This is a genomic window from Paenibacillus faecis, assembly GCF_008084145.1.
GTDB classification, from domain to species: Bacteria; Bacillota; Bacilli; order Paenibacillales; family Paenibacillaceae; genus Fontibacillus; species Fontibacillus faecis.
This window is the reverse complement of sequence record NZ_VSDO01000005.1, coordinates 173014-230229: the sequence shown is the minus strand read 5'-3', so window position 1 is coordinate 230229 and position 57216 is coordinate 173014. Positions and strand designations below refer to the sequence as shown.

The window sequence follows — 57216 nt, the reverse complement described above, 5'->3', positions numbered from 1 at the left end:
CCACCTTGCGAAATTCGGAAAACCAGAACGATTGTTTTACAGTTCCTGCGCTGTATTCGGCTATTCGCTTCATTGTTTATTTCACCCGTAGCTTTCATTGGTTTTAGGGAGAATTCCCTAGTTTCTCATAGTAATAAGATACCACATTTACGCTCCTTTCTTAATAATGCGTTAAAGGCACTTTGCTTACAATGATACCTTTCCAAAGTGACTGTATATGGTCAGCGAATATACGTTCTATACTCCACCTCCCATCCAGTTGAGTATTGCTTTTTTCATACTCCGTTCCTCTCCTCACAAATATAAAACACGCTTCGCTCGGAAACGTGTTTTTGAGAAAATCCTCTATTTATTGTTATTCTCCTTCTGCTTCTCCTTCAACTGTCTGAACAGCTTTTCTACCGTACTGCTCCCCACGTTATTATATTTTGCAAGAATGACAAGTTCCTTAGGCAAATGTTCAACTCTCGTTATGTGATCTTCATTCAGCTGTTTTAACAGATTAGGGAATCCAGTGAATTCGTCTGTATTAAGTGGTATTTTTGATAATTCTTCCGTGACAACAATATAGTCCTCTTTAAAGAAAAAGAACAGTTCCCCAGGGCGCTCCATCATCAGTTTTCTACGGATTTTTTCTTCTTTAATATATTGCTTCAACTCTTCAAAGAATATTTCTTCATGCTTGTCATTGAAACGTTTGACGTATCGGTGCAATCCTTCCAAATGGTTGGGCAGCTCGCTCATGATTCGTGCCTGTTGTTCCGCTCCCAAACGGACAAGAAATGTTTCCGATTTCTCAAAACGCTGAGGCAGCAAGAATGCATCACGTAGAAAGTATGGAATCTCCACATGTTGATCATGGTATGTAATTGTTCGAATCGTTGTTAAGCCGGGCGTTATTGATTCAGGAACTGAGATTGTTGCAGCAACCTCCTCTGGCACTCGGCTTTCAGACTCCTCCTTTGTTTTTTGTAGAGATGAGACAAGTAACTCCTCAACAGCTTTTAGCCGCTCCTGAATTTCAGCGATTCCATAGGCTGAATTTATCTGCGTCGATGGATCTTGATAATTAGGGATATCCAAACTTACTGGTCCATACACTTCAACATACCATTTCACTATTTGGTAAATGGATTCCCAAGAAGACAACGCTTCAGAATACCTGAACATCCGGGCATTATGCGCTGCTTCATTCCCAAGTTTGCGAACAAAATGGAGATCGTTTCGAATGTCCGGTGGGAGCAATTCATTATTATTCAGCAAATCAATTTTCTCTAAAAATCCGATTCGCTGATTCTCAGGTAGCTTCTCCGCCTGAATCACCTTCTGTAGTATATTTTCAACAAAAGTTCTGGCATGAGTAAGCATCGTACGCGGACTGTTAAAAATACTGTTCTCAAGTTCACGTGCCACGAGGGCAAGCTCTTTAGATATAGGTTCTAAAAAATGATAAAAATATGCCGGCTGCTCGATTTCCATGACGTATTCCTCCATAATCAATAATTTATTATTTAAACGTTTAAGCAAAAATTTTATATTGCCTCTAAATCGAACATTCATTCGTGACACCCCCCTGTCACCTAACCTCCTTTACACTAGCAGTAAGCCAATACATAAAGGAGCCGATAATGATGAAATACATCGTATTTGACCTGGAGTTCACGGTACTCCGCTCGCAAAGGCATACGGCGGAAACGATTGAGATCGGGGCGATTGAGCTTAGAGCCGATGAGCATGGCAAACTGAACATGACCGATTTATACCACACTTACGTGCAGCCTTCACGAAGCCCCAAAATTTCCAAGCTGACGACGGAATTTACTGGGGTCACGCAGTCCAACATAGATGATGCCCCGCTGTTTAAAGAAGCAATAGAAAACTTCAAGGCCTGGTTAGGCGAGGATTATTACCTTTGCTCCTGGGGACCGGACGATAAATATCAATTGGTACGCGAATGCAGCGCCAAAAAAATGGACTTGGGTTGGATAAGGAATTACAATGATATCCAGTTGTCCTACACCCGTTTGAACGGGGCCGATATTGGCCAGAGGATGGGTCTGAAAAAGTCCTTGAAAGCGGAAAATCTCCCCTTTATCGGGAAACAGCATAACGCGCTCGACGATGCCTTCAATACGGCAAAACTGTTCAAAAAACACTTTCCGAAATTCGTTTTGGAACGTAATAACGCCGCCGAAGAATCTTTGTTCGAAACTAGGATCGTTTATTCGACTGATAATGAAGAAAAGTACACGCCTTTCCACGAGCTTGCCCATTTGTTAAAAATCGCCCAATAAACCAAGAGGCCCTAAATAAAAGGGCCTCAAATCATCTTCCATGCGGCTAACTCCGCACCTCAACGTCTGAATTATATAGGGCCAGCCAGTCAGTTAACTGTTGTTTTAAAGTCTCCCTGGCTGAAGCCGGTTCCAAAATTTCCGCCGCCGGGCCGTACTGCTGAATCCACATGAGAAATTCCTTTTCGTTATTGACGGTAACTTCAAATAACAGGCTTCCGTCCTTCAAATCCTTCATCCAAGGCTGGACGAACAGCTCCTCTTCCTTAATGTAACGAGCTACTTCCGGAGAAAATCGTACTTTAAAGCGCGTATTCTTCTCTCCGCGATCAATCGACCAGGTGTTTTTTAGGTACTGTTTGAGATTAAAATCCCCTTTATCGAAAGTTCCCGCGGTAAGTTCAACCTGCTGAAAACGGCTGATCCGGAAAGTTCGGATTGCTTGCTTCAAATGACAATAACCGATCAAATATAACCCTTGTTTCCGCGGAACGAGGAAATAGGGATCTACATGGCGTTCCGTCGTTTCGTCCCGATATTGCGTATGGTAGATGGTATGGAGCGTTCTTTTTTCCAAAATCGCTTGAATCACCGGCTGCAAAAAATTAGGGCTTTCCTGACGATAAGCCGGCGTCCCCATTTGAATGACATCAGCGATATCCTCAATGATGCTGTTTTGCTTGGACTTTTCCTTCAAATGCGTCCCCATCACTTTGTCATAGGCCGTGTCAAACCCGGGAGGCAGTTTGTCCATATCCAAAACCGACGGCAATAAGGAAAATGCGAGCGCTTCTTGTTCCGTAAAATTGAGCGGATACAAAAAGAACTTGCCCATAAAGCGATAGCCCGTCCCTCGTTTCTCATTCGTTACAGGAGCAATTAAATTCAATACATCCAGGTCTCGGTAGATAGTTCGGATGTTAACGTCACATTTTAGCGCCAAATCCGCAGCAGAAATGCCCGGATTAGCTTGGATCGCATTAATAATATTAAAAATACGAATGACTTTATCGATCATACGATTCTCCTAGATAATTAGTTCTATATTCTTGGTAGTTATTAGTTTCTATATCGAGGAGTAATTTCCTTCCTGGCTGCACTTTTAGGACTTCCACCACGAACACGTTTACCCGCGTGTTTCTTCTAACGCTCTGTTTGCATCTCCTGTTGTACGGTAAAATACGAAATTTGGCAAAAGAAAAGACAGCCCTGCGGCTGTCGTCGAGTTTAAGCTTTGGGTGGTGATGTAGGGAGTACATTTTTGCTTACTGTCTCAGCAGTTTGACTTCTTCCATAGACAACCCCGTTGCTTCCGAAACAGTTTGCAGATCTACTCCTCTGTTCAGAAGTCTGACGGCAATTTCTTTGCTTGTTTCCGTCTTGGCTCCCTCAATTCGGGATTTCTCATCGCTCAGTGCCTTCATCCGGGCGTCATAAGCCATTCGAGCTGCCCGATCCTGGCTTAGAAACTCCAGCGTATCCATCGCTTTTTTCAGCATCGGCTCCTTCATCGTCAGCACCTCCCAATTTGATTTATCTACACCCTTTAAAAACAGCAACCAGTTCACCAGACCGCCTTCTTCAAGCTCTGCTGCATGCTCATTCAGCTTGGTCAGCTCGATGATGTGAATCTCAATATCATCTAGGAGCGGAACCCCTGTGCGATCCTCACGTAGATGAAACACACTATGGTAGCGGTCGTTAGGCAGAGTTGAATAATTCAGTATATTGATGGTCACGCATTTCTTTAAAGTATTGTAATTGCCACCCTTAGGTATCTGATGGTAGTACATTTCAGACCAATAAAACAGTGTACGTTTTTCCATATGATACGGGTTGAACAATTGCATTTCGATATTCAAAAGTTCGCCCTTGGCTGTCTTGGCCTTGATGTCCATAATCGACTGCTTATCATTCGGACTGTCTGGCTCAGTGTAAGGGTTGAGCAGCACAATCTCGGTTAGCGGCGATTCGCCTGCCTCACGAAACGTGCTGTTCAAAAAAGCCAGCAACACATCCTTATTACGCTCACTGCCAAAAATTCGCTTGAAGATCACATCGACACGCGGATCAAGCAGCCGAACATGCGCATCCCACTCCATTCCTTATTCCCTTCATTATACCATTTTATCCTGCCAGGTTGAAACGAGGCACTTCAATTCTTACCCGGGAGCTAACGAGCAAAGAAGCACATTTAGGGAAACCTTAAAGTCCGTCTATAAAAGCTTAAGGAAATCGTTATCTTTTTCCCACTAATTCTTAAATTTTGTGCTTTATCTTTGAATTATAAAACAAAGACCAGCACGAAATGAGGGAGTTGTAGTGAATACCAAAAGAATGAGCGGCGGTATGGTGATCGCGGCAATGCTTGCCATTTATATGTATATTGTGGTTAAAGTGATTCTATTTAAGTTCCACAGCATTGACCCGCATTTTATCAAGCAGCAGCTAAAGGCACACTGGCACAGCCCTGAGATGATTATGGACCAGTTGACGTTCAGGGCGAATCTCGTTCCTTTCCATGTGATTTTCACGTATTTCGAACAAGCCACCCTGCACAGCTGGGTGAATTTTGCCGGAAACATCCTGATCTTTATGCCTTTCGGAATGCTGCTCCCGCTTCTGTTCAGAGGGATGTCGAATCCCTGGTTAAAGGTGCTCATGCTATCCTTCACCTTCAGCTTAGGACTTGAGACTTCCCAGTTGATCCTGGCGATCGGCATGTTTGATGTGGATGATCTGATTTTGAACACTTTCGGGGGCTTGCTGGGGTATGGGATGTATCGGGCTTGGATGATGACAGGATCGCCGCTGCCTCGTAATAACGGTAAACCTGCTAGAAGTTGAAAATATGGAGGGACTTTAACATGAGGGACCTGTTACCAAAAAATCTTCCTGAAAAGCAAATTTTATTACAAAAAAAGGGACAACGGGGGCGAAAATAACTTTCCATTCCATTCCCCGTTTCGTCCCCAAATCCCCTAAACACCTACTCAAAACCCTTATAAATCAAGGAACAAACAGCTTCCACATGTGTTGTTCTCGGAATAGGAAGGCACTCTCCCCCTTTCACTTCGCAAGGACTTTTTTTGCTTATGCATCTTGCTTTGGATGCTGTTATGAAAGCCGGTCTTATAGACAAAAGTCAGTTTGTATGGCTCGGGACTTTCCTGATTGGAGTTCTCCCCAATAATCACTTTATCAACGATGCTTTCGAAAACGTTCCGATCGAATGCAGTCAGAACTTCATTTGTTTGAAGCACTTTGCGGAAATGTTCAAGCCGCTTTCCCAAATCAATTTCATCTTGTGCGGATTGCTCCAGCTGTTCCTTTTCTTCGAGCAATTTAGTAAGCGAAGTATCGAGTTCCGCATACTTCTGTTCGTAAGTAGCCCTGTCTATTTTCTCATCCAGGCACAAATCAATCAGTCTGCAACGTTTTTGCTCCATGGCCTGAATGTCGCTGATAATTTTGTTCAATCGCTTTTGATGATTCTGGTCGCTAAACACCGACTCCATTCTTTTCATAAGCTCGTCCAGCACGTCCGAATTATTGCGGCACACCAATTTATACGATTCGACAAAAGCACCCTCAATCAGCTTTTCCTCCAAGGCTTTACTGTGAGAGCAGTATTTCTTCCCTTTTTTCGTGGCCGTCACGCACTGCCAAATCACCTTCTCGTGCGGGGTTCCGCTGTGCCAGTTCCGCCGGGAGAGATTGCTTCTGCAGAAAGCACATTCCAATTTGCTGCTGAAAGCAAATTTCCTGCTGTACTTGTCCCGCTTGCCTTTTGCGCCGCGGCGGCGATTCTCGCCTCTTCGATGCAATATGTCCTGCGCCTTCTCAAATACTTCCTCGCTGACAATCGGCTCATGATGATTTTTGACATAAAACTGATCTTCCTCGCCGTAATTGTCCAGTCTTCTCTTGGAAATGGGATCGACGGTAAATGTCTTTCCTTGCAGCAAATCGCCTTTATACTTCTCATTCTTTATGATACCAAGAACGGTTGTGTCCTGCCATTCGACTCTTCCATACTTGGTTTTATGTCCCGCCTCAGTCAGTTCCTTAGCAATTACGTAAGCGCCGATCCCCGATGTATACCGTTCAAAAATATAGCGGACGATTTCGGCTTCTTCTTGATTAACGGTGATCTGTTTCGTATTCACATCGTAATCATATCCCAGACAACTTTGGAAGCCCACCAGTTCGCCGCGCTTCATTTTCATTTTCAAACCTTTTTTTACGTTGGCTGAGATGTTCTCCACTTCCTGCTGCGCTACGGAGCTTAGAATGACGAGCAACAATTCACCGTCCATCGTCAATGTATTGATATTCTCATCTTCAAAAAGTACGGCGATGTTCTTTTCTTTCAGCATACGGACGTATTTCAACGTGTCCAGCGTATTTCTTGCAAACCTGGAGATAGACTTCGTGATGATCATATCAATTTTCCCATCCATACAATCGTTAATCATGCGTTGGAAATCCTCGCGCTTCGTTACCTGAGTACCGGTTATGGCTTCATCTGCATAAATATCAACCAGCACCCAGTCGCTTCGTTTGCTAACGAGATCGGTGTAATAGGCGACTTGCGACTTGTAGCTGCTCAATTGCTCCTCGGTGTCGGTACTTACGCGGGCATAAGGGGCGACGCGAAGGACATCCGATAACTTTCCGGCGTTGCGATCGGATATTTTCCTACTTGCTTTAATTACTTCTACTTCGAGAGCCATGGTGTTGTCCTCCATTCTTATTTACTTGCCATCAGTTTAATAAGAGATGGGCGGCCCGACAAATGTGCGAATCAAGAAGTAAGGTCCGAAATGATGCCGTAATCCCGCATCGTTTTGTTCTTTATCAAATGAAATTCGTTTTCGGTAATCAAAGATAATGCCAGTAATTGTTTTATCATAGCGATTTGCATGCTGTACCGGATGAGTTTATGGTTCATAAAAACCTCCCAATAATCCAGAAAAGCTGAAAAACAGAGATGCGCGACAAACATTACCGCTTGTGCGCATCTCTGTTTCCGCCTCTGTTTTGGTTGCTTCTCTTCCATTAACCCTATCCGGCGGACAGTGGTTAGCCGTCCTCATAGGCTTCAAACCTCTTCCAGGATCGCTGCAAGCCGCCCCCATTGCGATGAGCTATGGCTGGACGGAAGTATCATTATCCCTCCGCATGGATCTTCGCCTTAAATGGAACCACCATTTATGGATTGCATGGGCAAAATCGCTCGCTTTCTGACGGTTCCGCTACAAGACATGCAAAAACAAGAACCGGCAAAACGGTCGTGGCGCGCCTGCAATTTGGCTATCCTTCTAGGCCATGCGGGGAACGTACCGGATAAGATTGTATTCAGTTTTCAAGGAGCATTGAGAGGTTGAATAATGTCCCTCTAATATTCATTTCATTTTTAGGGTAAAATCGGAACTGCTTGCCCAAAAAACTCCCCTCCGCGGCTTCCATTTTTTGATACAATCAAATATGGAGTGCTACGATAAAAATGCAGTCGAAAAACCCCCTCATATGAAATAAAATGAAAGCTGACGAGGGGACGAGAGACAATGAATCGATACGACAAAGCATTCAAAGAAGAAGCAGTAAGATTGAGCGATGAGATTGGACCCAAGAAAACCGCCGAGCAGTTAGGTGTATCCTACTATACCTTGCAGGAATGGAGAAAGCGAAGAATCCTGCACGGTGACGGAGCGCATATCGGGAGCGGACGCGCTTATGCATCTGCCGATAAGACTGCGCGTGAAATCGAATTAGAAAGAGAGATAGGCGAGTTGCGCCGCGCGAATGAAATTCTCAAGGATGCACTCGGTTTTTTCGCAAAAGACCGGAAGCGGTAAAGGCATGCCAGCTCTATGCTTACATCCGTGAACGACGGGATCAGTGGACCGTCAAGGAAATGTGCAAAGTACTTGCTGTCAGCGAATCGGGCTATTACCGTAGCTTGAAGCCCACACCGAAACAGGAGCGGCAGCAACTTCTTCTGGTCAAAATCAAAGACATCATTGGAGAGCATGAAGACAACCGAAATTACGGTGTCCAGCGTATTCTGCTGGCGCTGTCCCAAATAGAGATCACGACCAGCTACAGCACCGTCTACCGAATCATGAAGAAGCATGGCCTGCTGAAGAAAACCAAACGTCATCCAAACGGTATTACATGCGAGGATGCCGCAGCTCACAAGAGCGAGAACCTAATCCAGAGAGACTTCAAATCCTCAGGACCCAACCAAAAGTGGCTATCGGATATCACCGAAGTCCCTTGTTTAGACGGCAAGTTATATCTATGCGCGGTACTGGATTGTTTCAACGGCGAGATCGTGGGCCTCGCCATGGACGACAACATGCGCAAGGAACTCTGCATTCAGGCCTTTGAGAACGCTTGTAAAGCAAAGAATGCTCGCGGAATGATATTTCACAGCGATCGAGGCAGTCAATTCACAAGCCATGCATTCCGAGAGCGTCTAGCAAAACGAGATGCCATTCAGAGCATGAGCGGCACAGGGCGTTGCTTGACAAAGCAAGGATGGAAAGCTTTTTTGCTACGCTAAAGAAAGAAAAGCTGTACAAGATCAACACGGAGCGCTATCCGATGGCCTATATTAAATCGATCATCTTCAGATACATCATGGTCTACTACAACAGACAGCGGATCTACACCTCTAATCCAGGGGCTGGCCCCCAGCTATTTATCGCGAAAGAATGCTGTCACAGGCAGCTTAGTAACGGGTTTTCTGTATGAGGGTGTTTTCAAACTGCACTTTTTTTGACAACTCCATTTCCAATATGAAGCGCGATTCCCCTTCCATAAATTCGAAGTGCCCAAAGCAGTCATTCCATACATAGCAGAGCAGGTCGAGTCACCGGCAGAGCTGTACGCCCAAAAACGATTGGGCGGGTCGCTCCATCACCTACCATCGAACACAAATCAGAGATTCTTTCAAATTGGGTATGGTTCGCATCACCCAACGGAATACTTCCCCTTCCGCTTTGGACAATGCAATTGTTTTAGTCGCACAATTTTGCTCGCCTTGGGCGAAGCCGCGGTTTGTCTGCTTTCCTGCATGAAAGGTGTAGTCAATTCATGCGAGGATGACGAATCTTGATGTGATCAGTCATTACTCGTAGAGTCCGGCATTCGTATCCACTCCTTATGTTATTTTAATCAAATAATTAGGTATTTGAATATAAAGTGTATTGTATAGGCAACCAAATCACAATCCATGCGCCGGTATGCCCTTCTTTCCAGAATGTTTTTGGGTAAAGTTGTGTTATGATATTCATATATTCAAAAGTATAGTGATCAAGGAGGCGTTAGCAATGAACCAAAATATCCAACAGTTTAAAGCCGATTTTTTTAAGGCGCTGGCGCATCCCATGCGGATTCGAATCCTGGAGGTTCTGAGTGAAGGAGATAAAAACGTAAATGAGATACAGAGTATTTTAGGCTCAGAGGGTTCAGCCGTTTCTCAGCAGTTGGCAGTATTGCGAAATAAAAATGTGGTGACGGGCTTAAAGGATGGTACTTCTGTCATTTATTCGTTACGTGACCCGTTGATTAAAGATCTACTCGCAGTCACAAAGCAGATCTTCGATAATCATCTCGTTGATGCCATTTCATTACTTGAGGTCATTCGAAATGAATCTTAAACTGAAAAACAAGGGGTTCCATGAGTAACATCAAGGATCTCCTTGTTTTTTTGTTTTGCAGCCGGAAACATGCGGAGCGACACGAGATTATTATGATTGACATTATTCGATGACAGGAGTAACATTTCACTTATATTCAAATAATCAAATATATGAATAAGAGAAGGTAATTCAGATGAAATGGACGGGAAGATTTGAAGGATACCATGCGGCCGCATTCCGCAAGGATATCATTTCAGGCCTCATTGTTGGTATTATCGCCATTCCATTAGGGATGGCGTTTGCTATTGCGGCTGGTGTAAAACCGGAATATGGCATTTATACCACCATCGTTGCCGGTATCTGTATTTCCTTGTTCGGGGGTTCTAAATTTCAAATCGGCGGCCCGACCGGTGCATTTATTCCGATCCTTTTCGCGATCGTCATGGAATATGGATACGAAAATTTATTGCTTGCAGGATTTTTGGCGGGAATTATTCTTGTTCTCATGGGGCTATTTAAACTCGGTGCGTTGATAAAATTTATTCCTCGCCCTGTAACCATCGGATTTACCGCTGGAATTGCCGTCATAATCTTCAGCGGACAAATTGCCAACTTTTTAGGTTTGAGCGGTATCGAGAAACATGAGAATTTTCTACCAAATATGAAGGAAATTGTAACGCATCTCGCAACTACGAATCTCTACAGTATTATCACAGCGGTCGTCTGTTTGGCAGTTATCCTCCTAACACCGAAATTTTTACCGAAGGTCCCTGGTTCCTTGGTAGGGCTTATCGTATCCACTATAGTGGCGACCGTATTCTTTAAAGGGGAAGTTGCAACGATTGGATCGTCATTTGGAGCTATTCCAAGCACCCTACCCCATTTTCATTTCCCTGATCTAACCTGGGATCGCATTGAAAATTTGATTCGCCCCGCCTTTACTATTGCCATGTTGGGCAGCATCGAATCTTTATTATCGGCGGTTGTTGCCGACGGCATGACCGACAGTCGTCATAACAGCAATCGGGAGCTGATTGGGCAAGGCATCGCCAATATGGTAACCCCTCTTTTTGGAGGCATACCAGCGACAGGAGCCATTGCACGAACAGCAACCAATATCAAAAACGGTGCGATCTCACCCCTGTCAGGTATTATACATGGTATTGTTGTATTGCTGGTGCTCATTTTGTTTGCACCTTATGCATCAGAGATCCCACTTGCTAGTATGGCACCGATTCTAATGCTGGTTGCCTGGAACATGAGCGAACGAAAAGAATTTGCCCACGTCTTAAAAATCAAAACGAGCGATTCTTTTGTCCTTCTCATTACCTTTTTGCTAACGGTCTTTACGAATTTAACGACTGCCGTTGAAGTCGGATTAATTTTGGCTGTTATACTGTTTGTGAAACGAATGAGTGATGGGTTATTGGTTTCCAAGGTATTGCCTGACCCAACAGTTAAACATGAAAAAGTGAAAGCTCATATGGTGACCGAAGGCCACGATTGTCCACAAATTGGGATCTATACCATCGAAGGCCCCCTCTTTTTCGGCGCCGCGAACATGTTTGAAAAGTCCATTATGGATTCGATTCATCTAAGACCGAAAGTGTTACTGCTGCGCATGGGAAAAGTACCTTTTATGGATACGACGGGTGAATCAAATCTTTCCAGTTTGGTGAAGCATTTCGAGAAATTTGGTGGGATTATTCTTGTATCCGGAATTCAAGCTCAGCCTTTAGATGTATTGAAGAGAACAGGGTTGTATACGCTGATTGGGGCTGAACATTTTTTTGGACATACCGGTGAGGCACTTAACTTCGCGCTATTGCAACTGGATTTGAATAAATGTCTAGGTTGTAAACATTTTGCTTTCCGTGAATGCGCGGCGTTATCAAACAAGGAGTCTCAAAAAGAAGTGATCACCAGTTTAAAGGCTGATCCAGCAAGGACATAGCCTAATCTCATTTGAAATCGCCCTAAAGACGAAATGAGGTGAATGGCTATGCAACTTGCACTTCAGCGTTACCATGATTGTCGAGCGGATAAATAAAAAAGTGTTCTAACAATCTTATCGTTTATCTAAGCAAAAATGAGATCGACTGCGAGGCGCTCTCTCGTCCAACTGAAACAGTAACATACAGACACGCCCATGCTCGGATTCTTCTGTTACACAGCCACTTTCAAGTCATCCTCGGCAAATGATTGCGAATGATTCCCACTATAATATACGGTTGCGTAAGCAGAGTTCGAACAAAATAAATAAGAGTTGTCGGGATGAATGGTTTCTAAAGCAGAAGCTTTAACATGTACAGCAATCCATCCTAAACCACTCCTCATGTAGACGAGAATGGGCTTAAGGGTGAGGATACATTTCTTTCTTTACTCATTTAATCCTGCCCATGGAGTAATGACAATGTTTAGTCTACAACTTTACATTCCCGTTCAAATTTACCGACCTTCGGCTAGAAACTTTTCGATACGCGACTTAATCGCATCCCGAACCGCTCGAAATTGGCTCATGATTTCTTCCTCGGTGCCGGTCGCCTTGGCCGGATCATCGAAGCCCCAATGCCATTTCACGACGTTTTTATTCGAAATCACCGGACAATGTTCGTCTGCATGGCCACATAACGTAATCACATAGTCTGCCAGATTCAAAATCTCCGGATCGATGACATCAGATGTATAGCTGCTAATATCGACGCCAGCTTCCTTCATCACCTGGACGGCACGGGGATTCAGCCCATGTGCCTCTAACCCGGCGCTTTTTACTTCGTAGCGATCAGTACCGAGAGCCTTCAAAAAGCCATCCGCCATTTGGCTGCGGCAAGAGTTTCCTGTACAAAGGAAATAAACGAGTTTTTTGTTTTCTGACATGATGAGTCCTCCTGTTTATATTAAGCTGCTTGCTTTGAAAAATACTTCCGCTGGAATCGGAGCGCGACGTTGACTAAGGCAATCATCACGGGGACTTCCACAAGAGGACCGATGACGGCCGCAAATGCTGAGCCGGAATGAATACCAAACACCCCGACGGCAACGGCAATCGCCAGCTCGAAGTTATTCCCCGAGGCGGTAAAAGCCAGTGTAGAAGTCACCGGATAACCAGCCCCTGCTTTTTTGCCCATGAAAAACGAGATCAAGAACATGACGACAAAGTAAATCAATAGCGGAATCGCGATCCTCACGACATCGAACGGCAATTGGATAATCATTTCGCCTTTCAGCGAGAACATGACGATGATCGTAAACAATAACGCGATCAGCGTAATGGGGCTGATTTTCGGAATAAAGACCGTTTCGTACCAGGACCGTCCTTTTGCTTTTACAAGAGAATAGCGAGTAATCATTCCGGTCAAAAACGGTATCCCTAGATAAATGAACACACTCTTGGCAACTTCGGCCATCGTAATGTCAACAACGACACCTTCCACCCCGAACCATCCCGGCAAAATCGTAACAAAGATAAAGGTGTAGACGGAATAAAACAAAACTTGAAAGATCGAGTTGAAAGCAACGAGTCCCGCCGCGTACTCAGCATCCCCTTTGCATAAATCGTTCCAAACGATGACCATTGCAATACAACGAGCTAAACCGATCATAATCAGGCCGACCATATATTCCGGATAGCCTTGGAGGAAAATAATAGCCAGGAAAAACATTAAGATCGGGCCAATGAGCCAGTTTTGAATCAATGAAATGGTTAACACTTTGCCATTTCGGAAGACACGACCGATTTCTTCGTATCGTACCTTCGCCAGCGGCGGATACATCATTAAAATAAGGCCAAACGCAATCGGTATCGATGTGGTTCCGACTTGAAATTCATTCAACCGGCAACAAAGTTGGGAAATACGTAGCCCAAGCCAATTCCTATCGCCATCGAAATAAAAATCCATAACGTCAAATAGCGATCCAGAAATGAAAGTCGCTTTTTCTCTTGTTTACACACTTGCTGTACACCCCCTTTACTCGCAAATAACCGTTAGTCCTTGTTGCTCCAATTCCCGCAGATCCTCGGATAGATCAGGCAAGTGGAACAGAGCATAACCAATTTCCTCTAACCGCTTCTCATTGATGGAGTAAAACACCCATTGCCCCTTTCTCGTTTCGCGGACCAGTTCCGCCGTTTTTAGACGGCTTACATGTTTGGAAATGGCTGGCTGGGAAATGTTAAAGATGGGAACCAGTTCACACACACAGCAATCGCGAACACGGAGCAAAGAAAGGATTTTCAGCCTTGTCGGATCGGCAAGAGCTTTCAGAATATCTGCTATCTTTTCAAATTCCATTGTCGTGATAATCACCCCACACCAAAACCATATAACCATATTGTTATTTATGTATGGGAAAAAGTCAATACGAAAAATGAAATTTTAAAAATCCTGTCTAAGAACCGAGTTCCTGTTTTTTGCATTGCAGATAAATTAAACACTTGCAACTTGCAATCATTTGTTGTATAACTGTTTCATGAGGTGAGGCGCCGTGGAAAATGTACGTGAACAATTTCAAATCATGACTCGTCGCTTTGGCTTTCTGAATAAAAACTGCTGTTCTGCCGGTGGCTGCGACATCTCCTTAATTCAAAGCCATATTCTTTACGAAATTGATCGCCAACACAAGCCTTCCATCCAGCAAGTAGCAGAGGCATTAGGGACCGATATCACGACATTCAGCCGACAAGTCCAGTCGTTAATCAAGATGAAATTAGTGAAGAAAACGCCCGATCCCGATGACCGGCGGGTGAAGCTGCTTTCCTTAACGACAGAAGGAAAATATGTTGCGGCGTCGATTGACCAGCAAATGAATGACTATTTAAACGAAATTTTCTCACACATGAACGATTTTGAAAAAGATACCGTCATTCGCTCGATCAAGCTATTAAACGAAGCGATGGCGAAAACCGGCCAATGCTGTTCCACCCCTTCTTGTGGGTGATCTTTTTCCTATAATACTTGCATTTTGCAAATATTCTAAGGAGGACTTGGAATGTCAGCGATTTTCGATGGAATAGTTATCGGGGGTGGGCAAGCCGGTCTTGCTTCCGGATATTACTTGAAGAAGAATGGGCTGCAATTTGTGATCCTGGAAGCAAGCGAACAGGCAACCGGTTCTTGGCCACACTATTACGATAGTCTAAAGCTGTTTTCGCCAGCTCGGTTATCCTCATTGCCAGGCATGAAGATACCCGGAGCTGCGACCCATTACCCGTTGCGAAACGAGGTGATTCAGTATCTAAAGGCGTATGACCAACGTTTTGACTTGCCGATCCGGACGAATCAGAAGGTTGTTGCCGTGGAGAAAACCGACAACTGCTTTTCGATCCGAACGGCTGCAGGAGACGTCATCTGACGAGAACGATCATCAATGCGACCGGTTCCTTTCATAATCCCTATACGCCGAACATAAACGGAAAGGAAGTCTTTCAAGGAGAAGTCCTTCACTCTTCCGCGTACCGCAATCCGGATCGTTACCGTGGGCAACGAGTGGTCGTCGTCGGGCGCGGAAATTCTGCGGTTCAAATTGCAATAGAGCTTGCCGACAGCAGCCATACATTGCTCGCCGTTCTTCGGCCCGTTCAGCTTACGAAAACAAAAGTATTGGGAATAGATCTTCATTTTTGGATCAGAGCTGTCGGCTTAGATACCTTTCCATTCTGGCGATTTGGCAAAAAGCCTCCAAGTCCGAGTTCCGTTGCCGATTTGGACGATTACCGAGCAAGACTAGAGGCTGGGAAGCCGGACCAACGGCCGATGTTTACCTCGTTTTATTCCGATGGCGTCGTTTGGACAGACGGAACGAAAGAACCGGTAGCAACCGTCATTTTTGCAACCGGGTATCGCCCCGATCTGTCTTACCTTCACCCTCTCGGGGCGCTGGATGCCGAAGGGAAACCGCTACAGACCGCCGAAATCAGTCTTTCTGTTCCGGGACTGTATTATGTCGGCTTGGAAGGACAGCGTTCCTTTGCTTCCGCCACATTAAGGGGGTGGGGCGGGACGCGAAATACGTTGTTCGCAAACTACGACGTTTTGTGAAAAATGACTTGTAGGGAGGCAAGTTCCCATGAACTTGAATTGGTTTGCCACGGAATACCTTATGAAACAGGAGCAGCGTGAAATAGAGCGCTCGGCACGGGAAGCTTGGAAATGGCAAAATCCCACGGAGTTATCGAGCCGGTTCCTTTGGAGACGGCAACTCACGATTGCAAACACAGCAGCTTGTTGCACCCCTAGCTACTGCTGATTTGATAAAAAAGTTGAAGGAGAGAAGATTCATGAATCAAATAACGAACGATCAAATTCGCCAAAATGTACGCAGCCGGTATAAAGAAATCGCCTTACAAAAAGTGGAGTCGGGTTCGTGCTGTTCGCCAGCTTCAAGCTGCCGCGGATCGGCCGATGACGTTTCTTCGCAGTTGGGCTATTCATCCGAAGAATTAACCGCTGTTCCTGACGGTGCAAACCTTGGTCTTGGTTGCGGCAATCCGCAAGCCATCGCGGAGCTTAAACCGGGAGAAGTAGTATTGGACCTCGGCAGCGGCGGCGGTTTCGATTGTTTTTTGGCGTCCCGACAAGTAGGGGAAACCGGCCATGTGATTGGGGTCGATATGACGCCGGAAATGGTAAGTCGCGCCCGCAATAACGCCGTCAAAGGAGGATTCACGAACACCGATTTTCGGCTAGGGGAAATCGAGCATTTGCCTGTTCCCGATCAAACGATGGATGTCATCATTTCCAACTGCGTCATCAATCTTTCTCCGGATAAACAGCAAGTGTTTCATGAAGCGTTCCGCGTTTTGCGCCCCGGTGGTCGTCTGGCCGTTTCCGATGTCGTGATGACGGCAGAGCTTCCGGCGGAAATCAAAAACGACTTGGATGTTTTTTATTCGGGGTGCATATCGGGGGCCTCGTCCGTTGACGAGCTGAAAACGATGCTAACGCAAAGTGGATTTAAGGATGTGGTGGTCGAACCGAAAGAGGAATCGAGGGCGTTTATTAAAGATTGGGTTCCTGGGTCGAAGGTGGAAGATTACCTTGCCTCTGCCGTTATAAAAGGAGTTAAACCATAACCCAATCGGCACAGCAGATCATAAGTAAAGCAAAGCAGTTCTATCGTTGTTTGGATAGGACTGCTTTTATTCGGTTAGCTCGCCATTGCCTCGCATGTCATTACACAGGAGAAGAAGGCTTCGGCACACCGCATACATATTACAAATGACTTTTTTCGTAAATCCAATCAAACTGCTACATAAGAGACGACATCTACTACTGCGGATACCGTTCCGATAAACATCAAATAAGGATATACCGTCAAAGTTCACCGTGTCAATAACTCAATAAGCGACGACCATCCGATGCACCTATACGGGCACTTCTTCCAAGGCCTAAACAAAAACGGGAAACCGCTTGAAGGGTCCTCCGTTATTAAGGATACGGTGAATTTGAAGCCGGGGGAAGAGTACGTTGTTGCATTCGAAGCAGATAATGAAGGGAACTGGATGTTCCATTGTCACGATCTTCATCATGCTTCGTCTGGTATGGTAAGGGAATGAAAATATATAGACTATAGGACTGATTTTGTTGCAGACCCGAATGCAGGAAATAAACCAAATTAATACAAAAATGAGCGTTCACTCGTAACCCGGCCATTTTGTCACATCCGCTCCGTTGCACCATTTTTTAAAGTTGGTTCTTGCTTTCGCTATTTTTCTGCCGACAGGGAGGAATTTTGTTGTGAAGAATCAGAAAGACTCGGCCTTCCAAACAACACTTGCTTATCCGAATCAAACAAGTCCCGAAACACCACCTGCCCGCGACTTGAGGAAGCATCTACAACTTTGCCATCACCCGCATAAATCCCAACGTGAGTAATATCCATAAATCTACCATTACGCTCGTAGCTCCAAAACACAAGGTCACCCGGAACCAAGTCGGCCGCGCCTACTGTAAGGCCATTCTCCACGCAAAATCTGGCCTGCTCAGCTGCGGTTCGCAGCAAGCTAATACCTAGCTGACGATAAACCCATTGGACGAGATAGCTGCAATCCGTATAATTACCCTGCCCGGCCTTCGGTTGGCTGTAAGGATCGCCTAGACGAGTCAGCGCCAATTTGACGGCTTCACTGCCCAGTTCGCCTTTGGGCAAATGCTGTTGAACCAAATCAAGCTGCTCCGGCGTCAAACCAATATCCGCACCTTTTCCAAGTATTGCATACATGAGCGGGCGGAACTCCTCGGACAGCATTTCCTTCATTAATTCCATCTGTTCATTTGTAAAGCGATATATATCTGCCTGTTGCTCCGCAGTTTGGCTAGTGACGGTAATATGCAAAATGCGCTCATATCGGGTAATCGTTTCTTCGCTGGTGCTCCCGTCCTCATGTTCTACCGTAACCGTTTCCTTATGTTCTATCGTTTCAACACGAGATTCCAGCGAATTCATATCCCAAAACACCGATCGAATGATACCGATTCTTGTTGCATCAAGCGTAGCCACATCCATTCCGTTTTCCGCATCTGTGACGGTCTTCACGGCAAAGACGACGATAATGTCCATCCAGTTATCAATTCTAGTGTTGTCCGCGCTGCCGGGATAATGATATTCCACCCGGTCTACATGGCCAGCGGATCGCTGCATATCTGCAATTCGGGCGGCGAATTCATCGTCTATTTCCTGAACGATTCGGGTAAGCGGCTTTACATCGGCATCCGTATTTTCACCAGACACAAAGATACCGAACGGAGAGGAAATGACAGCGGCTACCGCCATGATAATGCACAAAACTACAATTACCGAACCGCTGAATCCCAGAAGCGCCGTCAATCCCTTGACAAGCAAGGCAGTGGCTCTTACAAGCAATTTAACGATAAGGCGATTCAATCTCGCGGCTGCACGCGCGGTTTGAATGGACCGGCGAGCTGATATCGCCATATGCGCAGCCCGATGAGCTTCCTTGACAGCATCCATTCTCCCTTCAGTTGAAGCATCCGAATAATCGTTAGCGTGATCTAGCCGATGCCCATTTTTTATAAATGGCGCTAACGTCTTGAAATTTCGCGCTTTCCGTTTGATCGTATGACCTGATTGTTTCATTATAGTAGACGGGACTCGGGTTAACGGTTTCACGCGTCCATTTGCTGAATGAGATACCGCGGCGGAGAATGATTCCTTCTTCCCGACCGGTTTTAGAGGGCCGATATCCCGTTTTTGCATCCAGTCAGGATAGCTGCCTGTTCGAGAACGATGCAGAAGCCGGGCATTGACCCGGCTCCGTATAAATCGTTGTTTTCCTGAATGCGAGCCAGAAGACAAGATGTATTTTCCATCAACCGGCTTTCGCAGACGTATCCTACGGGCAAGTCGCGGTGTACGCGAAATCGATGACTCCGTATGAACATCAATCGGACTCTGACTTGTGACAGAATCACCGTCTGGAAACGGCTTCCTTTTTAGAATGTGCCGGATCAATCTCTTGTTGATACGCACACTCATCCCCATTTGGGCACGTATTGTTTTTTTCGTAGCCGCTGCGGAATGGCGCTGAGCAAATTCAACTGGAGACTGGGAAGTCGTCTTGTCATGATCAACTTGCCGCTTGGCATGAGCGCTTGAACGCTTTACACGATGCAACACGTTTGGGAATCTTTCCAAACGTTTAATGTCCTTCACAACATTCCTCGTTTTAATCTCCTTCATCGTTCCATTCAACTCCCAATGTCGGCAGACATTCAGCGGTTTTGTTCGGCCAGCCGTTTGATCGTTCTCTCGTTACTTTGGCAATAATCAGGGTAACGAAGACGAATCGCTTCAAAAAAATAGGGGGCATAGCTGCAATCGAATAATTCGTGGGGAGTGGAGTAACGTTCGTCGCCTGCTTCGGTCCAGCCGTTCCATAAATTAAAGGCGAGCCGACACACTCGGATGGTACCGCCGGTTTGCCATGGGGCCGAAAGACCTTCGGGCTTAATGCCGCCATTAGAGAAATCATATAAATCGCGGATATGACTTCTGGTTTCTCGGGAAATGCCCAATGTATAGAACAGTGCCCGGTGGTAGCCATCGCTGCATTTCTCTGCATCCAACATCTGAACGTAAAATCTCTCGTGTTCATCATCTCGAAACCAAATCGGATGCATCGTCACATACCCCTTTCATGGAGAATTCAGCGGCTGGTTGCAACCAGCCGCTGTCTGAACATGGTCCTCTATATAACCGTTCATTTTGGCAGGAAAATCGGACCCTCCGACGAATCGATTACATGTTTTTGAGCAAGTATTCCATTTTTTTCAAGCCTCGTTGGATCGATTTACGAACCGCCCGCTCATCGACATGCTCGGCTCTGGCAATATCGACTTTGCTCATACCCAAAAAATAATGGGCATAAATCCGTCTGGCTGATTTCACCGGCAATTGACACATAGCTTCATAGAGTTGCTGCCGTGAAAGCTTGCGCTCGTAAACCTCCTCCGGTGAAATCGAGAGAAATAAAACATGCTGCTCAATCCCGTCGTTGCGATCCAGCGAATAATAGGCCCTATGACGATACGTCCGCAGTCTGTAAGCGCTCTCTTTTAAGTCAAAGCGACGGATTTCATCGGCAACCTCTTCATCTACATCAACCCATACATCCGACCTGAAAAAAGGATACATATCTCGCAAATTCATCTTCTTCATTCAAGTCCCTCCATTTTGGTTTAATGGCAAACCAAAACAGAGGGGGGGGAGCGACAGCCAACGCTCCCCGACAAGCAGGAAGCACAACAAAAAAGACCCACCCGCAGAGAGCGCCAACGCGCGATTGCGACCAGGCCAATTGGATTACATTCTTGCCGATTAATTCGCCGTTTGCAGTTAAGAGCAATAGGGATACATTACCTTCACCCTCTTTCTCACCTGGCAACACCGAGTGAGAAATTAGGCGGGCTATGATGTATGGTGCTGCCCTAAGCTTGGTTCAGCTCCTTGGCAACCGGGATTTAGCCGACGACCGCATTGACACAATAAAAAAAGCGCCGTAATCCTTTCCGCTGGGTAGCAGGGAAAGAATCGACGCTTGATAAAGAGTGACCACAGAGTTTTCTTGTTGCTACCGCTGCACTGTCTGTCCACGCTATCATCATAACACGAAATCTGTGCATATCGTGTGCATACTTCGTGCAAAAAAAGGCACATCCGGTGCAGCGTTCGGTGCATGTTCGATGCAATTCCGGCACTCCAATCCTCAAAATTGAATTACTGGGACAGATCTATGCGCAACGAATCTTCTGAATTCATTCAATCTGCTTGAGAAGACTCCAAATCCAGCAAAACCGTCCGATCTTTGATTTTCATGTAGATTTTGCGTAAAATTCGCTTCCGATGATAGAAGTATGCGCGGCGGGAAAGTGCCAGGCGGCTCATGGCTTCTGAGGACGCCAGATTATCAAAATATCTCAACCGAACAAATAAGCCCTCTTCCGAGGTGAGCGCCGTGAGAGCGTAGTCGATCAGACCGATTCTGGATAGCAACAATGGGATTTCATGTTCAGTGATCTGTATGCGTCGAATGACCGTTCGCAATACCGTTTCCTGTTTTCTGCTGCTATGAGCCGCAACCATATCCAGGGTGCGCGTCAATTCTGGGATGTAAGTGAGTTCGGATTGAACATACTTCAATCTCGCTTTCCAGTCCTTATAGGACTTTAGCCATGATTCAACTTTCTCGTAGGGAATGGAGACCGGGTCCGCGACATCACAAATCCCTCCTTGCTGTGCATGCTTTCTTAACGTTTTCCGCCAGTTTCGGCAGTCAATCGACTTCGTTGTACTTTGTTCACTCTCCATTTCTATCGTCATCTTCCCTTCTTTTCTAGTTTGGCATAAGTTGACAAGGTACTATTTTCACAACCTTCGTTCCGCTTTTTACGACTCTCACCTCCGGTAAATTCCTCCTAATAATATCCATCTGCACCTACCATTTTACCTATAAAGCGCTTAAATATGGAGGGTGATTTTTTCATCACGCTATCAATTCATAAAGTGTCGAATGAACGCAAAATGACTCGAATCGAGTACGAATCGCTAACACATGATTCGATCATGCCGATCGTACAAGCCTCTTCGTTTTGCTTTTTCCGCCGCTTCATGAATGGAGCAAGCGTTGAATTTTCGAATGATGTTACGAACGTGCGATTTCATGGTGTTCGCTGTGACGCCTAATAACTCTCTGATCACCGGCTGTCTATAGCCCCAACCGATCAACTGCAAGATCTCTTTTTCAGTGGGCGTCAGCATTCGATGTAATTCTTTTCGCTTATCCAGCCCAATTTCATTACGGATAATGGATGCAACATCGGCATGAAGAGAAGGTTGCCCCCGATACGCTTCCCTTACGGCATTTACGACATCAGCATAGTTTATCTTGGTAATATAATTGATCGCCCCGGCTAGCACAGCTTCCACAATGATTTCAGGCTCGTAGAGGGAGGTCAAGATAATGATTGGCATTGATTTCATTTTCAGAACTTCGGAAATTGTATGGAGTCCATCCTGTTGCGATGAATGAAGTATCAGATCAAGAATCATCACGTCTAAATCCAATTGCACACTCGCTCGAATGGCCGATTCCTTGTTTGTTGCAATATGAAATATATTCATATCCGGCTCTGCATTGATAAGCCCCGCCATCCGTTGTTGCCAAATGGGGTCGCTGTCCACCAGCAATACTTGGATCTTGCCTTCTTTCCAACGCACGACTTCATCAACTTCTACGGCATAACTTGCACGCTCCTCCATCTTTTCATCACCTCATTGATTGTTCTGGAAAAACAAAAAAGACACGTACCCTCGGAAGGCCGTGCCTTTTCCTGACAGCATTAGAGAGGGTAACCCGGCGATCATTGCAAGCATGCGGAAGACCCGTGGCTTTGCGTCCCAGTCTTTCGAACTGGTTTGCCTTTTTCCTGTTGGAACTTGTCGTCATTCGTTATACTGCCCCATGTCCGTTGTTGTCTTTTTCATCACCACTAAGCATAATCCGGAAGCTCGCAAGGCTACGAAAGAAGATGCCTCGGGGCATCTCCTTTACATCTCGGTCGTCTTTGAAACACCCGTAACCGCTTCGTTCCTGTAACCTTAGCAGCATGGATACCGCTTCCACCCGAGTGGCCGTAATGTCCGGAACGAATTTGCTGCCGTTCGGCCGTCAATAATACCTAGTTTGCGGATCGTTTCCACCGAGCCTTTTGCCCACCTCGGAATGTTTTCGTCATCAGCAAAGCCCGTTGTTGTATGCGAATTAAGTGAGACTTTCAGCGTTTTTGCGATCATCGATATCATCTCCGCTCGGGTGATCTGAGCATCCGGTCGGAAGCTGCCGTCCTCGTACCCGCTGACGATTCCCGCTTTTACAGCGAGAGCAACCGCCTGCTTGGCCAGTCACCGATCTTCGTCTGATCCGTGAAGGTAAGGGTTGCATCAGTTCCCTCCAATCTCAGTGCGTCTGCTAGCATAACCGTACATCCGCAGATCCATGCCGTATTCGTGTCTCAAACGCTTGTTGATGTTCAGCAGGCCGACGCCCTGACGCCTGTCCGATCCGGAAGCCGGCAGTCGACTTAGCTGTTCGCTCTCGATGCCGACACCGCTATCTTCAATCACAAACCAATATTCGCCCTCCGTTTCAAAAGTCGTCAATTTGACCGTTCCGCCTTCTATCCGATTGCCGATCCCGTGCCGAATCGCGTTTTCGACGAGCGGCTGCAGCAGCAGGGGAGGGATGCTCACCCGGTACATCCTCGAATTGTAAGCGATCCTTGAAGCGCGCTTTTTCAATATCGACGTATGTCCGGATCAGGTTGAACTCTTCACGAAAGCGATCCGCTTCTCCATATGGCTTAACCGGAAGCTGCCTCGCAAATAATCGACCAGATCCGCGGTCAATTTTCGCGAACGTTCCGCATCCGTATAACTTGATGCAACGACGTTGTACAAAAAATGCGGGGCTTGATCTGCGAATGCAGAAACGCCACTTCCAGATCGACCGCTGGTATGCTTCCCTTTTTAATTCAGATAATGAGGCGTCACGAAAGCGTACTCCGGTGCTTTGACCGGACGTTCGCTTAACAGGGAAGCTGCTATCGGTTTCCCGCGTTGCCTGCGATCGGCAGGGTGAATGTGAACGTCGTGCCGACGCCTTTCGTCGAAGATACCGTTACGGTTCCCTTTAGCAACTCGACCAGTTGTTTGACGATGGACAGCCCGAGCCCGAAGCCCCGGCGTTCCGCTCGCTCATCAAACAATTGGAACGCTTCGAACAGGTGCGGGATGTGCTGCGCTTCGATTCCTTCCCCCGTATCTTTGACCGAAACTTCAATCATGCTGCGATTCTCCGCCGCTGTGACGACAATGCTCCCGTTCACCGTATGCTTGACCGCGTTGTCCGAGCAGGTTGCCGACGATCTAGCCGAACCGGCTTTCATCGGCAATCGCATAGGGCAAATGTTCGGGGACACGGTTTTCGAGCCGGATGTTGCGGTCCGCGCACAGAAACGAATAGATGCGCACCTGCATCTCGACAGCCGGGCGGACATCGACCGGCATCGAATCGACGGCCAATTCACCTTGCTTCAGCCTGGAAAAATCCAGAATATCGTAAACCAGCTGCGAAAGCCTGCCGGTGATGCTCGTGATTAATTCAAGCTTCTCGCGCTGCTCCGCCGTCGGCGGATGATTGGCGTTGTCAAGCATCGACCTTGCGATATGCATGACGCCGTGCAACGGCGACTTGAACTCATCCGACGTTCTGGCCAGAAACTCGTCTTTCAGCTTGTCCGCTTTCAGCAATTGAACGGAGAGCTCTTCGATTTTCCGGAATGCGTTGGAGAAGCGAAGCGACATGAGCAAAGCCAGCATCAGCAGGTACACGAGCGGTTCGAACGGAGGCACCGAATCAACCGGTACGGCGAAATAGACGTTCAGATTTTGCACCAGCGCAAAGACGTTCAGGGCGATCACGGCGACGGCCAGATACAGGCTCCCCTCCACTTTGCGGGAAGGTGGCGTAGATCGTGACCAGTTGCCTAAACAGATCCGTCGCGAACGGGGGATGAAGCCGATTGCCCAGACCGCCAGAACCGTCCCAAATATCAACCCGATCCGGATCAACCATCAGGAGTAAACCGGACGGAACGCCGTATACACGTACAGGAGAAATCCCATGCCGCGCCAAGCGCCGAAACCATCTGAATGCGAAGATACAGCCAGAACGGAACGGAGCCGAACAGGCTGAACAACACTCTTTCGCCGCGCGTGCTGGTGAACAGGGCGAAAAACATGCACACCAGCCCGAATACGATCAGGGAATAATCGTTTTTCCGTTGGGAGTACTAGCCGACAAAATACAATCACATCATCAGAAAGGCTGTAACGTAATCAAGTCGTGCGTGAGCGCCTTGTCGCGCAGCCCGGAAACTTGCGCGACATACCCCAAATAGATCGATTCGTTGATGCCGCTGCTGGCGGGAAATTCGGACAACATGTCGTCCAGCATCCCCTCGAATGTCGTCACATCGGCAGCCGCCCCGTCCAGCCGGATCGTGAACCCGTTTCCGGCTTTGTCTACGCTTATGGGGACGTCATGCTCCTGCAAGCTTCTCCGCAAGTAGGACAGACAAGTATACAAGTAGCTTTTCGCCTTTTTCACATCGCAACCCGGCCAAATCGACTCAATGATGAGCGCGGTATCCGCGGGCGTCCCTTCGTGATGGATCAAAAAAGCGCAGACTTCTTTTTCTTTGTTCGTTTTCCAGGAAAGCAGCTTGTTTTCGGCATGAGGAAGCCCAATGGAAAAGCCCCCCATACATCGGATCAAAGGACGGACGTTGGCGTCCGGGCGAGCTCGAACCGCGGATAAGGCTGCTAGATGCGCGATACCGATTGTTGCACATTCAATGCAATTTCATGACCACATTACGGACATATTCGACAACAACGGTCCAACTCCTTGCCTTTCGTCGGATTCGCATACTACGAACGTAGTCGTCAGCCTTCATTGCCGTTCATCTGAATTAAAATGCTATTGGTCCATCCATGCACGTTGTTTTAGCAAGGGGGGAATTTGGAAAGCATAAGAAGAGGTTCATCTGAAAGTGGTGACAAGTATCGCATCGGTCAATCAAAAAATTTCGTTGCTGCAAGGATACATGGTGATCCTGATGGCGATAGGCATTCTGAATCACGTGATTATTATCCCGCTTCTGCTGACTGCTTCCAAAAGGGATGCCTGGGTATCCGTTTTAGCCGTATTGGCAGCATCGCCAGTCTGGATCGCCTGTTTATCTTATATTCTCAAAAACATGAACGGGACACCGATCAAAACCTGGATGTATCGTCATTTCGGCAAACTGCCGGCAAACGGTATGCTCGTTTTTTTCACGATTTACATGTTCTTTATGGGCACCATTTCGCTAAAAGACACCATCACATGGACGATTGCCTCCTATTTGCCGCAGACGCCGGCTTTGGCGTTAGTGCTTGCGGGAGTCGGATGCAATCTATTGGCGGCACTTGCCGGTTTGCGCGTGATTGCAATCGTCACCGGCATTTTGCTCCCGGTTGTGATCGTGCTCGGCGATTTTGTGATGACAGCCAACTACAAGTATAAAGATTACAGCCTGCTGTTTCCGGTCTTCGAGTTCGGGTGGGAGCCTGTATGGAAAGGCGCACTATATGCGGCAGGGGGACTTTTGGAACTCATCTGCATTCTTTTTTATCAGGAGCACTTATCCAAACGTCCTCGCTTCGGCACTCTCATGCTGGTGAATGTACTGTTGGCCGGATTGATTCTGGGACCGCTGATGGGTGCCATAGCCGTATTTGGACCTGTTGAGGCGGCAAATCAACGATACCCTGCATATGAGCAGTGGCGCTTGGTTCAACTCGGGCACTATATTTCGCACCTTGATTTCTTCTCCATCTACCAGTGGCTTTCCGGCACATTTGTTCGCGTCTCGCTGGCTCTGTTTATTATGGTTGATATTTGGAAACCGAGCAAGCGATTGCCATGGCTCATTTTATACGGCACGCTGATGATCGTTGCCGTTGTGCTGCCTGTGAGCGATGCACGGTTCCTTGATTCTCTCGGGAGCGTGCTTTTCCCGTCGTCCGTTTACGCTGCTTTGGGCTTGACGGCATTGTTTGTCGCGAAAATCTGGATTTCCAACAGAAAGAGAAGGTGAATCCCCATGCTCAAAAGGTGGTTAAGACCATTTCGTTTCCAAAGACCTGTCGGGGCGGTTGAGGCTTCTTCTCGACCAAGCGCCTCACCTTCCGAACGGCCAGCCGTTGAACTGGCCGATGCTTCCGCTATTTTAAATTTGTTCAATCGTTGCGCCGATGTCAAGCATCATACATACACCTTGAACGCACGGGAGGAACGTTCAACCGTACTGTTCGTCTTCTGCGAAGGGATGAGCGACAGCCAGCATATGATTCATGAGGTGGTACTTCCCCGATTGCATCGTTTTTATGAGTGCTACGGGTTTACGGACGCGGGCATGCTTCAAACAGCGAGCCAACTTCAACTGGAACGTCTGCCGGATGATGATTGGCAACGGAAAGCGACGCAACTTGTTTTTGAAGGCAAATTGCTTATGTATATTCCCGCGCTTCGGCTCATCTGTTCCGTTGATATTGCCAAGCTGCCGGGGAGAAAACCGGAAGAATCCAATGTCGAAGTCTCCGTTCGGGGCGCCAAGGATTGTTTTGTGGAAGAGTTAGCCATCAATGCCGCGCTCATCCGCAAACGGCTTAAATCCCCATCGTTAGCCTATGAGCAAATGGCGCTCGGCGAACGTACGCAAACCCGAATCGGATTGATGTACATGTACGATATTGCCGATCCAAAGGTCATACAGGAGGTGAAGCAGCGCCTGCAAAAGATAACGATCGACGGAGTATTCAGCGCGACGGAACTTGAAGAAATGATCGAACCGACATGGGCGTTATTCCCGCTTATGGCGTATACAGGAAGACCGGACTTTGCCGTCAACTGTTTGACGAACGGGCGATTTGTTTTGCTGGTGGACGGAACGCCGGCGGCGCTCATTGGCCCCGCCAACTTGCTGCTCCTGATCAAAACGCCGGAAGACATCCACTTTACAGCGTTATCCTCAACGTTCGGACAATTATTGAGGCTGTTAGGTTTATTCGTGTCGCTCATGCTTCCGGCATTTTGGCTCTGCCTGCTTTCGTACCACCAGGACCAGCTTCCGTTTTACTTGCTGGCGACGTTGACCGTGAATCGTCTCGGAATCCCTTTATCTGCCGGGCTGGAAATGTTTCTTGCGTTGATTTTTCTTGAAATGTTGCGCGAGGCCGGCGTTCACCTTCCTTCCGCTATCGGTTCGACGCTTACCATAGTAGGCGGCCTAATCTTGGGGGATGCAGCCATTCGGTCCGGAATTTTGTCGCCCGGAATTGTGATAGTTGGCGCAATTACTCATGTATTCGGCGCATCGCTAACCAATCAAGCGTTAGGAGGTACGGTAAGCGTGCTGAGAATTATACTGTATATATTTTCATGCATTTTCGGTTTATACGGTTTTTTTCTCGGCGTATTTTTATTGCTGGTCTTGCTGGCGTCTCTTCAGTCTTTCGGGGTTCCATACCTGGCTCCAATGTCTCCTCCGTTTTTCAGAGACTTGCCGCATGCTTTGTTTCGGTTGCCTTTGGCATGGAAGAGAAAGCGTCCGAAGATGCTTCATCCGATTGATGATACGAACCAGGGAGAACAGTCAAAATGAAAGTCGTGAAATTAACTGGAATTCTGATTGTTCTGCTCGTCATCACGACCGGCTGCTGGAATATGAAGGAACTCCAAAATATCAGTTATGTAACGGCCATCGGGTTCGATTATCATGACGGGAAGTACGTTGTGTATTTGCAACTACTTGATTTCTCCAGCGTCGCCAAGTTGGAAGGCCAGCAAAAATCGAAGGAAGCGCCTGTATGGGTAGGGAAAGGCTCAGGAGCATCGTTTACGGAAGCGGCAAACCATTTATATGAAACGTCGCAACAAAGGGTGTTTTGGGGGCATGTTTCCACGCTCGTATTCAGCGAACGTATTCTGAAACAAAATAAATTTCAGGATGTAATGGATTTGCTGAACCGTTACAGGGAAATCCGCTATTTGGTTTGGGTTTTTAGCACCAAGGAACAGATTGAAGATATCTTCAACACAACTTCTTTTTTCAATGAGTCTCCGATGATGTCCATTTTGCACAGCCCGGAGGAACCGTATCGGCAACGATCGATCATTTCACCGATCAGGTTGTATCAATTTGTCATGACGCTGAAAGAAGATTCGCGTATGAGTTACCTGCCTGCTCTACGGATTGAGAAAAATCAGTGGGAAGTAAGCAGAAAAACGCAACCGTTGTTGGAATATGCAGGAATTACCGTGTTTTGGAACAATCGGTACCATGGAAATTTGGGGCTGGACGATTTGCAAGGATTGCCCTGGATGCATAAAAAGACGGTTCGAGTGCCGCTTTCTCTAGAACGCGGAAAATCGTTAGCGGCTGTTCTGGTCATGGAGAAGCCAAAAGCGCGTATCAAGCCGTCGGTTCAAGATCTTCGCGTTTATTTTGACGTCGAGCTAACGATAAAGGCAGGCATTAACGAGTTGCATCAGGAAATGTCCGAAAAAGAATTGATCGACCTGGCCGAACGAAAGATTGAAGAACAAATTCGCCATACTTACCGGAAAGGCTTTGAGCGAAAGGTCGATGTTTATAATCTCGGCGAGTCGTTGTTTCGACGCTATCCCACGGTATGGCACCGGATTGAAGACGAAAATCATTTTGTGTTGCATGAGGATTCTTTACGAAACATACGAATCCATGTTCAGTTGACGAGTACGGGGAGGTACAAGTTAAAGGCTAGCCAAGCCTAGATGTTGGAAATTCCGATTTTCAAATGATGGATTCGCGGCGCGATTGATACATCCGATCAATCGCGCTTCCACGTCGGCAGCAATGCCGTAACCATTTTACATCCATCAAGCTTTCTTTCTGAAGACAACCTCCTATTCCATTTCGGACAATTCCGTATCGGATTCCATCGTTAGCAGCTCCTTGAACAAAAAAGCAACAAACTCTTCTTCAAGTCCCATGTTCAAAGCTGTCGCTATACATTCGAGCAGTTGTTCCTTGCTAAGCAGCCTTGTGGCAACCCTCCCCCTTATTTCTCGCATTCCATTCTCAGTCTGTTGACTTACGTTTTCCAGTAATCGAGTCAGTCTTGTAATCTCCTTGGAAAGCTGGACCACTTGATTATGGCTCAAGCCGATTTCCTGCCGTTTCCCAAACAATACAGTCTGCGCAGCGATCATGACATGATGCATAACTTTCGACTCCTTTTATCTATAGTAGACATAAAGGAATGTCTGACAAATGAAGCTCCGTGGAAAATTATATCTCAGTGATTTTAAAGATACAATCAATTGAATAGACTGTAGTTTAGGAGTACTCCATCCCTCCGACTGCTTTGATTACACTTTACTTTAGAGAGGGGTTGTGAGAGACGATATGGCTACCTTTGCGCAAATAGTCGGAGCAAAAATTCGCTTATACCGCATGGAGAAAAATTTGACGCAGGAACAACTAGCCGAATCGATCGGCATGGCCGCGACATACCTGGGCCAGATTGAACGCGGCGAAAAAAACGTCAAACTTCAGACGATTGAAAAAATAGCTATGGCATTACATATGAGCGTATACGATCTGTTCAGCAACGATAAAGAAGCCAATCTACACCAGAAAAAATGGTTATGGGCCAGCATCCTCTTATTGCTCAAACACAACGATGCCAAACAGCGGCAAGCTTATCGTATTTTACGAGAATTGTTGGAACCGGCTAACGATGATTCGTAAAAAATGATTCAAGCTATGAAGAAAGCAAGCGGTTGGTACGATCAGCGACCAACCGCTTGCTGCTTATCTAACACGATTCTCTATGTTAAATGGCAAACAAGATCTTTACCGATTTTTGGATAAATATGGTTCATTCGGAACACCTGTTTGGAAGGAGTTGGCGCTTTTTGCGCGAATTATTGGGTATAAAGAAGGATTTTGTCGTAAATCATTTAACTTTATTCAAAAGGGGGGAGTTCTATTTGTAGGTCCTAAGGCTGATCCCTTTCTTTCAGGATCATAAAAAACGAAACGGCAAACCCATTGAAAAATGGGGGCGCAAAACTTCAGGCCTAAGGATGATATCTATGGTAGCTGGGTTGCCGAAATGATGCTTCCGAGCTCAAAGCTGCCCCAAATCGGGGTGGCTTCTTATTTTGATTCTCCAGCAAAGGGAGTAGCCTCGATGCCGAATATCGAACAATTGATTGTACAAAACGATTTTTATCATATGTTCCAGCCCATCTTGGGGTTTCCCGAAAAGAGAATCCTTGGTTACGAGGCCCTCATTCGCAGTAACTCCAATATGAATCCAGATCTTTTATTTCAGCGCGCCATGGAGCAGAACAAGCTGTTCGAAGTCGATTCTTTTTCTATTTTCGAGGCCATTTCAGCTTACTTCGGATTTCCGGGCTCACGGGAACATACCCTGTTATTTATTAACATTTTCCCTTCAACTTTGGTCTCGCCTTTGTTTATCAACTTACTCGACTCCCTTGTCGAGCAATTCGGGCTTTATAGGAACCAAATCGTATTTGAGATTAACGAGTCCATTTATGAGAGTCTTTTATGGAAGAGCGCCTCTTTCAGAGATGCCATCCGTCTGCTGCGTGAACTGAATTTCCTGATTGCCCTGGACGATGTTGGAGATGGAACAACTTCGTTTCGGAATATACTGGACATCTCGCCGGATTTCATCAAAATCGACCGATTCTTTGCATCCGACTTGAGTACATCCAGGAAGAAACAAAAAGTTGTCGCGCTGTTTGCCGAGTACTGCAATGACGAGGCCAATCTGATCCTAGAAGGAATTGAAAAAGAAGAAGATTTGGATACCGCGCTGTCTTTGGGTATCAAGATGGGACAAGGCTATTTATTCGGAAAACCGTATCGGTTAACGTAAACGGTTGAACGTGAAGTCTCACCCGAACATGAAGGAGTAATCAAGATGCAGGATAAACTGAACTATTTCCGGAAAGCAATGCTCTCCTTGAAAATTTCGGAGTTTGAAGTTCCGCCTATGCAGGATTTGTTGATCATCGGGAAAAAAGCCCCGATCGGGCCGGAAGCGGTAAAGCGAATGGCGCAGGCGATATCACCGGAACAATTTACAATCGTTAAACTGGAGCACGCCAAAATTGAAGCGGTCTTGATTCGGAACTCCCTTCTTCAAATGTTGGACGAACGTATGCTGATGCAAATCATATTGGAAGAAGCGGACCGGTTGATCAGCGACAACATGGTTCTTCGTTCCGAACTGAAAATTTCGGTATCAATTCAGCGGGAGGTGGAGTTGCAATGAAGGTGGCGGAATTCATGTCATCCCCGGTCTATACGGTTTCATCCGAAAGAAGCGTCCAGTACGTGTCCGATATGATGAATGAACTTAAAATCGGTTCGCTGGTCGTCACGGATCATGGGACAATCGTGGGGATTGTTACGTCGCGGGATATCCGTTCTTCCCATCCCAATCGCATTGTGGCCGACGCGATGACCCCAGACCCGATCAGCATTTCGCCTGACCAATTTGCTTGGGACGCGCTGGTAATGATGGAGCGGCATCACATTGAACGCCTTCTTGTCGTTCATGAAGATCAGGTAATCGGGATCGTGACCCGCGAGAAGCTTCAAATCAAATTGAACCAACTCGTTGACCCTCTAACGGGACTGTACCGTGCACCTTATATCCAACATATCGGCGAACATTTTCTGAACCGTCGCCAACAATTCCGTTTGCTCTTTATTGATCTCAATAACTTCGGTGAAATCAACAAATTGCATGGGCATCCGGTAGGGGACGATTTTCTTGTCGAGTTCTCCAATCGCTTGCGTGCATTAACGAACGAACAGGATTATGTATGCAGGTATGCAGGGGATGAGTTTATTGTGATTACTTGCCGTAATGAATACGATGGCTTGCAATTGGAAGATGCCCTGTCCCAACCTGTCGTCATTCAAAACGTTGCATTGTCCGCATCGATGGGAGTCATCAACGGCTTTCTCGTACCTGACTTTTTTTCGCTGTCTTTTCGAGAACTGATCAACAGAGCGAGTCTTCTATCCACTTCTTTGAAACAAAAATCTCTTGCATGATGGAGAATTCGACTTTTCGCCAAACTTGAGAGCGGTAAAAAGCGTCAAGCATTCTGACACGCGTCCTAAGCGTAAACAGAAGGTTGGCGCTATTATTTTAAAACGGATGTTCATCCGATCAGAACGTGTCCGACTGTCTCCGCGGTTCAATCCTGCATATTTTTCTTCTTCCATTGTTTTCTGATCCAGGCCACACCGAGCAGCGCCGCGGGAATGCAAACCAATACCGTCAATGCCGAAAAAATGATCGAAGTCGATAACGCATGCGTCAACTCCTGCAGATTGGGCGCGACCCATACGCTCATTAACAGCAGTAAGAAGCCGACAGGGAATACGATTGGCTTGTATTCACGAAGGCTCATCCATTGAGCGGCGCCCATGGCCGTCACATAAAAGAAAACACATATTTTAACAAATGCGCCCAACACCCAAATAGCCATAAAAAGTGACTCCAGATGGGTAAAGAAATCGGCCAGGTTGATGTATCTGGCGACAATCAGGAAAGGATAGGTATAATTTCCCGTTAGGTCCCCCAATAGCAGCAGCGTAACCAGGTTGGATGACACAAGCGTCACAATGACGGCCAGCAAAGTTATCGCCATGCTTTTTTTCACTTTTTCCGCACGGTTTGCAAATGGAATTAAAAACGACACGGTCAGAAATTCGCTGAACCATGCTTGCAAAACAACCGAACCTGAGAGGGAAGGCCCGATACCTTCTCCCATGATCGGCAGCATCTTCAGAATATGAAGATCCGGAAGCAAGGGGATGATCAGAAGCAGAAAGAGCAGCGCAAAAACAGGGATAAATACATCGGCAAATCTCGCGATGATTTCCACGCCGCTGCGAACAACAATGGCACAAACGAGCACCATGCTTCCGGATACAACCAGCAACGGCGTTTGAACAAGAAACGCTCCGACTACAAATTCGCCGTATTCCCGAACGATAATGCCGCTTAAATACAAATAGTACAACAGTATAACCAGCCCGAACACTTTACCCAGCATTCGACCTAATATACGTTCGCTTGACTGAACGAGATTCTCGCCTGGAAACAATGTTTGAAACCCTAACGCAATACCAATCGCGATCAAGCCGCTGAATGCCCACATCGGAGATATCCACAAATCCTGTTTGGCATATTGATACGTAATCGCCGGCGTGCTTAAAATAGCCGTCGGAGTAATCGCCAAATAGATTATTTTTCCGATTTGCGGGGCGGATATTTTTCCTTTTTCAATCATGTTTCACCCGTTCCTTCGTACGGTAAACTTCTCCATCAAGTCGACCAACGGTTTGTAGATAACATCCAGCCATTGCGTAGGGCCCGGCATTTGGGGATCGATCACAAGCAAGATCGCCAAAATCGCACCCAGTCCGGTCAGGGCGCAATAAGCCGTCTTCTCCCGCTTCGTATAAGACGGCATGGAGCGCCAATCATGCAAAACCATCAAAGTAAGCACCGCGGCAACGCCCAGCAGTTTCCCCCAAATCAAGATCATATCATCACCTCTGCGCCGGCTTGAATATGCTTCTGTTGGTCATGCCGGGGCGGACAACCTTGACTTTCGCCTGTACGTTGACTTGCAGATGGGAATAAATTTCGTCCCAGCGATCCTTGTTTCGGTTCCACTCCTTCGGATACTTCCGGTAAAAAGCATCCGCAAAATTGAAAATATCGGCTTTCATCTCTTTTTGCGCCCGTTCTAGCGCCATTTGAATGCGGCGTTTAATATCGTCTTCCAGCTCGCGCTCCAACTCGCTGATATGGTCCGGCACGGACAGATCCAGTTCCGACGTGTTTTCAACGATGTCATCCTGGGTTTCGATTCGAACCGTCAGGCTCCATTCTCCTCCTTTAAGGTGCGGGATCAGATCCGTACGGCTTCTCAGCAATTGTAGCGACACGAGTCCATTGCTCTCGCCTGGGGAAACGGTAACCGTCGCTTTTTTCACTTCGTTTCTCAACCACATGATTCCGCGTGTCTCGGCATCGTTCATGCGGCCGATCATCTTTCCATTTTTCAGAACCGCCGTGCCTTTAATGAATGCGAACGCTGCTTGCTTTCCATCGCCAGGCTTGATTTCGACCCATGGGATGACGGCGGATCTGGATCTGCCCGCCATCATCTCCGCCAATTCTTTCAACGTAATATTCAGACCTGTTTCATTTTCAGCCATTTTACGCAGAGCATGCGAAACCGAGCGTTCAATCGGCGGATCGAGTCCCAGTACTTCCTTGGCAGGACTTTGGCTGACGAAAACATTGGCCCGCTCTCTCGGAATCGGATGCCTCGTCAAAAATTCCAAAGGTTCGGCGAGCCCTTCTTTCGCCAGCTGCTGACCGAATACGAACACCTCGTCCTGGCCCCAAAACACTTTGCGGCTTAACACCTGCTGCAAATGGGATGCCGCATCGGCCATCGATAACCCACGGGAGGAACGAACAACCGATTTGCCGGAACCTCCGCCGGCGTCTGAAGATACGCTGCCCGATTGATCGGAGGATGATGGCGATACCAAATATTGCTTGACGGAAAGCTCCAGTTTCCGATCTTCCGTCAGGTCCAATCCGCCGGCTGTAAGGATCGCCAAATCATTCACTTCCATCCGGTCCCAACATCCGGACAGCAGCACCGCCGAGGCAATCAGCCCCACCATCAACGTCCTCTTTGCGCTCAGCTTCGTCAATCTCCTGTCTCCCCTTTATGCGGGCCCGGGCGTTGACCGCGGGGCTGCCTTATGGGATTCCACGCCCCCGTCATGTGGGGACGTTTGGTCATGAGCCAGCGCGGAGCGCGCCAGAGTACATCGTTCAGGCTGCGCCACTGCATCGGGGCCAGGGGGGCCATATACGGAGCGCCGAACGAACGCAGTTTGAACAGGTGATTCAGAATGAGAATGCCTCCCATAATCAATCCCAGCAGCCCAAGAAAGCCGGCAAGCACCATCATGGGGAACCGCAGCAGCCTGATGGCAATGCCGACGGTAAAACGGGGGGCCATAAACGACGCGACGCCCGTAATGGCCACGACCATTACCATCGGCGCAGAAACGATACCCGCTGCAATGGCCGCCTGACCGATGACCAGCGCTCCGACAATACTGACGGCGGTGCCGATTTGCTTCGGCAGCCGCGCGCCGGCTTCGCGCAGCGCTTCAAACATGGATTCCATCATCAATGCCTCGATAATGGCGGGAAACGGGATTTGATCCCGGGATCTTGCCATTGTAATCAACAAAGCGTTCGGTATCATTTCCTGATGGTAAGTAATAACCGCAACGTAAAAGGACGGCCCCAGCAAAGAGATCAAAAAGAAGAAATAGCGCAGCCAGCGTATTGCGGTACCTACAACAAACCGCTCGTAATAATCTTCCGGCGACTGCAACAAGGAATAGAAGGTAATCGGTGCAATCAGCACGCTGGGCGTACCGTCGATCAAAACGACGACGTGTCCTTCGAGCAAGTAAGCGCTCGCCACATCCGGCCTTTCGGTGGAAAGCAATTGCGGGAACGGGGAGAACGGGTTGTCCTCGATCAGTTCTTCGATGTACACGCTCTCCAAAATGCCGTCGATCTCGATTCGTTGCAGACGGTTCGTCATTTCTTCCACCAAAGCAGGGGCTGCAACCCCCTCCAAGTAGGCGAGCGCAATCTGCGTGCTCGTATAAGTCCCCATGCTCATCGTGACGATTTTGAGATGGGGAGTTCGGATTTTACGCCGCAACAAAGCCGTATTGGTGCGAAGCGACTCGATGAACCCTTCCCGCGGTCCGCGTAACACCGATTCGGCGGACGGCTCGTCGATGGCCCGTTTTTCCCATTTCGGCAAGCCGATCGCCAGTCCGTGAGGCTCACGTTCCATCAGCAATACGGGATTGCCGCCGGATATTTCTTCAAGCACCTTGGCAATCGTATCCACCGGCTTTATCGAGGAGACGGCAATTTTTCCGCGAATGTCTGCCAGCGTGCAATCCATAGGGAAATCCTGTTGCAACGGAGCGAGCACATGTTGATCCACTTCTTCGATATGAGCCAGACCGTCGATGTAAACGAGCACAGCCTCCATGCGATTGCCTATGCAGAACTCGTGAAAAATCACGTCAGAACAACGAGTATACAAGCGCTGAAGCGCCTGAACATTCTCGGCCAGATTTGCGGAAAGAACCTGATCGAGTTGCCGATTTTCTTCCTGATGAGCAAAGCGTTCGGTCTCGCGCTGATTGGAACGCGGGCGGCGGCTCCAAAATCCGTTCGATTTCCCCATGGCGATCCCCTCATGTTTCATTTCCATTTTATTGTTGGCAATTTACCCCCTTTTTATTCAGTGTCGGGGAGGGGGCGCACACATTAAAAAATCCCGATCTCCGTCGGGTGAGGGGATCGGGACTTGCACTCATACTTTGAACTTGCCGACTAACGTTTTCAGGGAATCGGACATTTCGCCAAGCTGGCGAGCGGTTTGCAGCATTTCCTGACTCGTGGCCGCCTGCTCCTCGGTCATGGCCGCAACCTCTTCAGTGAACGAGGCGGTTTCTTCCGTAATTTTCGTAATTTCCCGAATGGAACCTTCAATCGCTTTGCTGCCGGCGGACATCTGTCCCACAGAAGCGGCAACCTCCATGACTTGAACGCTCAAGTTGTTCACTTCGTTCATGATGGCCCGGAACGACTCGCTGGCTTTCATCATGGCCTGAACGCCATCCTTGACGCCATGGCTGTTCTCATTTACTTTCTGGACGAGTCCGTTGATGCCGTTCAACATCACTTCGATGGTTTCATGGATCTCGCGGGTCGAATGCGCAGCCTGGTCCGCCAGCTTGCGGATTTCTCCGGCGACGACGGCAAACCCGCGGCCTTGTTCCCCGGCGCGCGCCGCTTCGATGGCGGCGTTCAGCGACAACAGATTGGTTTGATTGGAGACGTCCTGAATATATCCGACCACATCCCGAATTTTTTCAGACAGCGATGCCAGTTCCGCGGCGGAAGCTTGAATGTCGGAAAACGTTTCTTCGATCTGGCCGATTTTTTCCGCATTTGCCTGCATTTCGCCGGCATTCTCCGTCGCGACGGACTGCGCTCGCTTGGCAAGGTCGGAAACGTCGGTTGTCGTGGCGGCAACCTGCTCCAGTCCCGATACCGTCTCCTGCAAAATCGCCGACATCTCTTCCGTCTGGGATACTTGTTGTTCCGCTCCCTGTGCTACGCGCTGGACAGATTCAGAGATTTGATCGGCGGCTTTGTAGCTCTCGTCTGCGCCAACCTTCAACATGGATGAGGAGCGTTCCAATTCCAGGGTCTTCCCTTGAATATCGGCGATCATGCTCTGGAGACTGGCTAACAGCAAGTTCGTTTGATCCGCCAAATCTTTCGTTTCATCTTTGGTCTTCACTGAAATTCGTTTCGTCAAATCGCCGCCGGAAGAAGCAATTTCTGCGATGGCGTTCCCGACTTTGCGTACGTTCCTGGCCGTCAATGCGCCGGTGAAGTAAGACGAGATAACCGAAACGATGAGTACCAGCAACAGGGAGCCGTACAGTTGCAATCGGAGTTGACCGTTTTTCTTTTCGAGCGCCGACACCCGATTCAACGTGAGCTGTTTTTCGATGGAACGGAACGACGAAAGCTGCTCGCGCAGGGCATCCATATCCTGCTTCCCCGGATCGTCCTGGAAAAATTGCTGGAGTCCCTTGTTGTCATTGGCCTTTTTCAAGGCAATCACTTTCTCGCCGGCGTCTTGAATCCAATGTTCCACATTTTTTTGAATGGCTTTCAAGTTGTCCTGTTGGCTTGGATTGTCGGCAACAAGCTGGAAAAGGGCCTCATAGTGCTTCTGCCAATTGGTTTTGCCGTTGTTGTACGGGTCCAAATATTTGTTTTCCCCGGTTATAATAAAACCTCTTTGACCGGTTTCCATATCTACCAGATCCTTCTCGATGGACTGGGCCAGGCTATGTACTTGCATATCATGATCCGTAATGAATCTCGTTTCCTTCTGGAAGGAAGATAGTTGCCGGGTTACGCTAAGAATGGCGAATACAAAAAAAATGACGACGACGAGAAATCCAAGGCCGATTTTATTTTGGATGCGGTTTAGACGAATGGGTACAGTTTTCATAAATTTGAACGCTCCTTGTTGTAAGTTGAATTCAGAACCGGATTAACGTAAAATGACTTTGTTCAAATCGTTAGGCCTTGTCTGTGAAGCACATGTCAGTCATTGTGGCGGCTTAATTTTTGCTTGTACATTCTCTTGTCCGCCATTCTCAAGAGCTCGCCAAGATCGGCGCTCTCGTCGGGACAAACCGCATAACCGACAGAAAGATACGCGTGCGTCTTCAATTCCTCCAGCGATATCGACAGCGCACTGCCAAGACGTCTCTGGAGCGCTCTGGCTCCTTCTTCGTCGGTGTACGGCACAATGACTACAAATTCATCGCCTCCCCATCGTGCAACATAGTCGTACTTGCTCGTTGTTTTTTCAAGCAGGTTTGACAGTTGACATAACACACGATCTCCGGTTTCGTGAGAGTATGTGTCGTTAATATACTTGAAGTTGTCTACGTCAACATAGAACACGAGCAGTTGTTTTCGCAGCCTTTGAGATCGGCGAACCAGTCTGGGGAAAACGCGCTGAATGAACCCGCGATTATACGCCCCGGTCAAGTCGTCTCTTTGCGAGAGCCGCAACAGCGTATCGAACCGCTTGCCGCACAAGTAGGCCAACGGCAAAAAGACCGCGAGCGACATGGCCACGGCCTTATCCACTGCCTCGTAAGCATACTTAATATGAATGAGCAGAACAGCGACAAGAGAGATAACGGAAACGACAGCCGTAACTCGCCCGATCTTGTACATAAACCCCCGGTTACTTCAACGCTTTGGCCAGCGTCTCCAGAACTTTCTCCCTTTGAAACGGCTTGACGATAAAATCCGCGGCTCCTGACGTAATCGCATCGACAACCCGATCTTTTTGTCCCATTGCGGAACAGATGATGACTCGCGCCATAGGGTCTATTCGTTTTATTTCCTTCAAAGCGGCGATGCCGTCCATTTCAGGCATCGTAATATCCATCGTGACAAGTTCGGGTCTGTACTGCCTAAAAAATTGCACGGCCTCTTTTCCATTCTCCGCTTCCGCTATCACTTCAAAGCCGCAATCCGTTATGATCTCTCTAAGCATCATTCTCATGAACGCCGTATCGTCCACAATCATAATTTTGGCCATGACAACCTCCCTCATGCCAATTACTCAAAAAGGCCTACTGATATGTATAATTATTATACTCGAAATTGGCACTTATTTCATAGTCCGCCGTTTTAAGAATCAGGCAATCAAATTTGTTTGTCGATATCATGATTATTCATCGACAAGAAGGGGCTGACCTCCACCAGAGACCAGCCCCTTCTTGCCGCGTCCTTCTATTCACCAGGTTTAGTAGTCATCAAGCTGTACAGCTTCGTATGCCGCGGGAACTTGTCGGTAAACGGCACAAGGGAGCTGCCTACCTTCATCAATCCATTCCCGGCGTCAACATTGGTAATATAAGAGAGTTGCAGTTCCGAAATATTAAGCAATTCGGCTAGCTCTCTCCGGTCGGTGCTGGCCTGATTCAGCATGACGATAAATTCACTGTTTGCCAGCATGGTGCGGGCCGTATGGCTTTGCAGCAAATCGTCCACGTTCTGCGTAATGCCCGTACAAAAAGCGCCATACTTTCGAACGCGCTTCCAAAGCGTGAACAAAAAGTTGGCGCTGTATTCGTGCTGGAACAGAAGATAGATTTCATCGATTATAATAAACGTATTTTTGCCTCTGGCCCGATTTTGTGTAATCCGGTTTAAGATGCTGTCCAAGACGACCAGCATGCCGATCGGGAGGAGTTGTTTGCCCAAGTCGAGAATATCGTAGCAAATGAGACGGTTATGGACGTTAACATTGGTCGGTTTGGCGAACGTGTTCAGGCTGCCCGAAGTAAACAGTTCGATCGCCAGCGCAATGTCCTGCGCCTCCGGCTCCGCTTGCTTCAGCAATTCCTCACGAAAGTCCTGAAGCGTCGGCGGCTGCCCCTTATAGTTGCTCTGCAAATACTTCCTGTATACGCTGGCAGTGCAACGGTCAATGAGCGACTTTTCCTTGGCTCCCAGCTGATATCCGCCAATCAGCTGCTCGCAAAGCGAGAGGATGAATTCCGACTTGAGAATAATCGGGTTGGCTCCGTCGCCATATTGCCGGTTCATATCCATCGCATTGATATGGTTGGGCGAGGTGGCAGATATATGAATCGTCTCGCCGCCCATTGCGTTTACCAGCGCGGAGTATTCCCGTTCCGGGTCGATCAGGATCATATCGTCGTCGCTGGCCAGCATCTGGTTGACGATTTCCCGTTTCGCGGTAAAGCTTTTGCCGGAACCGGATACGCCGAGAATAAAGCTGTTTCCGTTCAGCAGCTGCTTGCGATTGGCAATAATCATGTTTTTGCTGATCACATTTTGCCCATAGTAAATGCCGCCCGAATGCACGATTTCCTGTGCCCGAAACGGAATAAAGACAGCCGTGCTTTCTGTCGTTAACGTCCGCAGCGCGTGAATCTTCCGCAAGCCGTAGGGGAGCGCCGTATTCAGACCGTCCATTTGCTGATAGGTCAGCGTAGAAAACTGGCACAAATGCTTGCGGGCGGTGGTGAGCAGCGCCTCCGTATCGCTTTCAAGCTGCTCCTTGCTGTCTGCGATGTGGACCATCGTCAGCAGGCCGAACATCATCCGCTGATCGCGGGTGGTCAAGTCGTTCAGAAATTCTTTGCTCTCTTTGCGTTGCTGCTCCATGTCGTAGGGGACCACGGCAGAAAAATTATTGTTTCGGTTTTGTCGCCGCTGCCAGTTGGTGATGTTCGTCTCCACGCCAAGCAAACGGCTCTCCACCTCACGAACGGCCTCGTCAGTCGGAATCGGGATAATATCCAGTGACAGCAGCAAATTCCGGTTCAGGTCACAAAGCTCGGACACCATGCTGTCCTTTATATAGCTGGCGTATTCCCGCAGAAAGATGACGCGGCCAAAAAAGTTGCCCATCCGAAAATGATCTTTTTCAAACTCGAACGTATCCGGGCAAATGTAGTCCTTGAAATCATGACCCTTGCGCATCGTTTCGGACAAATGGAAACGAAAATCCGCTTCCTCGCCGATCCGAAAGAAATCATGGAAAATGCGCAGACGGTCGGTTGCATCCAGTTCGATACATTTGGAACCGAGACGGGAAAAATGCGTCATCAGTTCGGTTCCGACCCTTGCGAAATATTGACGGGCTTCCTCCACATTTTTCTTGACCACAGAAATGGTAACGTACTTTTCCTGAATCGTACCGTTTGCGCCGATGGCCTTTGCGAGCAACATCTCGTTGTACTCCTGCCGGTACACATCTAGATGATCCTCCCGAAGCGGAATCAGAATCGAGCTTTCAAAATCGGCCCGATTCAAACGCCGGTTATGGATTGTAATTTTCGTGGTCGCTCCGCTGTCGAAGGAATTGAGCAACTCGGAATAAGACAAAAACATCGCTTCCTTGTCTTCTCTGGACGCTACGGCGTAGTTGATATCCTCGAACCGATACGATTTGGAGAACTTGTTGCCGACAAAAAAAATCCCGTCCGGCCAGAGGGCGCGAATCGGGATGACTTGCTGAACGCCTTTCGGAATGACAAATCGTTCCTTGTCCTGCTTGATGATGCGTCTGAGCGTTTTAATCATGGCGCTTCATCCTTTCCTGCTCGTAACTATGCATGTTCTTTTTCAGCGCTTCAACATAGACATTGGTCGAATAGAAGACGAAGCGTCTTGGCAGCAGAAATTCCGATTTCACATACGCCCAAAGCAGCTGCTCGGCCGTCATGCCGTGATAGCTGATGAAACCCAAGGCTGCGCAGGGCGCAGCCCCCAAAATGCACATCCAGCTGAGCGTTTCCAAGCCAAAGCGGCCGCGCAGTCCAAAATATAGTCCGATCGCCACGCCAACAGCCAGCACAGAAAAAAAGAACTGCCGCAAGGACAGTCCAAAGTATAAGCTTTCCGTATAATCCCGGATTTCCCGGTTGATTTTCACTTCCATTTAAAGTCCTCCCATAAACGATGCTCACTGTGGTCTACAACTCGGTCCCATCCTCCGGTTGAACCGTTGTTGGCTCTGTCTTTTTCGATCTTGCCAACACCTCATCGCCGGATGGAAGAGGATCGGCCAAAAGCGCAAATACAAGCTGAGCGCCGTCTCGCATGCCTTGCAAATATAACCATTCATTCATAATCGACTGTTTAAAATGGTGCTTATCCTCCCATTCCATAAACGCCGGCAACTGCGTCATATCCACGCCGGAAAACATCGCTTGAAAAGCCGATTCCTCTTCATCGCGACATCTACGCAACTCGGGATGGTGTTCGATCCGAGCCGAAACGTGGTCCAGCCGCCGCTGGATCGCATTTTGAAACCATAACGGAAACTCCATTGACATCCCCCCTCCTTGTGCGAATGCGATCTAGCGCAACTGATGCTCTCGTCCGGACTTCCTTTGAAGCCACTGGACAATCCATTCGTCCACCTTCCGGCTTTGAGCCTGAACCGCCTCATTCTCAAACAGAGGAATTCCCTGATCAAGAGATTTTTTCCCAAGTTCGTTCAACTTTCTTCTTTCCTCCTCCAATTGACCAAGCAAACGTGTCATCGGTCGGCCTCCCCGTGTCTTCATTAGATCGGCGTTCCTGGCTGTCTGAAAGATAGATTACCTCTCTATTTTATTGCGTAAATCGGTTTATTTCATTTTAATGCGATATTCGCATTAAAACAACGATGCACTCACGTACAATTTTGCTTGTAATGTGAGGTGCATACAAATGAAACATCGTAAAGAACCGCCAGGCGACAAAAATATAATCGGCGTGAGAGTCGTTGCCATCCGCAAGGCAAAGGGGATGAAACAGAAGGAGTTTCTCGCCAGACTGCAAACGGCTGGTCTCGACATCAGTCCAACGAGCCTTTCGCGTCTGGAAGGGCAGTATCGGCTTGTTCAGGACTACGAAGTCGTTGCGATCGCCAAAGCGCTGGATGTTTCCGTCCGGGAATTGTTGGGCGAAGAATCGGAATGAAGCTACAGCCCCATCATCTCCCTCACCACCCGGTCCGCCATTTTGACCGTCCCCACGAGCACCAGCATGTTAAAAATCAGCTCGCCGATGTACGTCCACACCATCGTAACCGCGCCAGCGCCTTCATCGACCGCCGGGGGAGCGGAGGCAAAGGCGGAGTAGATGATGCAGGCGAGTATGATAATCGCTCCCTCTAGGCAAGCGGCCGCATACCCTTTGAGAAACGATTTACCGATATTTTGGCTCGGCTCCCCGGCAAAGGAGGAAAGCGGAACGGGAGCGATCGCCGTATATAAGTAGATACGAAAAAAACGTCCGTACACCGAGAGGATCATCACAAAAGACAGCACCGTGATGAACAGACTGCCCAGAAGGGTGACAACCCACAGGGGAATGCTTTGCCAAAAGCCGACATCTTCAATCGCTTTTGCAATGGTGTTCGGCAAAGTCATAGCCTCCGTCCTTCCGAACCCGGAACGTCCCATCATCGTGGAGATGATTCCCTGAACAATGGTAAACAGCGCCATCATGAGCTCCAGCCCGTAGGTAACGACCGCTTTGGCCAGGACAAAACGGATAAACAGCTTGACGGCCATCTCCGGCTTTTTCACTTCGGCAAAATTGCCGGTCGTCTTCACCACGCCGATCACAAAAAACAAGACCAGAAGCGCCAGTCCCGTCGCCTGCAACGCGCCGTGAATGTCGGTAATGACGCGCCAAACGCCGCCGCCCTTGAAGTCGGCCGGCGACTCGGTAACAAGCTGCCAGATTTCGTTCATTTTCTCGTTCCATGTATCGAGCGCATGTTCGAGGTTGTCAATAATCCAACTGTTTTTGGCCATATTCTCACCCCTTTTCTGTAGACGGGGAACGGATAAATCGCCCGTTCCCCTCATGTGCGACTCCCGTTTAACCGGCTATCAGGGTAAGAATTTCCTTCGTGAAGGTAATGATAATTCCGCCGGCGAGCGTCAGGAACCCGTTCGCTCGCTGGGAAGGATCGTGAGACTTGAGCGACAATCCGATCTGCACAATGCCGAAGCCGAGTATGATCATACCGATGGCCCGTATTAATCCGAATATGAAAGTGGACAAATTATTGACCGTCGTCATCGGGTCGCCCTCGGCATAAGCGGTAGAGACGAATACGGTTCCCGTTAACATCAGCATGATGTACAGTGCCAGCAGCCGTTTCTTTTTGAACTTCATTTTCATCATTCCCCTCGTAAAAATAGCGACTCCATGTCTTCTTCCGACAGAAGCTCGTACTCTCCGTTTTCATCAAGCGTCACGGTTCGCCAATCGAGCGCAAGTTCCGTGCCCCCATGCTGGTAGGGAGGACCGTTGCCATCCGTCGTGAGAGCGACATGGGGATGCCTGAGCAAATCGTATTTGTCGTCCTGAACAGGACGCTCGCCGCGAATAAAGAGCAAGGCATGACGGTTATCGAGAAGCCGCACCTCATCGGGCGTCAGCAAGTCGCGGCCGGACAACTGATAGTTGATCGAATAGCTGCCGCTGCGTCCCTTGCTTTGGCCATAGGTGTTCGTGTCGATCGTTTCCTTGCCCAGCAGCTCCGATACGTATTTGTGGGTGGATTGTTCATTGCCGCCCAGGTACAAAAACACATCGCAGTTCCCAACGATCGATTCCCACGACTCCTTGTACAGCGATTTGAGCTGCGCCAAATTTTGCAGGATGATGGAAACCGAAATCTCGCGGCTGCGTATGGTGGAGAGCAGCTTGTCGAATTCATCGGGCAAGGCGACGTTGGCAAATTCGTCCATCACGAAATGCACGTGCACCGGCAAGCGTCCGCCGTGCCGATAGTCGGCCTCGTACATCAGGCATTGGAAAAGCTGGGTGTAAAGCATCCCGACGATGAAGTTGAAACTGCTGTCGTTGTCGGGAATGACGGCAAACAACGCCGTCTTCTTTTCTCCCATGACAGCCAATTCCATTTCATCGACCAAGCTCATTCCGGCGATTGAATGCAAGTTGAACTTCTCCAGCCGAACGCCTAGGCCGATCAATATCGATTTGGCTGTTTTCCCCGCCGCCAGTTTGAAGATGTTGTACTGTTTGACCGCCAAATGCTCCGGGTCGCGCATCGCCAGCCGTTCAAACAACTCGTCCAGCGGACTCTGGTAGGTTTCGTCTTCTTCCCGCACTTCGGCGGCGGCGATCATCTCCATCACCATCGGGAAATTCTGTTCCTCCGGCGGCGCTTCATAGAGCAAATACAAAACGAGCGCCTCCAATAGCGCCGTTTCGGATCGTTCCCAGAACGGGTCGTTCGTGTTGCTGCCCTTCGGCGTCGTATTGCGAATCAGGTTGGTGACCAGTTTCAGCACGTCCTTGTCGTCGTGCAAATAGGCGAAAGGGTTGTAGCCGTGAGAGCGGTGAGGATTGATCAGATCGAGCACCTTGATGTCATACCCTTTGGATTTAAGCAGATGGCCGGTATCCCGCAAGATTTCGCCTTTCGGGTCGAGAACGACGAACGATGTGTTCGCTTGCATGACGTTCGGTTTTGCATAAAACCTTGTTTTGCCGGAGCCGGAACCGCCTACGACGAGCACATTCACATTTCGGCGATGCTTGCGGCCGTCGAGTCCGATGCAAACCTGCTTGGTTAAAATTTTGTTTTGTTCCTGCTGCTTGCTTCGATATTTGGCGCATATGCTTTTCGCCCGGCCCCATCGCGCGCTGCCGTGCTCCTCTCGTCGTCGATAGTTTCGCGGGGAGGCCAAGTAAATACAGACGCCGAGTCCATAGGCCAGCGTAAAAATGAATAGACAGCGCGGCGTATCGTCTACCCACTGAATGTCGAACGGGTGATTGATCGCCGCGCTGAGATGCTCCACAATCGCCGGCAGCCCCCCGGAAAATGCAGGGGCGGTCAGCATCGCCGCCCACAAGACGGGAATTAAAAAAAACGCAAAGAGTATCAAATGACTCCTTGCGGTTTCAACGCGCCTCATGATGGCTCCGTCGCTTATGTTTTTGATAAGGGGCATCAATCGTTTTGAGCAACAGTTCATCGACGGCGTCGGTGGGGCGCTTCTCGCCGATCAAATCGTTTCGCAGCGCATTCAGCGCATGCACCACAATGCCATGCTCGTAATGATCCAGACAAAGAACCCGTTCTTCCTCCCTCACAAGCATTCCCTCCCAAGAGAAATTGCACATGACGACACGCTTACCTTGCCGGTTCCGTCCGAAGCTGCTGCCGATGCTGCGCCAGCATCCGGTTCATCCTGCGAGCCATGTTATGCGCGGTATCTTTCATCATCGTTAATTCGGCGCGGATTTGTTGCGGCTCCATGTTCTTCAGCTTCTCCGGCACACGATGAAAGCGGAAGAAAGACGTATCCACGCCGTACTGTTTGCACAGGATGTAGGAAGCGCAGTATGCATGGAACGTAAAATCGGAGCGACTGTAACGTCCATCTCCGCGATCCAGCTCCGCATGCGCCAATTCCTGCGCAAGCGACCGGAAAATATCCCCGGCATCCAGGCCGCGGCGGATGACAATATTCCTCGTGTCCGGCTGGTAGAGCGCATGCATTTCCGGCGGGAGCGCATCGCCAATGACGATCGGGACGGGGGCGCGATCCAGCAGTGCTTTGATGCGCATCCGGTCGTCCGGGTAAGTCGGCTGTTCCCTCTTTTGGCTGGCCGTCGTTTGTGCGATGTCGAACATTTTTTTGGGGTTATAGCTAATGCCGGTGCTGCCGTCATCCCTCCGGTACTCCTCTCCCGGCTCTAAGATGTAAAAGCCGGTTTCCTTGCGGCGGATAAATACGCCTTGTTCTTTCCACGTATCGAAATCAGAGATGCGGGTCGCCTCCGGCCGCTGTGCGAGAATCAGAAGTGCATTGGATACGCTGTAGCGATCGAAACGGCTCTGCACATCCAGATAACGCTGAAACTCATCGCCGCTTTGCGCAATGGACGATGTCGCGGCATCAATCGTCTCGTAAGTCCATTGCCTAAGTTCCTGCTTTTTCTGTGCCCAGGTTTCCTTGTCAAAAGGTTGCTCAGACGGATTCGTGGATGATCGACTGGCTGCATCCTGACGGAATAAATCGTCCAGATTGTTCACTTGGCTTTCCCTCGCTTTCGAGATCCGTTGGATTTTCCCGTCTTCGCTTTATCGGCATTTCGCACGCTTCGTTTGGGCAGCGACGGTTCCTTGACGATCTGACGCCGTTCTTTCTCCGCCCTTCGATTTTCTTCACGAATCTCGCGCAGCAGTTCGCGAATCGATGGCCGTTGCTGCACTGTCTCGGCTTTCGGTTCAATCGTACCCCTTGCGGATGCTTCGCTGCGCCCGGAGGTAGGCTCGGACGGATGGGGCGGCTCCGTCGTCGCCATCGTGGGGTTTGTTTGAACGTGTGTCGGGAAAGTTGGCTGCTTTGATTTGTTCTCCTGCATCAATTCGTCCAAAAAATCGTCGGCTCTCTTTTCCGGAGTCGTTCCCTTGGACGCGATGTCTTGCTCCACCGTTCGCTGCTGGGTTTGATCCAATGCTTGCTCATGCCCTTGCTCGGACGCATGTTGAACGGGCTGTTTTCCGGCGCGGGATTTCTCAATTTCGCTTTTAATGCTGGCCGTATCCACGGTCGCCAGTTTGAAGCGTTCGACAATACGGTTGATTTTGGATGCGTCCTCGGCCCGCACCATCACATCGCACAAGCCATCGACATTCTTTTTGTCCCGCAGGGCACAGTACAAAACGCCGTATCGTTTGGCCTCCTTGCAGAAGGTAGGCAAGTCTTCGTTTTTGACGGCAAATACTTTCAATTCCTTGCCGCTGCGGAGCAAGCTTTCCAGACGAATGCTGCCCTTTGTCCGTTTCTGCCCCTGCAGGGCGGCAAACAAATAGACGGCCAGATGCTTAGCGCCTTCGCCGGAAATCTTGGCCATCACCTCGATGCCCCGAAGACTCATGTTGACGACCTGATCGGCCGCCTCGGCACCACTGCTCATGGATGGAATCCTCCCTTCGTAATGATTGATTTTTCCTGTCACCATGTAGTTTAGTCATCATTTCCCCGGATCGGGCCAGGATGCCCGCACACAGCTTCACCTCCTTTCGAAGCGCGGCAAGCCGCTTGGATAATACGGCTATCTGCTCTTTGCAAGCGTAGATCCGGCCTTCCTCCTTGCAGCGGCGAAGACGGTTGTACAGCGCTTTGCGCTCGCTGGAAAGTAGGCGCATCTCCTGTTGGGCAATGGATACATAGTCCAAAAGCTGCTCTTTGCTGGAGATACGGCGCTGGCAGAGTAGTTTGGTCTGAGCGGTAATAACCGCCAAGTGTCGCAAGTCTTCCCGTAATAAAAAAGGCGTCCTTCTCACGGACGCGCGAAAACGGGGCCACATGCCCATCTCATATAAATAGCGCAGGTACAATGCTTGTAAGCCGCTGAACTTCCTGCCGGATCGAAGCGTTCCTTTGCAAACGGCGCGCCTGCGTTGCGGCATTGGCAGAGGCTGTGTTTTACGGGGAATGCGATTTCGTAAAATCCGCTGTTTCAGAGCCTCTTCCGTATAGTCGTCTCCCAAGCTGCGCAAACGAACGAAACGTTCCTTACCCGGTGGACGAACCGCCATATGCTTCACGGTCGTTTTCACGTCATAGCCCTGCTTTTGCAAAGAGGCGATAAACTGGGTCCACGTCATGGATGCCGCAATCGCCTGATCCACATCGCTCCGAATCGTCCCCCTCCAAGTCGGCTTGCCTTCCCGATCTGCTTTCCATTCTCCATAGTGTTTGGCCTTGCTCTGCTCGGGTTGCTCGATCACAGACAATGCATGTTCACGGCATAGCCGGTCGGATGTTCTTCTTAGAAGGGCGTAGGAAGCTTTGTTGTCGTAATACCGTTTACCGTCCATAAAAGAGACGGAGTTTAGCACAAAGTGATTGTGCAAATGCTCCTTGTCCAGATGGGTCGATACCACGACTTCAAATCGATCGCCCCATAGCTCCTGCGCCAACTTAACGCCAATGGCGTGCGCCGTTTCCGGCGTCGTTTCGCCTGGTGCAAAGGCTTGGTAGCCATGAAACGCGACGATGCCATCCATCTTTTGAAATTGACGCTCGGTGCGCTGCATTTGCTCATAAGCGGTGAGCGGATCGCAATTGATTCCGCTCACATAAAGATGCCTCTCTGTTTTGACATCCGAGGCTGCATATACGAGCGCCTGTTGCAAACCTTCATTCTCGATGCGCCCTAAATCCGTTTTGTCGGGATTGGAAGCATAGTCCAGCACGCGCTTGAGTCGATCGGTAACGTCCCAGATTGCAGTTGTCGCCATACGCATGCCCCCCTTTACGGCGGATGTACGTTCAGATTCCCGCCGGCTTGGTTCTAGGCTCCGGCGCTGTTACAGCCTGTTGAATGTATTGGACGGCGCGGCGCAATTGATCCGCCTCCTGCTGAAAAGCGGCCCGATCCAGATGCCCGGTTGCGTGCGCCTTCGCCGCCAATTGATTGAGATTATTGCCGATTGCGTGAAGCTCTCGCATCATCGCATAATAATCCGGCGGCGGCAGCGGCTTCGGTATATACCCATTGATGAGCGCCCGGATGTACGCTTCCCGAGAAAGACCTGTTTGTTTCACTTCATTCATTAGACGAACATGTTCGCTTTCACTTAAACGAAGCAGAAACGAGATCGAACGTTTTCTCAACGAACAACCCCCTTTCAAAATCAACTATTCGAAGAAGTTTACGCCGCAATAAACAAGCGATCATGAAGGGTCTTAGGGGCGCAGGCCCCTAACAAGCGAATTTGGATATCCAAATTCAGTGCTTGCTGCAACACGAGACATTCGTCTCGTGTCGCCTTCAAAGCACCTGCCGGGAAAAAGAGAGGCCCCAAAAACACAAAAAAGACGCCGATCCGCTCAGCGTCTTCCGCAGAACTTTTTTGTTATCGCACCAACCAGCGGTAATCCTGGCGGCAGTCTACAATGAAATCGACATACACGATTTCATCCTGAATCTGATACAACACCAGATACCATTTATCTACGAACATTTTGTGGTACTTGTTTGACGGAATAAATTCCGCTTCCAGAAAAGGATAGCGTTCCGGCATTTGCGCCAAGGAACGTATCGCTTGCAGCAATTCGTTTTTCGTTTTCCGCGCCGCATCCGGACTTTTCTCCGCAAGAAATCGCACATGAACCGCCAGCATTTGGCGGGCGCGATCGGAGACGACGATCTTATAACGGGGCATCTTTTCCATGCTGAACCTCGTCAATAATGCCCTCCAGGTAAGCGTCCAGTTCGTCCGGCGTCACACCAGCACGGCCCGCCAAACGATCCTCTTGCACAGCGAGCAGTTCTTCGCGCAGCTTTAACATCTTCTCGCGACGGGAGAACGTCTCAATGTCCATCACGACGAGATCGCCTTCACCGTTCTTGGTCAGATAAACCGGTTCCCCGGACGATTTGCATAGATCGGCGATTTCATTATAGTTTTGCCGGATACTGGCGGAAGGTTTGATAATCATCATGGTCACCCCTTGCATAGCTGTATATTGATTTTATTATACCTATTACATGCTATATAATCAATGCGGTTGCGCTTATCCCCAATCTATTCACATCTTATCCACATACAGTGAGAATTTTCCGTAGCCCAGAAAGAAAAGACGCCAACCGTTCAGCGTCTACCGCTATCGGGATGGTTCACCGCGTCTTCTTCGGAATTCCATTAAATCGTTGTTTACATCCTTTCCGAACTTAGGCGGCTCATCGAATATGAGAAGGGCTGGAGAGAGGAGTCTTTGTATCGTGGCTGCCGCCAATCGCCCCGGCTCATCATTGTCCAGATGCAGGACAAGTCGATTCACCTGGGGAAAGCACTGCAAGTAATGCATTAGGGCTGACGGGGGAGTAGAGTCCTCCCCATTTGTCCTGGGCCTGTATATTCCGGCCAGCGACAGCTTATGCGCCTGCCGCCAATCCCGGCCAGCGAGATGTTCCAGCGTACAGTAGGATAAGAGATCAATGGCGCTCTCAAACAGATGCAGTTCCGTACAGTTTCCCGAGGCCGGAATGGAAAACGAATACCGCTTGTCGCTGCCAGCGGCTTCCCCCATATAACGGGTGCTTGTCGTACCGCGTATCGCCGCATAGCGCGGCGTTCCTTGCTGGTCGAAACCGACGAATACCGCGTTGTGATAGCGGCGGCTTTCATACAAACGCCCCGTTTCGAGACAGTAGTCGATCAACGTGCGATGGATACCGCGTTTGCTGAGATAGGCCATGACGCGATGCGATGTACGATTCGGTTCGGGAAGCTCAAACCGCGCTGGAGAATAGCGTTGTTGCAAAGATTGCGAAAATGCAGGTGCGCTGCCCGGATGAACGCCTTCAATTTGCAGCACCGCATCGGGAAAAGACATGCCCCGCACTTTGATCAAATAGTCCAGCGCCGAGCGTCCGCCGATCCCCCTTGACCACCAGTACCATTTGCCGTTGGAAATTTTCAAGCTGTCGTGTATCCGGGTGGTGTAGACATTGCGAGAGCATCGGACCAGTTCTGCCGGCTCGTGCATATGCAAATATGTGAGCAGATCCAGTCTTTTGGCACGTTCGATCTGTTCCTTGTTTACGTAGCTCATTGCCGCAGCTCCATTTGGAAATCCAGACAGCGTCCGATGGGTATATTGTTCATCGTGCTTTACCCCTCTTTTTGGGGTACAGATAAGCTCTGCCTTCCTTCAACTTCGTAACGCCTTTCTTTTTCATGAATGCGTCTAAATCGCCTTCATGAACTTGACTGGTCACCCCGTTTGAGTCGCGGATGTAATAATACGTGTCGCCAAATCCGTTCTTCTCTTTGGATATCAACTCCAATGACGGCACGGTTTCTCCCTCCTCGATCAAGCCGGTTCCATAACAAAAAGGCGGCAGAATCGGACAAAAGCATCCGCCGCTTGGGATGGCATACAACATGTTCATTCCTCCGGAAATGAGAAAAGGACCCCAAAACCGGAGTCCAATTCATCATGTGATTTATAACTTTAACAAGTGAGCTATCTTCGACCTGTGAAATGCTCGCACCGATACCATGTTCTTTTCCGTAATGGTCAGCAAGAAGTTCCCTTTCAGGGGTAGGAACGACGGTGTCAGACCGTTATCGCTCACGGCCCACCACCCGCCGTTCCGGCGCTTCCGGTTCTTCGTCCGGCACGCTGTCCACGGCTTCGTTTTCTCGCTTGTCCATGTTGAGCAGCGCATTCAATTCCGCAAGACGCGCCGCTTTCGTTTGCAGCTCCTGCTCCTTCTCGAATGGAGCCGCGATTTGTTCCTTCGCCGTTTCCATTTGCTGCCGCAAGGTGGCAAGCTGCTCGCGGGCATGCTCCAGCTTCGCAGGCAAGTCGGACAAGGCATTGTTGATGCGGCTTATGTTGCCGCCCGCATCCGCTCCGAGCGTCACCGTATGAGCGAGCGCGCCGCGCAGCGTAACCTTGTATTCCTTATGGAAGCTGTCAAAGGACAGCCAAAAGGAAAAGCCCCGGTAGCTGCCGATTTCCTGCGGATCGGGCGAAGTCATTCCTTTGCAAGCGTCCAGCAAAGCCGCGCCCGCTGCCGCCCTCTCCGAGTAGGTGTAATCTTTGACCGTCATGCCGGGGAATTTATCTGCCCCATCTGCCTCGGATGCCAGAGAACGTGTATACAAAGCAACGTCCTGTTCATAGCCGGCAATTCGTTCCTCCGTGGACTTGATTTGCTGCGGCAGCAGCTTGAGCAGCCGGTCCTCCAGCGCATAGCGCTGGCTCAAGTGGTTCGCTTTGAGCAGCTTCAGTTTGGATACCTGGATGTCCAAGTCCATTTTCTCCTTGATGTACGGGTTGCCGGTCGCCAGCGCCTTCACCTCGGCATAGGAGAGCGCCGTCTCGTCAATATCCTCGGCGGAACGCACCGGCGACTTGCTGGTCATGATCTGCGAAATGAAACGCTGCTTGTTCTCCAGCGTTTGATAAAGGTACGCGTCGAACGTGTTCTCCGTCACATAGCGAAAAATATGCACCTCGCTGTTCTGGTTGCCTTGCCGGATAATGCGCCCGCTGCGCTGCTCCAGATCGCGCGGACGCCAAGGGCAGTCGAGGTCGTGAAGGGCAATCAGCTTCGTTTGTACATTCGTTCCCGCGTAGGGTAAGCGCCCGGCGCCTTGCCGCATTACTACGGCAGGTTTCCAAACGCTCCCCTCCGAACCGTACATACAACTCTCGCTGTATACGGCTCTCCAGTATTCTTAGTCTAGCAATCCAGCGTGTAATTTTTTATGACAGCTAACACAGAGCGCCATCGTTTTCCGTTTCCGAGCGACCATCACCTTTTCCCAAGCCCGTTTGCCCTTTAGGTCTTTTAGCTTCCTAACATGATGCATATGGATGGAGACTCCTCCTTTACCGCACCATTCGCACTTGCAGGCTTTTATCCGGTCCATCATGCTTGTTCTAGCCATAGTGACCGAGATATTGTCGGGATTGTTATCTATGGATGGCCTCGTATCCGGCATTTCTTGGCGTCTGAATCCTCCATTGTACAGAAACAGCGTCTTTTCACCTGAAGTCGTCTGGTATCTGACCGCGAACTTCCCGTCAATGCAATATTTCCTTTTGAGTTTTCCAATACTGCATTGGTATTTCAGGCAAAAGGTTCTGTACATGCTGTATTCCATCACATATTTAAAGCTTTGGAGGTTACTGACGTTGTGGGCTAATCGGTAATAATTGTACATCCCCAGAATTTCGCTATTGTACTTTTTCAGAATCTCAAGGTCATCATTGTCTACCAGATACCGTCTATGCTTAGGTCTCCAGATTTTTTTTTGGTCTCTGTCCGTTTTGATGCGAAGCGCCTTATAGGCCAGCAGTTTTTTCAGCCACTTTTCTTGCGGCATATACAGCAAGACTCTGTTGCTCATGCTGCGCCTGCCGTAGTGTGTCTGTTGATCGCGGCAGACACAGATGTCGTAGCCTAGAAACCGGGCTTTTGTTGCCGTGTGTGTAATCAGCGTTTTTTCCTCGGACATTTCCAACTTCAAGGTTTCCCGAAGATAGTTGCCAATATCACGTTTAACCTGTACGGCATCTTCTTTTGAACCGATAATTCCGACCAAAAAGTCATCTGCATACCGGACATATTTGAGCCTGCGGAATGTGGGATCAAAGGGATCGCGACAATGCACGCTCTGCATGCTGGTCTTCAAAGCCTTGATTTCCTGTAAAGCGAGTTGTTTCTCCTCGTCGAACATACCGTTCCATCTCGCCGTGGTTTCTTTGCGCTTGACCGAGAGTTTGTATTCCCAGAAGCGGTATTCTTTTGTTCGTTGGTGGAAAGGGAAAGTTCCTCTATCAAACGATTTGATATACTTCTCCATATGTTTATCAAACCGGTCAAGATAGATATTTGAAAGAATCGGACTTATGATAGAGCCTTGCGGCGTGCCCGAGTAGGTATTATGAAATTTCCAATCTTCCAAATATCCGGCTTTAAGAAACTTCCATATCAAGGCGATGAAATATTCGTCATCGATTCTTCGACGTAGTGTATCGACCATAATATGATGATCGATGTTGTCGAAAAATCCTTTAATGTCGCCTTCAACGAACCATTTCGCTCCTGTAAATTCCTTTTTGATTTGCACAAGCGCGGTGTGGCAGCTTCTGTTTGGCCGGAAGCCATGAGAAAGACGGGAGAATGTACGCTCATAGATGCTCTCCAGCATCATGCGAACTACTTCTTGCACCAGTTTGTCATCGAAAGATGGGATACCAAGAGGCCTCATTTTTCCGTTTGCTTTCCGAATGTATACCCGTCTTGCGGGATTTGGTTGGTAAGAATGATTCCTCATACTGTCGATGAGCTTGGAGATACGTTCCATTCCCATGCCATCAATGGTTTGTCCATCCGCGCCTTTGGTCATGTTACCCGGTTTTGCGTAGATGTTTTGGTAGGCCATCAGATAAAATTCAGGGTTGTACAAATTCCGATATAGCCGTTGAAATCGGTACTTGGAGTTACACGCCTTTGTGCTTAGACTTTTTAATACCTCTAAAGGATTTCTCAATGTCTCGCACATCCTTCCTTTTTCAGTATTAAACGAATACCTGTTTCCCTTCGCCATGTAGACGGCTTTCCCGTCCTCGGACTACTATGGAAACTCCGTTGCCTTATCGGATTTTCAGAGCCTTACGCTCATAGCTTGTTGCAAGCGTTCCGACTTAGGCAATCTCCGTTTAGACGATTGAAAATGGCATGCTGTGATGTCGGATATGACGTTCGTCCTTTTCCGTAGATTACGGCTTGGAAACATGCGGTATAGTGTAAATGCACATGGGATACCGTACATTTACGCATGTTATACGGCGTATCAACTATCTTTCGCCGTAGCTGCACAATAGGGCCCATCGGACTGTCATTCAAGCAGTTTAGCCTTTATCCTCATTCACAGCTTTTCATCTCGCCATTCAGTCGCGGTAGCGATAGTTTACCGACTTATGGCTTTTCCTGCGTGCTATTGTCCCCGTCCAGTTTCCCTTTCGAGTAAGCAGGCTGATGATAGAGTGGTGTTATGACACCGTTTATACCTTTCTCTACTACCTTGCCACAGGTAGAATTCTCAATCGTCCACAGATCAGCTAGAAATCTGGCTGACCTTTACGGACGCACGCCCATTTTGAATGTCGATCCAAGCAGTATCCGAACCTGTCCGCTGCGTACTTTGGCGAACAATTCCTTTTTCTTGATCTCGGTATTAGCGTCGTGAATAAAGGCGATTTCGTCAGCCGGGACACCTTTCTCCATCAGCTTGCGCCGCAGCTCGTCGTACA

General features: G+C 48.5%; 61 protein-coding genes, 3 pseudogenes and 2 riboswitches (2 of these 66 cut by a window edge). Of the genes and pseudogenes, 18 read left to right on the top strand and 46 right to left on the bottom strand.

The window, feature by feature from the left end:
* Both FRY98_RS22735 and FRY98_RS22730 read right to left on the bottom strand, forming a co-directional pair.
* Nucleotides 1–73, bottom strand: the 5' portion of a protein-coding gene (locus tag FRY98_RS22735) for a DUF1819 family protein (protein WP_148456427.1). It extends 533 nt beyond the left edge of the window; only the first 73 of its 606 coding nucleotides appear in the window; its start codon is at nt 71–73; the stop codon falls past the left edge of the window.
* A 272-nt stretch (nt 74–345) separates the two neighbouring features.
* Nucleotides 346–1560 (bottom strand): DUF4145 domain-containing protein, encoded by a 1215-nt coding sequence (locus FRY98_RS22730; protein ID WP_249043507.1) that lies wholly within the window; start codon nt 1558–1560, stop codon nt 346–348.
* A 71-nt stretch (nt 1561–1631) separates the two neighbouring features.
* On the opposite strand from FRY98_RS22730, the gene FRY98_RS22725 reads away from it, so the two are divergent.
* A complete protein-coding gene (locus FRY98_RS22725) occupies nt 1632–2294 on the top strand; it encodes a 3'-5' exonuclease (protein ID WP_148456425.1) in 663 nt (220 codons plus the stop codon).
* A 46-nt stretch (nt 2295–2340) separates the two neighbouring features.
* On the opposite strand, the gene FRY98_RS22720 is transcribed toward FRY98_RS22725, so the two are convergent.
* Nucleotides 2341–3312: a helix-turn-helix transcriptional regulator gene (locus tag FRY98_RS22720; protein ID WP_148456423.1), complete on the bottom strand. Its 972-nt coding sequence runs from the start codon at nt 3310–3312 to the stop codon at nt 2341–2343.
* A 247-nt stretch (nt 3313–3559) separates the two neighbouring features.
* The gene (locus tag FRY98_RS22715) at nt 3560–4396 is read right to left on the bottom strand and encodes an Rpn family recombination-promoting nuclease/putative transposase (protein ID WP_148456421.1); all 837 of its coding nucleotides are present in this window, start codon (nt 4394–4396) and stop codon (nt 3560–3562) included.
* A gap of 220 nt (nt 4397–4616) precedes the next feature.
* On the opposite strand from FRY98_RS22715, the gene FRY98_RS22710 reads away from it, so the two are divergent.
* The gene (locus tag FRY98_RS22710) at nt 4617–5141 is read left to right on the top strand and encodes a VanZ family protein (RefSeq protein WP_148456419.1); all 525 of its coding nucleotides are present in this window, start codon (nt 4617–4619) and stop codon (nt 5139–5141) included.
* A 155-nt stretch (nt 5142–5296) separates the two neighbouring features.
* Here the strand turns inward: FRY98_RS22710 and FRY98_RS22705 are convergent, their stop codons facing one another.
* Entirely contained in the window at nt 5297–7030 is a 1734-nt protein-coding gene (locus FRY98_RS22705; RefSeq protein ID WP_148456416.1) for a recombinase family protein, read from the bottom strand.
* Nucleotides 7031–7101: 71 nt separating this feature from the next.
* The gene (locus FRY98_RS22700; protein ID WP_036628241.1) at nt 7102–7248 is read right to left on the bottom strand and encodes a hypothetical protein; all 147 of its coding nucleotides are present in this window, start codon (nt 7246–7248) and stop codon (nt 7102–7104) included.
* Between the two features lie 616 nt (nt 7249–7864).
* Here FRY98_RS22700 and FRY98_RS22695 point away from each other — a divergent pair.
* The 4 genes from FRY98_RS22695 to FRY98_RS22670 all read left to right on the top strand — a co-directional run bounded on the left by FRY98_RS22695 (nt 7865) and on the right by FRY98_RS22670 (nt 11900).
* A complete protein-coding gene (locus FRY98_RS22695; RefSeq protein ID WP_110843139.1) occupies nt 7865–8155 on the top strand; it encodes a transposase in 291 nt (96 codons plus the stop codon).
* Between the two features lie 23 nt (nt 8156–8178).
* Nucleotides 8179–8865, top strand: a complete 687-nt coding sequence (locus tag FRY98_RS22690) for an IS3 family transposase (protein ID WP_110843138.1) — start codon at nt 8179–8181, stop codon at nt 8863–8865.
* Between the two features lie 769 nt (nt 8866–9634).
* On the top strand, nt 9635–9964 hold the full coding sequence (locus tag FRY98_RS22675) for an ArsR/SmtB family transcription factor (protein WP_036684721.1): 330 nt from the start codon (nt 9635–9637) through the stop codon (nt 9962–9964).
* 175 nt (nt 9965–10139) lie between these two features.
* A complete protein-coding gene (locus FRY98_RS22670) occupies nt 10140–11900 on the top strand; it encodes a SulP family inorganic anion transporter (protein ID WP_110843137.1) in 1761 nt (586 codons plus the stop codon).
* A 494-nt stretch (nt 11901–12394) separates the two neighbouring features.
* Here the strand turns inward: FRY98_RS22670 and arsC are convergent, their stop codons facing one another.
* From arsC to FRY98_RS22655, 3 genes and pseudogenes are all read right to left on the bottom strand, one after another.
* Nucleotides 12395–12823, bottom strand: coding sequence for an arsenate reductase (thioredoxin) (gene arsC / locus FRY98_RS22665; RefSeq protein ID WP_110843136.1), 429 nt, complete (start codon nt 12821–12823; stop codon nt 12395–12397).
* Between the two features lie 20 nt (nt 12824–12843).
* A pseudogene (arsB, locus tag FRY98_RS22660) lies at nt 12844–13829 on the bottom strand (ACR3 family arsenite efflux transporter).
* A gap of 85 nt (nt 13830–13914) precedes the next feature.
* Nucleotides 13915–14238 (bottom strand): ArsR/SmtB family transcription factor, encoded by a 324-nt coding sequence (locus FRY98_RS22655; protein ID WP_110843135.1) that lies wholly within the window; start codon nt 14236–14238, stop codon nt 13915–13917.
* 193 nt (nt 14239–14431) lie between these two features.
* On the opposite strand from FRY98_RS22655, the gene FRY98_RS22650 reads away from it, so the two are divergent.
* From FRY98_RS22650 to FRY98_RS22635, 4 genes and pseudogenes are all read left to right on the top strand, one after another.
* The gene (locus tag FRY98_RS22650; protein WP_110843134.1) at nt 14432–14884 is read left to right on the top strand and encodes a MarR family winged helix-turn-helix transcriptional regulator; all 453 of its coding nucleotides are present in this window, start codon (nt 14432–14434) and stop codon (nt 14882–14884) included.
* Between the two features lie 51 nt (nt 14885–14935).
* A pseudogene (locus FRY98_RS22645) lies at nt 14936–15998 on the top strand (NAD(P)-binding domain-containing protein).
* Nucleotides 15999–16223: 225 nt separating this feature from the next.
* Entirely contained in the window at nt 16224–17018 is a 795-nt protein-coding gene (locus FRY98_RS22640; protein ID WP_110843133.1) for an arsenite methyltransferase, read from the top strand.
* A 195-nt stretch (nt 17019–17213) separates the two neighbouring features.
* Nucleotides 17214–17498: pseudogene (locus FRY98_RS22635) on the top strand (multicopper oxidase domain-containing protein); the annotation flags it as partial.
* Between the two features lie 152 nt (nt 17499–17650).
* Here the strand turns inward: FRY98_RS22635 and FRY98_RS28690 are convergent.
* From FRY98_RS28690 to FRY98_RS22585, 10 genes are all read right to left on the bottom strand, one after another.
* A complete protein-coding gene (locus FRY98_RS28690) occupies nt 17651–19645 on the bottom strand; it encodes a C40 family peptidase (protein WP_211373348.1) in 1995 nt (664 codons plus the stop codon).
* Between the two features lie 32 nt (nt 19646–19677).
* Nucleotides 19678–20085 (bottom strand): DUF6075 family protein, encoded by a 408-nt coding sequence (locus FRY98_RS22625; protein ID WP_110843132.1) that lies wholly within the window; start codon nt 20083–20085, stop codon nt 19678–19680.
* 118 nt (nt 20086–20203) lie between these two features.
* Nucleotides 20204–20623 carry an RNA polymerase sigma factor gene (locus FRY98_RS22620; RefSeq protein ID WP_110843131.1) on the bottom strand — a complete coding sequence of 140 codons (420 nt, stop codon included), beginning with the start codon at nt 20621–20623 and terminating at the stop codon, nt 20204–20206.
* Nucleotides 20624–21223: 600 nt separating this feature from the next.
* Nucleotides 21224–21784, bottom strand: coding sequence for a hypothetical protein (locus FRY98_RS22615; RefSeq protein WP_127486803.1), 561 nt, complete (start codon nt 21782–21784; stop codon nt 21224–21226).
* Nucleotides 21785–22009: 225 nt separating this feature from the next.
* Entirely contained in the window at nt 22010–22723 is a 714-nt protein-coding gene (locus FRY98_RS22610; RefSeq protein ID WP_127486801.1) for a response regulator, read from the bottom strand.
* Between the two features lie 85 nt (nt 22724–22808).
* A riboswitch (cyclic di-GMP riboswitch) is annotated at nt 22809–22894 on the bottom strand.
* Nucleotides 22895–23062: 168 nt separating this feature from the next.
* Nucleotides 23063–23365, bottom strand: a complete 303-nt coding sequence (locus FRY98_RS29520; RefSeq protein WP_407669440.1) for an S-layer homology domain-containing protein — start codon at nt 23363–23365, stop codon at nt 23063–23065.
* A 39-nt stretch (nt 23366–23404) separates the two neighbouring features.
* Nucleotides 23405–23713: a sensor histidine kinase gene (locus FRY98_RS22600; RefSeq protein ID WP_158289675.1), complete on the bottom strand. Its 309-nt coding sequence runs from the start codon at nt 23711–23713 to the stop codon at nt 23405–23407.
* A gap of 350 nt (nt 23714–24063) precedes the next feature.
* Entirely contained in the window at nt 24064–24408 is a 345-nt protein-coding gene (locus FRY98_RS22595; protein ID WP_127486797.1) for a sensor histidine kinase, read from the bottom strand.
* The gene (locus FRY98_RS22590; protein WP_148456414.1) at nt 24389–25078 is read right to left on the bottom strand and encodes a sensor histidine kinase; all 690 of its coding nucleotides are present in this window, start codon (nt 25076–25078) and stop codon (nt 24389–24391) included. Before FRY98_RS22590 ends, FRY98_RS22595 begins: the two co-directional genes overlap by 20 nt.
* 262 nt (nt 25079–25340) lie before the next feature.
* Complete coding sequence (locus FRY98_RS22585; protein ID WP_127486793.1) at nt 25341–25700, bottom strand: AfsR/SARP family transcriptional regulator; 360 nt, start codon at nt 25698–25700, stop codon at nt 25341–25343.
* Nucleotides 25701–26076: 376 nt separating this feature from the next.
* On the opposite strand from FRY98_RS22585, the gene FRY98_RS22580 reads away from it, so the two are divergent.
* The 3 genes from FRY98_RS22580 to FRY98_RS22570 are packed head-to-tail and all read left to right on the top strand — an operon-like array spanning nt 26077 to nt 29882.
* Nucleotides 26077–27165 carry a GerAB/ArcD/ProY family transporter gene (locus tag FRY98_RS22580; protein ID WP_249043506.1) on the top strand — a complete coding sequence of 363 codons (1089 nt, stop codon included), beginning with the start codon at nt 26077–26079 and terminating at the stop codon, nt 27163–27165.
* A gap of 6 nt (nt 27166–27171) precedes the next feature.
* Entirely contained in the window at nt 27172–28731 is a 1560-nt protein-coding gene (locus tag FRY98_RS22575; protein ID WP_148456412.1) for a spore germination protein, read from the top strand.
* Nucleotides 28728–29882 (top strand): Ger(x)C family spore germination protein, encoded by a 1155-nt coding sequence (locus FRY98_RS22570; RefSeq protein WP_148456410.1) that lies wholly within the window; start codon nt 28728–28730, stop codon nt 29880–29882. The genes FRY98_RS22575 and FRY98_RS22570 overlap by 4 nt, the downstream gene beginning before the upstream one ends.
* Before the next feature lie 132 nt (nt 29883–30014).
* Here the strand turns inward: FRY98_RS22570 and FRY98_RS22565 are convergent, their stop codons facing one another.
* The gene (locus FRY98_RS22565; protein WP_148456408.1) at nt 30015–30332 is read right to left on the bottom strand and encodes a hypothetical protein; all 318 of its coding nucleotides are present in this window, start codon (nt 30330–30332) and stop codon (nt 30015–30017) included.
* Nucleotides 30333–30516: 184 nt separating this feature from the next.
* On the opposite strand from FRY98_RS22565, the gene FRY98_RS22560 reads away from it, so the two are divergent.
* The 4 genes from FRY98_RS22560 to FRY98_RS22545 all read left to right on the top strand — a co-directional run bounded on the left by FRY98_RS22560 (nt 30517) and on the right by FRY98_RS22545 (nt 33213).
* Nucleotides 30517–30861: a helix-turn-helix domain-containing protein gene (locus FRY98_RS22560; RefSeq protein ID WP_148456406.1), complete on the top strand. Its 345-nt coding sequence runs from the start codon at nt 30517–30519 to the stop codon at nt 30859–30861.
* Nucleotides 30862–31144: 283 nt separating this feature from the next.
* Nucleotides 31145–31228: riboswitch (cyclic di-GMP riboswitch) on the top strand.
* A gap of 78 nt (nt 31229–31306) precedes the next feature.
* The gene (locus FRY98_RS22555; RefSeq protein ID WP_148456404.1) at nt 31307–32023 is read left to right on the top strand and encodes an EAL domain-containing protein; all 717 of its coding nucleotides are present in this window, start codon (nt 31307–31309) and stop codon (nt 32021–32023) included.
* Between the two features lie 45 nt (nt 32024–32068).
* Nucleotides 32069–32422 carry a hypothetical protein gene (locus FRY98_RS22550; protein WP_148456402.1) on the top strand — a complete coding sequence of 118 codons (354 nt, stop codon included), beginning with the start codon at nt 32069–32071 and terminating at the stop codon, nt 32420–32422.
* Entirely contained in the window at nt 32419–33213 is a 795-nt protein-coding gene (locus FRY98_RS22545) for a GGDEF domain-containing protein (protein ID WP_148456399.1), read from the top strand. Before FRY98_RS22550 ends, FRY98_RS22545 begins: the two co-directional genes overlap by 4 nt.
* 146 nt (nt 33214–33359) lie before the next feature.
* Here FRY98_RS22545 and FRY98_RS22540 read toward each other — a convergent pair whose 3' ends face one another.
* From FRY98_RS22540 to FRY98_RS22490, 11 genes are all read right to left on the bottom strand, one after another.
* Nucleotides 33360–34460 carry a GerAB/ArcD/ProY family transporter gene (locus tag FRY98_RS22540; RefSeq protein ID WP_148456397.1) on the bottom strand — a complete coding sequence of 367 codons (1101 nt, stop codon included), beginning with the start codon at nt 34458–34460 and terminating at the stop codon, nt 33360–33362.
* A 3-nt stretch (nt 34461–34463) separates the two neighbouring features.
* On the bottom strand, nt 34464–34718 hold the full coding sequence (locus FRY98_RS22535) for a hypothetical protein (protein WP_246062954.1): 255 nt from the start codon (nt 34716–34718) through the stop codon (nt 34464–34466).
* Nucleotides 34719–34722: 4 nt separating this feature from the next.
* Complete coding sequence (locus FRY98_RS22530; RefSeq protein ID WP_246062953.1) at nt 34723–35907, bottom strand: Ger(x)C family spore germination protein; 1185 nt, start codon at nt 35905–35907, stop codon at nt 34723–34725.
* A complete protein-coding gene (locus FRY98_RS22525) occupies nt 35904–37484 on the bottom strand; it encodes a spore germination protein (protein ID WP_148456395.1) in 1581 nt (526 codons plus the stop codon). The genes FRY98_RS22530 and FRY98_RS22525 overlap by 4 nt, the downstream gene beginning before the upstream one ends.
* Nucleotides 37485–37613: 129 nt before the next feature.
* Nucleotides 37614–39335, bottom strand: a complete 1722-nt coding sequence (locus tag FRY98_RS22520) for a methyl-accepting chemotaxis protein (protein WP_148456393.1) — start codon at nt 39333–39335, stop codon at nt 37614–37616.
* A gap of 95 nt (nt 39336–39430) precedes the next feature.
* The gene (locus FRY98_RS22515; RefSeq protein ID WP_148456391.1) at nt 39431–40075 is read right to left on the bottom strand and encodes a GGDEF domain-containing protein; all 645 of its coding nucleotides are present in this window, start codon (nt 40073–40075) and stop codon (nt 39431–39433) included.
* A gap of 10 nt (nt 40076–40085) precedes the next feature.
* A complete protein-coding gene (locus tag FRY98_RS22510; protein ID WP_148456389.1) occupies nt 40086–40445 on the bottom strand; it encodes a response regulator in 360 nt (119 codons plus the stop codon).
* A gap of 194 nt (nt 40446–40639) precedes the next feature.
* Nucleotides 40640–42964, bottom strand: a complete 2325-nt coding sequence (locus FRY98_RS22505; protein ID WP_148456387.1) for a VirB4-like conjugal transfer ATPase, CD1110 family — start codon at nt 42962–42964, stop codon at nt 40640–40642.
* Complete coding sequence (locus tag FRY98_RS22500; RefSeq protein ID WP_148456385.1) at nt 42957–43322, bottom strand: PrgI family protein; 366 nt, start codon at nt 43320–43322, stop codon at nt 42957–42959. Before FRY98_RS22500 ends, FRY98_RS22505 begins: the two co-directional genes overlap by 8 nt.
* Nucleotides 43323–43356: 34 nt before the next feature.
* Nucleotides 43357–43713: a hypothetical protein gene (locus FRY98_RS22495; RefSeq protein WP_148456383.1), complete on the bottom strand. Its 357-nt coding sequence runs from the start codon at nt 43711–43713 to the stop codon at nt 43357–43359.
* Between the two features lie 30 nt (nt 43714–43743).
* The gene (locus FRY98_RS22490; protein WP_127486765.1) at nt 43744–43929 is read right to left on the bottom strand and encodes an aspartyl-phosphate phosphatase Spo0E family protein; all 186 of its coding nucleotides are present in this window, start codon (nt 43927–43929) and stop codon (nt 43744–43746) included.
* 169 nt (nt 43930–44098) lie between these two features.
* Here FRY98_RS22490 and FRY98_RS22485 point away from each other — a divergent pair, with 169 nt between their 5' ends.
* A complete protein-coding gene (locus FRY98_RS22485) occupies nt 44099–44350 on the top strand; it encodes a helix-turn-helix domain-containing protein (RefSeq protein ID WP_054819090.1) in 252 nt (83 codons plus the stop codon).
* A 2-nt stretch (nt 44351–44352) separates the two neighbouring features.
* On the opposite strand, the gene FRY98_RS22480 is transcribed toward FRY98_RS22485, so the two are convergent.
* From FRY98_RS22480 to FRY98_RS29600, 15 genes are all read right to left on the bottom strand, one after another.
* Nucleotides 44353–45192: a VirB6/TrbL-like conjugal transfer protein, CD1112 family gene (locus FRY98_RS22480; protein ID WP_148456381.1), complete on the bottom strand. Its 840-nt coding sequence runs from the start codon at nt 45190–45192 to the stop codon at nt 44353–44355.
* A 67-nt stretch (nt 45193–45259) separates the two neighbouring features.
* Entirely contained in the window at nt 45260–45559 is a 300-nt protein-coding gene (locus FRY98_RS22475; protein ID WP_425454001.1) for a glutamyl-tRNA amidotransferase, read from the bottom strand.
* A gap of 5 nt (nt 45560–45564) precedes the next feature.
* Nucleotides 45565–47334: a VirD4-like conjugal transfer protein, CD1115 family gene (locus tag FRY98_RS22470; protein ID WP_148456379.1), complete on the bottom strand. Its 1770-nt coding sequence runs from the start codon at nt 47332–47334 to the stop codon at nt 45565–45567.
* Nucleotides 47321–47512 (bottom strand): hypothetical protein, encoded by a 192-nt coding sequence (locus tag FRY98_RS22465; RefSeq protein ID WP_148456377.1) that lies wholly within the window; start codon nt 47510–47512, stop codon nt 47321–47323. Before FRY98_RS22465 ends, FRY98_RS22470 begins: the two co-directional genes overlap by 14 nt.
* 40 nt (nt 47513–47552) lie before the next feature.
* The gene (locus FRY98_RS22460; RefSeq protein ID WP_148456375.1) at nt 47553–48458 is read right to left on the bottom strand and encodes a hypothetical protein; all 906 of its coding nucleotides are present in this window, start codon (nt 48456–48458) and stop codon (nt 47553–47555) included.
* Nucleotides 48455–49345 (bottom strand): PcfB family protein, encoded by an 891-nt coding sequence (locus FRY98_RS22455; RefSeq protein WP_127486757.1) that lies wholly within the window; start codon nt 49343–49345, stop codon nt 48455–48457. Before FRY98_RS22455 ends, FRY98_RS22460 begins: the two co-directional genes overlap by 4 nt.
* A complete protein-coding gene (locus FRY98_RS22450; RefSeq protein ID WP_148456373.1) occupies nt 49254–50675 on the bottom strand; it encodes a relaxase/mobilization nuclease domain-containing protein in 1422 nt (473 codons plus the stop codon). The genes FRY98_RS22455 and FRY98_RS22450 overlap by 92 nt, the downstream gene beginning before the upstream one ends.
* Nucleotides 50676–50706: 31 nt before the next feature.
* Nucleotides 50707–51051, bottom strand: a complete 345-nt coding sequence (locus FRY98_RS22445; protein WP_148456371.1) for a plasmid mobilization protein — start codon at nt 51049–51051, stop codon at nt 50707–50709.
* A gap of 242 nt (nt 51052–51293) precedes the next feature.
* Nucleotides 51294–51611 (bottom strand): type II toxin-antitoxin system RelE/ParE family toxin, encoded by a 318-nt coding sequence (locus FRY98_RS22440; protein WP_127486750.1) that lies wholly within the window; start codon nt 51609–51611, stop codon nt 51294–51296.
* A complete protein-coding gene (locus FRY98_RS22435) occupies nt 51589–51882 on the bottom strand; it encodes a type II toxin-antitoxin system Phd/YefM family antitoxin (protein WP_249043504.1) in 294 nt (97 codons plus the stop codon). Before FRY98_RS22435 ends, FRY98_RS22440 begins: the two co-directional genes overlap by 23 nt.
* A gap of 162 nt (nt 51883–52044) precedes the next feature.
* The gene (locus FRY98_RS22430; protein WP_127486746.1) at nt 52045–52995 is read right to left on the bottom strand and encodes a DUF3991 and TOPRIM domain-containing protein; all 951 of its coding nucleotides are present in this window, start codon (nt 52993–52995) and stop codon (nt 52045–52047) included.
* A 49-nt stretch (nt 52996–53044) separates the two neighbouring features.
* Nucleotides 53045–53329, bottom strand: coding sequence for a hypothetical protein (locus FRY98_RS22425; protein WP_148456369.1), 285 nt, complete (start codon nt 53327–53329; stop codon nt 53045–53047).
* 181 nt (nt 53330–53510) lie between these two features.
* On the bottom strand, nt 53511–54599 hold the full coding sequence (locus tag FRY98_RS22420) for a hypothetical protein (protein ID WP_249043503.1): 1089 nt from the start codon (nt 54597–54599) through the stop codon (nt 53511–53513).
* A 33-nt stretch (nt 54600–54632) separates the two neighbouring features.
* Nucleotides 54633–56453 (bottom strand): reverse transcriptase/maturase family protein, encoded by a 1821-nt coding sequence (locus FRY98_RS22415; protein WP_148457350.1) that lies wholly within the window; start codon nt 56451–56453, stop codon nt 54633–54635.
* A 590-nt stretch (nt 56454–57043) separates the two neighbouring features.
* Nucleotides 57044–57216: the 3' end of a DEAD/DEAH box helicase family protein gene (locus tag FRY98_RS29600; protein ID WP_338114624.1), read on the bottom strand. The gene runs 1321 nt beyond the window's last position; the window shows 173 of its 1494 coding nt (coding positions 1322–1494); its start codon lies beyond the right edge, outside the window; its stop codon occupies nt 57044–57046.

Coding starts and splice junctions, on each gene's coding strand:
- FRY98_RS22730 (WP_249043507.1), bottom strand. CDS start 1,560: ATGAATGTTCGATTTAGAGGCAATATAAAATTTTTGCTTAAACGTTTA.
- FRY98_RS22725 (WP_148456425.1), top strand. CDS start 1,632: ATGAAATACATCGTATTTGACCTGGAGTTCACGGTACTCCGCTCGCAA.
- FRY98_RS22720 (WP_148456423.1), bottom strand. CDS start 3,312: ATGATCGATAAAGTCATTCGTATTTTTAATATTATTAATGCGATCCAA.
- FRY98_RS22715 (WP_148456421.1), bottom strand. CDS start 4,396: ATGGAGTGGGATGCGCATGTTCGGCTGCTTGATCCGCGTGTCGATGTG.
- FRY98_RS22705 (WP_148456416.1), bottom strand. CDS start 7,030: ATGGCTCTCGAAGTAGAAGTAATTAAAGCAAGTAGGAAAATATCCGAT.
- FRY98_RS22700 (WP_036628241.1), bottom strand. CDS start 7,248: ATGAACCATAAACTCATCCGGTACAGCATGCAAATCGCTATGATAAAA.
- FRY98_RS22695 (WP_110843139.1), top strand. CDS start 7,865: ATGAATCGATACGACAAAGCATTCAAAGAAGAAGCAGTAAGATTGAGC.
- FRY98_RS22675 (WP_036684721.1), top strand. CDS start 9,635: ATGAACCAAAATATCCAACAGTTTAAAGCCGATTTTTTTAAGGCGCTG.
- FRY98_RS22670 (WP_110843137.1), top strand. CDS start 10,140: ATGAAATGGACGGGAAGATTTGAAGGATACCATGCGGCCGCATTCCGC.
- arsC (WP_110843136.1), bottom strand. CDS start 12,823: ATGTCAGAAAACAAAAAACTCGTTTATTTCCTTTGTACAGGAAACTCT.
- FRY98_RS22655 (WP_110843135.1), bottom strand. CDS start 14,238: ATGGAATTTGAAAAGATAGCAGATATTCTGAAAGCTCTTGCCGATCCG.
- FRY98_RS22640 (WP_110843133.1), top strand. CDS start 16,224: ATGAATCAAATAACGAACGATCAAATTCGCCAAAATGTACGCAGCCGG.
- FRY98_RS28690 (WP_211373348.1), bottom strand. CDS start 19,645: ATGAAGGAGATTAAAACGAGGAATGTTGTGAAGGACATTAAACGTTTG.
- FRY98_RS22625 (WP_110843132.1), bottom strand. CDS start 20,085: ATGCATCCGATTTGGTTTCGAGATGATGAACACGAGAGATTTTACGTT.
- FRY98_RS22620 (WP_110843131.1), bottom strand. CDS start 20,623: ATGAAGAAGATGAATTTGCGAGATATGTATCCTTTTTTCAGGTCGGAT.
- FRY98_RS22615 (WP_127486803.1), bottom strand. CDS start 21,784: ATGACGATAGAAATGGAGAGTGAACAAAGTACAACGAAGTCGATTGAC.
- FRY98_RS22610 (WP_127486801.1), bottom strand. CDS start 22,723: ATGGAGGAGCGTGCAAGTTATGCCGTAGAAGTTGATGAAGTCGTGCGT.
- FRY98_RS22595 (WP_127486797.1), bottom strand. CDS start 24,408: ATGAAAGCCGGTTCGGCTAGATCGTCGGCAACCTGCTCGGACAACGCG.
- FRY98_RS22575 (WP_148456412.1), top strand. CDS start 27,172: ATGCTCAAAAGGTGGTTAAGACCATTTCGTTTCCAAAGACCTGTCGGG.
- FRY98_RS22570 (WP_148456410.1), top strand. CDS start 28,728: ATGAAAGTCGTGAAATTAACTGGAATTCTGATTGTTCTGCTCGTCATC.
- FRY98_RS22565 (WP_148456408.1), bottom strand. CDS start 30,332: ATGCATCATGTCATGATCGCTGCGCAGACTGTATTGTTTGGGAAACGG.
- FRY98_RS22560 (WP_148456406.1), top strand. CDS start 30,517: ATGGCTACCTTTGCGCAAATAGTCGGAGCAAAAATTCGCTTATACCGC.
- FRY98_RS22555 (WP_148456404.1), top strand. CDS start 31,307: ATGCCGAATATCGAACAATTGATTGTACAAAACGATTTTTATCATATG.
- FRY98_RS22550 (WP_148456402.1), top strand. CDS start 32,069: ATGCAGGATAAACTGAACTATTTCCGGAAAGCAATGCTCTCCTTGAAA.
- FRY98_RS22545 (WP_148456399.1), top strand. CDS start 32,419: ATGAAGGTGGCGGAATTCATGTCATCCCCGGTCTATACGGTTTCATCC.
- FRY98_RS22540 (WP_148456397.1), bottom strand. CDS start 34,460: ATGATTGAAAAAGGAAAAATATCCGCCCCGCAAATCGGAAAAATAATC.
- FRY98_RS22535 (WP_246062954.1), bottom strand. CDS start 34,718: ATGATCTTGATTTGGGGGAAACTGCTGGGCGTTGCCGCGGTGCTTACT.
- FRY98_RS22525 (WP_148456395.1), bottom strand. CDS start 37,484: ATGGGGAAATCGAACGGATTTTGGAGCCGCCGCCCGCGTTCCAATCAG.
- FRY98_RS22520 (WP_148456393.1), bottom strand. CDS start 39,335: ATGAAAACTGTACCCATTCGTCTAAACCGCATCCAAAATAAAATCGGC.
- FRY98_RS22515 (WP_148456391.1), bottom strand. CDS start 40,075: ATGTACAAGATCGGGCGAGTTACGGCTGTCGTTTCCGTTATCTCTCTT.
- FRY98_RS22510 (WP_148456389.1), bottom strand. CDS start 40,445: ATGGCCAAAATTATGATTGTGGACGATACGGCGTTCATGAGAATGATG.
- FRY98_RS22505 (WP_148456387.1), bottom strand. CDS start 42,964: ATGATTAAAACGCTCAGACGCATCATCAAGCAGGACAAGGAACGATTT.
- FRY98_RS22500 (WP_148456385.1), bottom strand. CDS start 43,322: ATGGAAGTGAAAATCAACCGGGAAATCCGGGATTATACGGAAAGCTTA.
- FRY98_RS22495 (WP_148456383.1), bottom strand. CDS start 43,713: ATGGAGTTTCCGTTATGGTTTCAAAATGCGATCCAGCGGCGGCTGGAC.
- FRY98_RS22490 (WP_127486765.1), bottom strand. CDS start 43,929: ATGACACGTTTGCTTGGTCAATTGGAGGAGGAAAGAAGAAAGTTGAAC.
- FRY98_RS22485 (WP_054819090.1), top strand. CDS start 44,099: ATGAAACATCGTAAAGAACCGCCAGGCGACAAAAATATAATCGGCGTG.
- FRY98_RS22480 (WP_148456381.1), bottom strand. CDS start 45,192: ATGGCCAAAAACAGTTGGATTATTGACAACCTCGAACATGCGCTCGAT.
- FRY98_RS22475 (WP_425454001.1), bottom strand. CDS start 45,559: ATGAAGTTCAAAAAGAAACGGCTGCTGGCACTGTACATCATGCTGATG.
- FRY98_RS22470 (WP_148456379.1), bottom strand. CDS start 47,334: ATGAGGCGCGTTGAAACCGCAAGGAGTCATTTGATACTCTTTGCGTTT.
- FRY98_RS22455 (WP_127486757.1), bottom strand. CDS start 49,345: ATGAGCAGTGGTGCCGAGGCGGCCGATCAGGTCGTCAACATGAGTCTT.
- FRY98_RS22450 (WP_148456373.1), bottom strand. CDS start 50,675: ATGGCGACAACTGCAATCTGGGACGTTACCGATCGACTCAAGCGCGTG.
- FRY98_RS22440 (WP_127486750.1), bottom strand. CDS start 51,611: ATGGAAAAGATGCCCCGTTATAAGATCGTCGTCTCCGATCGCGCCCGC.
- FRY98_RS22435 (WP_249043504.1), bottom strand. CDS start 51,882: ATGATGATTATCAAACCTTCCGCCAGTATCCGGCAAAACTATAATGAA.
- FRY98_RS22430 (WP_127486746.1), bottom strand. CDS start 52,995: ATGAGCTACGTAAACAAGGAACAGATCGAACGTGCCAAAAGACTGGAT.
- FRY98_RS22425 (WP_148456369.1), bottom strand. CDS start 53,329: ATGTTGTATGCCATCCCAAGCGGCGGATGCTTTTGTCCGATTCTGCCG.
- FRY98_RS22420 (WP_249043503.1), bottom strand. CDS start 54,599: ATGTACGGTTCGGAGGGGAGCGTTTGGAAACCTGCCGTAGTAATGCGG.